Origin of the sequence: Brevibacillus sp. HB1.4B, from assembly GCF_013284285.1 — a bacterium.
GTDB lineage: Bacteria > Bacillota > Bacilli > Brevibacillales > Brevibacillaceae > Brevibacillus > Brevibacillus porteri.
This window is the reverse complement of the sequence record NZ_JABSUT010000001.1, coordinates 173015-230495: the sequence shown is the minus strand read 5'-3', so window position 1 is coordinate 230495 and position 57481 is coordinate 173015. Positions and strand designations below refer to the sequence as shown.

At 47.2% G+C, this 57481-nt stretch carries 64 protein-coding genes, 1 tRNA gene and 1 other annotated feature (2 of these 66 cut by a window edge); of the genes, 9 read left to right on the top strand and 56 right to left on the bottom strand.

Annotated features, from left to right (window positions below):
- The 14 genes from HP398_RS01260 to HP398_RS01195 all read right to left on the bottom strand — a co-directional run.
- Positions 1-215, bottom strand: partial view of a UbiA-like polyprenyltransferase gene (locus HP398_RS01260; protein ID WP_173621603.1) — the beginning only. Its footprint begins 655 nt before the window's first position; the window shows 215 of its 870 coding nt (coding positions 1-215); its start codon is at positions 213-215; its stop codon lies off the left edge, out of view.
- A 77-nt stretch (positions 216-292) separates the two neighbouring features.
- Positions 293-1012, bottom strand: coding sequence for a demethylmenaquinone methyltransferase (locus tag HP398_RS01255; protein WP_017248113.1), 720 nt, complete (start codon positions 1010-1012; stop codon positions 293-295).
- A gap of 4 nt (positions 1013-1016) precedes the next feature.
- Complete coding sequence (locus HP398_RS01250) at positions 1017-1853, bottom strand: heptaprenyl diphosphate synthase component 1 (protein WP_017248112.1); 837 nt, start codon at positions 1851-1853, stop codon at positions 1017-1019.
- Between the two features lie 125 nt (positions 1854-1978).
- Complete coding sequence (locus HP398_RS01245; RefSeq protein WP_173621602.1) at positions 1979-2494, bottom strand: hypothetical protein; 516 nt, start codon at positions 2492-2494, stop codon at positions 1979-1981.
- A 76-nt stretch (positions 2495-2570) separates the two neighbouring features.
- Complete coding sequence (gene mtrB, locus HP398_RS01240) at positions 2571-2801, bottom strand: trp RNA-binding attenuation protein MtrB (protein ID WP_017248110.1); 231 nt, start codon at positions 2799-2801, stop codon at positions 2571-2573.
- 37 nt (positions 2802-2838) lie between these two features.
- Positions 2839-3549, bottom strand: coding sequence for a lytic transglycosylase domain-containing protein (locus HP398_RS01235; protein WP_017248109.1), 711 nt, complete (start codon positions 3547-3549; stop codon positions 2839-2841).
- A gap of 111 nt (positions 3550-3660) precedes the next feature.
- Positions 3661-3737 (bottom strand) — tRNA-Pro (locus tag HP398_RS01230).
- A gap of 66 nt (positions 3738-3803) precedes the next feature.
- Positions 3804-4370, bottom strand: a complete 567-nt coding sequence (gene folE / locus HP398_RS01225) for a GTP cyclohydrolase I FolE (protein ID WP_173621601.1) — start codon at positions 4368-4370, stop codon at positions 3804-3806.
- Positions 4371-4577: 207 nt separating this feature from the next.
- The gene (locus HP398_RS01220) at positions 4578-4850 is read right to left on the bottom strand and encodes an HU family DNA-binding protein (protein WP_005831316.1); all 273 of its coding nucleotides are present in this window, start codon (positions 4848-4850) and stop codon (positions 4578-4580) included.
- Positions 4851-5087: 237 nt separating this feature from the next.
- A complete protein-coding gene (gene spoIVA / locus HP398_RS01215; protein ID WP_026043041.1) occupies positions 5088-6566 on the bottom strand; it encodes a stage IV sporulation protein A in 1479 nt (492 codons plus the stop codon).
- A gap of 180 nt (positions 6567-6746) precedes the next feature.
- Complete coding sequence (locus HP398_RS01210; RefSeq protein ID WP_017248106.1) at positions 6747-7475, bottom strand: hypothetical protein; 729 nt, start codon at positions 7473-7475, stop codon at positions 6747-6749.
- A 16-nt stretch (positions 7476-7491) separates the two neighbouring features.
- Positions 7492-7839, bottom strand: a complete 348-nt coding sequence (locus tag HP398_RS01205; RefSeq protein WP_173621600.1) for a 2Fe-2S iron-sulfur cluster-binding protein — start codon at positions 7837-7839, stop codon at positions 7492-7494.
- A gap of 16 nt (positions 7840-7855) precedes the next feature.
- On the bottom strand, positions 7856-8152 hold the full coding sequence (locus HP398_RS01200; protein ID WP_017248105.1) for a 2Fe-2S iron-sulfur cluster-binding protein: 297 nt from the start codon (positions 8150-8152) through the stop codon (positions 7856-7858).
- Positions 8153-8164: 12 nt separating this feature from the next.
- Positions 8165-8338, bottom strand: a complete 174-nt coding sequence (locus HP398_RS01195; RefSeq protein WP_254475773.1) for a DUF2768 family protein — start codon at positions 8336-8338, stop codon at positions 8165-8167.
- Positions 8339-8487: 149 nt separating this feature from the next.
- Between HP398_RS01195 and HP398_RS01190 the strand changes: the two genes are divergently transcribed.
- On the top strand, positions 8488-8964 hold the full coding sequence (locus HP398_RS01190) for a hypothetical protein (protein WP_017248103.1): 477 nt from the start codon (positions 8488-8490) through the stop codon (positions 8962-8964).
- 120 nt (positions 8965-9084) lie between these two features.
- On the opposite strand, the gene HP398_RS01185 is transcribed toward HP398_RS01190, so the two are convergent.
- The 17 genes from HP398_RS01185 to prsW all read right to left on the bottom strand — a co-directional run bounded on the left by HP398_RS01185 (position 9085) and on the right by prsW (position 22205).
- Entirely contained in the window at positions 9085-9351 is a 267-nt protein-coding gene (locus HP398_RS01185) for a stage VI sporulation protein F (RefSeq protein ID WP_017248102.1), read from the bottom strand.
- Between the two features lie 78 nt (positions 9352-9429).
- Positions 9430-10482, bottom strand: coding sequence for an NAD(P)H-dependent glycerol-3-phosphate dehydrogenase (locus HP398_RS01180; RefSeq protein ID WP_069845427.1), 1053 nt, complete (start codon positions 10480-10482; stop codon positions 9430-9432).
- A 13-nt stretch (positions 10483-10495) separates the two neighbouring features.
- The gene (gene plsY / locus HP398_RS01175; RefSeq protein WP_017248100.1) at positions 10496-11098 is read right to left on the bottom strand and encodes a glycerol-3-phosphate 1-O-acyltransferase PlsY; all 603 of its coding nucleotides are present in this window, start codon (positions 11096-11098) and stop codon (positions 10496-10498) included.
- Between the two features lie 15 nt (positions 11099-11113).
- Positions 11114-12427, bottom strand: a complete 1314-nt coding sequence (gene der / locus HP398_RS01170) for a ribosome biogenesis GTPase Der (protein ID WP_017248099.1) — start codon at positions 12425-12427, stop codon at positions 11114-11116.
- A 54-nt stretch (positions 12428-12481) separates the two neighbouring features.
- Entirely contained in the window at positions 12482-12664 is a 183-nt protein-coding gene (locus HP398_RS01165; protein WP_017248098.1) for a capping complex subunit for YIEGIA, read from the bottom strand.
- 3 nt (positions 12665-12667) lie between these two features.
- Positions 12668-13573, bottom strand: coding sequence for a YIEGIA family protein (locus HP398_RS01160; protein WP_017248097.1), 906 nt, complete (start codon positions 13571-13573; stop codon positions 12668-12670).
- Between the two features lie 7 nt (positions 13574-13580).
- Complete coding sequence (locus tag HP398_RS01155; protein ID WP_017248096.1) at positions 13581-14216, bottom strand: YphA family membrane protein; 636 nt, start codon at positions 14214-14216, stop codon at positions 13581-13583.
- An 85-nt stretch (positions 14217-14301) separates the two neighbouring features.
- A complete protein-coding gene (fni, locus tag HP398_RS01150; protein WP_173621599.1) occupies positions 14302-15354 on the bottom strand; it encodes a type 2 isopentenyl-diphosphate Delta-isomerase in 1053 nt (350 codons plus the stop codon).
- A gap of 76 nt (positions 15355-15430) precedes the next feature.
- A complete protein-coding gene (gene rpsA, locus HP398_RS01145; protein WP_173621598.1) occupies positions 15431-16603 on the bottom strand; it encodes a 30S ribosomal protein S1 in 1173 nt (390 codons plus the stop codon).
- 185 nt (positions 16604-16788) lie between these two features.
- Entirely contained in the window at positions 16789-17382 is a 594-nt protein-coding gene (locus HP398_RS01140) for a lysophospholipid acyltransferase family protein (RefSeq protein WP_017248093.1), read from the bottom strand.
- The gene (cmk, locus tag HP398_RS01135; protein WP_173621597.1) at positions 17379-18050 is read right to left on the bottom strand and encodes a (d)CMP kinase; all 672 of its coding nucleotides are present in this window, start codon (positions 18048-18050) and stop codon (positions 17379-17381) included. The genes HP398_RS01140 and cmk overlap by 4 nt, the downstream gene beginning before the upstream one ends.
- A 208-nt stretch (positions 18051-18258) precedes the next feature.
- On the bottom strand, positions 18259-18450 hold the full coding sequence (locus HP398_RS01130) for a hypothetical protein (protein ID WP_371736690.1): 192 nt from the start codon (positions 18448-18450) through the stop codon (positions 18259-18261).
- A 16-nt stretch (positions 18451-18466) separates the two neighbouring features.
- Entirely contained in the window at positions 18467-19147 is a 681-nt protein-coding gene (locus HP398_RS01125) for a flagellar brake protein (RefSeq protein ID WP_254475771.1), read from the bottom strand.
- Between the two features lie 118 nt (positions 19148-19265).
- On the bottom strand, positions 19266-20633 hold the full coding sequence (gene ypeB / locus HP398_RS01120; protein WP_017248090.1) for a germination protein YpeB: 1368 nt from the start codon (positions 20631-20633) through the stop codon (positions 19266-19268).
- 32 nt (positions 20634-20665) lie between these two features.
- Positions 20666-21325 (bottom strand): cell wall hydrolase, encoded by a 660-nt coding sequence (locus HP398_RS01115; RefSeq protein WP_017248089.1) that lies wholly within the window; start codon positions 21323-21325, stop codon positions 20666-20668.
- Positions 21326-21351: 26 nt separating this feature from the next.
- Positions 21352-21510, bottom strand: coding sequence for a hypothetical protein (locus tag HP398_RS01110; protein ID WP_007716480.1), 159 nt, complete (start codon positions 21508-21510; stop codon positions 21352-21354).
- Between the two features lie 20 nt (positions 21511-21530).
- Positions 21531-22205, bottom strand: coding sequence for a glutamic-type intramembrane protease PrsW (gene prsW, locus HP398_RS01105; protein ID WP_017248088.1), 675 nt, complete (start codon positions 22203-22205; stop codon positions 21531-21533).
- A gap of 82 nt (positions 22206-22287) precedes the next feature.
- Between prsW and HP398_RS01100 the strand changes: the two genes are divergently transcribed.
- A complete protein-coding gene (locus tag HP398_RS01100) occupies positions 22288-23259 on the top strand; it encodes an asparaginase (protein WP_173621596.1) in 972 nt (323 codons plus the stop codon).
- 637 nt (positions 23260-23896) lie between these two features.
- Here the strand turns inward: HP398_RS01100 and HP398_RS01095 are convergent.
- Positions 23897-25186 (bottom strand): Glu/Leu/Phe/Val family dehydrogenase, encoded by a 1290-nt coding sequence (locus HP398_RS01095; RefSeq protein ID WP_017248085.1) that lies wholly within the window; start codon positions 25184-25186, stop codon positions 23897-23899.
- 311 nt (positions 25187-25497) lie between these two features.
- Here HP398_RS01095 and HP398_RS01090 point away from each other — a divergent pair, with 311 nt between their 5' ends.
- A complete protein-coding gene (locus tag HP398_RS01090; protein ID WP_173621595.1) occupies positions 25498-26241 on the top strand; it encodes a PIG-L deacetylase family protein in 744 nt (247 codons plus the stop codon).
- 73 nt (positions 26242-26314) lie between these two features.
- Here HP398_RS01090 and HP398_RS01085 read toward each other — a convergent pair whose 3' ends face one another.
- The 6 genes from HP398_RS01085 to HP398_RS01060 all read right to left on the bottom strand — a co-directional run bounded on the left by HP398_RS01085 (position 26315) and on the right by HP398_RS01060 (position 32148).
- Positions 26315-26914, bottom strand: a complete 600-nt coding sequence (locus HP398_RS01085) for a genetic competence negative regulator (protein ID WP_017248082.1) — start codon at positions 26912-26914, stop codon at positions 26315-26317.
- Between the two features lie 376 nt (positions 26915-27290).
- Positions 27291-28205 (bottom strand): NAD(P)/FAD-dependent oxidoreductase, encoded by a 915-nt coding sequence (locus tag HP398_RS01080; RefSeq protein ID WP_173621594.1) that lies wholly within the window; start codon positions 28203-28205, stop codon positions 27291-27293.
- 50 nt (positions 28206-28255) lie between these two features.
- Positions 28256-28933, bottom strand: a complete 678-nt coding sequence (locus tag HP398_RS31105) for a LysM peptidoglycan-binding domain-containing protein (protein ID WP_173621593.1) — start codon at positions 28931-28933, stop codon at positions 28256-28258.
- A complete protein-coding gene (locus HP398_RS01070; protein WP_173621592.1) occupies positions 28930-29508 on the bottom strand; it encodes a CPBP family intramembrane glutamic endopeptidase in 579 nt (192 codons plus the stop codon). The genes HP398_RS31105 and HP398_RS01070 overlap by 4 nt, the downstream gene beginning before the upstream one ends.
- A 16-nt stretch (positions 29509-29524) precedes the next feature.
- A complete protein-coding gene (locus tag HP398_RS01065; protein WP_173621591.1) occupies positions 29525-31036 on the bottom strand; it encodes a RecQ family ATP-dependent DNA helicase in 1512 nt (503 codons plus the stop codon).
- Entirely contained in the window at positions 31033-32148 is a 1116-nt protein-coding gene (locus tag HP398_RS01060; RefSeq protein WP_017248078.1) for a YpbB family protein, read from the bottom strand. The genes HP398_RS01065 and HP398_RS01060 overlap by 4 nt, the downstream gene beginning before the upstream one ends.
- Positions 32149-32228: 80 nt before the next feature.
- Between HP398_RS01060 and HP398_RS01055 the strand changes: the two genes are divergently transcribed.
- The 6 genes from HP398_RS01055 (at position 32229) to HP398_RS01030 (ending at position 38558) form a co-directional block, all read left to right on the top strand.
- The gene (locus tag HP398_RS01055; RefSeq protein WP_017248077.1) at positions 32229-33140 is read left to right on the top strand and encodes a hypothetical protein; all 912 of its coding nucleotides are present in this window, start codon (positions 32229-32231) and stop codon (positions 33138-33140) included.
- Between the two features lie 103 nt (positions 33141-33243).
- Positions 33244-33450 (top strand): ferredoxin, encoded by a 207-nt coding sequence (locus HP398_RS01050; protein ID WP_007724004.1) that lies wholly within the window; start codon positions 33244-33246, stop codon positions 33448-33450.
- Positions 33451-33819: 369 nt separating this feature from the next.
- Positions 33820-34068 (top strand) — a binding site (T-box leader).
- Positions 34069-34138: 70 nt separating this feature from the next.
- Positions 34139-35293 (top strand): pyridoxal-phosphate-dependent aminotransferase family protein, encoded by a 1155-nt coding sequence (locus tag HP398_RS01045; protein WP_017248076.1) that lies wholly within the window; start codon positions 34139-34141, stop codon positions 35291-35293.
- A complete protein-coding gene (gene serA, locus HP398_RS01040) occupies positions 35286-36869 on the top strand; it encodes a phosphoglycerate dehydrogenase (RefSeq protein WP_173621590.1) in 1584 nt (527 codons plus the stop codon). Before HP398_RS01045 ends, serA begins: the two co-directional genes overlap by 8 nt.
- Positions 36870-36986: 117 nt before the next feature.
- Positions 36987-38270 (top strand): ArsB/NhaD family transporter, encoded by a 1284-nt coding sequence (locus HP398_RS01035; RefSeq protein WP_017248074.1) that lies wholly within the window; start codon positions 36987-36989, stop codon positions 38268-38270.
- 12 nt (positions 38271-38282) lie between these two features.
- Positions 38283-38558 (top strand): hypothetical protein, encoded by a 276-nt coding sequence (locus HP398_RS01030; protein WP_069844673.1) that lies wholly within the window; start codon positions 38283-38285, stop codon positions 38556-38558.
- Positions 38559-38598: 40 nt separating this feature from the next.
- On the opposite strand, the gene HP398_RS01025 is transcribed toward HP398_RS01030, so the two are convergent.
- The 18 genes from HP398_RS01025 to spoVAEA all read right to left on the bottom strand — a co-directional run.
- On the bottom strand, positions 38599-39729 hold the full coding sequence (locus HP398_RS01025; RefSeq protein WP_173621589.1) for an HAD family hydrolase: 1131 nt from the start codon (positions 39727-39729) through the stop codon (positions 38599-38601).
- Between the two features lie 14 nt (positions 39730-39743).
- A complete protein-coding gene (locus tag HP398_RS01020; RefSeq protein WP_069844671.1) occupies positions 39744-41528 on the bottom strand; it encodes an ATP-binding protein in 1785 nt (594 codons plus the stop codon).
- A gap of 1 nt (position 41529) precedes the next feature.
- The gene (locus HP398_RS01015; RefSeq protein WP_012686105.1) at positions 41530-42246 is read right to left on the bottom strand and encodes a response regulator transcription factor; all 717 of its coding nucleotides are present in this window, start codon (positions 42244-42246) and stop codon (positions 41530-41532) included.
- An 88-nt stretch (positions 42247-42334) separates the two neighbouring features.
- Positions 42335-43564: a c-type cytochrome biogenesis protein CcsB gene (gene ccsB / locus HP398_RS01010; protein WP_173621588.1), complete on the bottom strand. Its 1230-nt coding sequence runs from the start codon at positions 43562-43564 to the stop codon at positions 42335-42337.
- A gap of 24 nt (positions 43565-43588) precedes the next feature.
- Complete coding sequence (gene resB, locus HP398_RS01005) at positions 43589-45223, bottom strand: cytochrome c biogenesis protein ResB (RefSeq protein ID WP_173621587.1); 1635 nt, start codon at positions 45221-45223, stop codon at positions 43589-43591.
- Positions 45224-45236: 13 nt separating this feature from the next.
- On the bottom strand, positions 45237-45761 hold the full coding sequence (resA, locus tag HP398_RS01000; RefSeq protein ID WP_017248069.1) for a thiol-disulfide oxidoreductase ResA: 525 nt from the start codon (positions 45759-45761) through the stop codon (positions 45237-45239).
- 117 nt (positions 45762-45878) lie between these two features.
- Positions 45879-46619, bottom strand: a complete 741-nt coding sequence (locus tag HP398_RS00995; protein ID WP_173621586.1) for a pseudouridine synthase — start codon at positions 46617-46619, stop codon at positions 45879-45881.
- 115 nt (positions 46620-46734) lie between these two features.
- Entirely contained in the window at positions 46735-47268 is a 534-nt protein-coding gene (locus tag HP398_RS00990; RefSeq protein ID WP_007724050.1) for a spore maturation protein, read from the bottom strand.
- Between the two features lie 11 nt (positions 47269-47279).
- A complete protein-coding gene (locus tag HP398_RS00985) occupies positions 47280-47870 on the bottom strand; it encodes a nucleoside recognition domain-containing protein (RefSeq protein ID WP_017248068.1) in 591 nt (196 codons plus the stop codon).
- Positions 47863-49032: a D-alanyl-D-alanine carboxypeptidase family protein gene (locus tag HP398_RS00980; protein ID WP_173621585.1), complete on the bottom strand. Its 1170-nt coding sequence runs from the start codon at positions 49030-49032 to the stop codon at positions 47863-47865. The genes HP398_RS00985 and HP398_RS00980 overlap by 8 nt, the downstream gene beginning before the upstream one ends.
- A gap of 144 nt (positions 49033-49176) precedes the next feature.
- The gene (gene scpB / locus HP398_RS00975; RefSeq protein WP_017248066.1) at positions 49177-49761 is read right to left on the bottom strand and encodes an SMC-Scp complex subunit ScpB; all 585 of its coding nucleotides are present in this window, start codon (positions 49759-49761) and stop codon (positions 49177-49179) included.
- Positions 49751-50515, bottom strand: a complete 765-nt coding sequence (locus tag HP398_RS00970) for a segregation/condensation protein A (RefSeq protein WP_069844664.1) — start codon at positions 50513-50515, stop codon at positions 49751-49753. Before HP398_RS00970 ends, scpB begins: the two co-directional genes overlap by 11 nt.
- Before the next feature lie 19 nt (positions 50516-50534).
- A complete protein-coding gene (locus HP398_RS00965) occupies positions 50535-51203 on the bottom strand; it encodes a site-2 protease family protein (RefSeq protein WP_017248064.1) in 669 nt (222 codons plus the stop codon).
- A gap of 181 nt (positions 51204-51384) precedes the next feature.
- A complete protein-coding gene (locus HP398_RS00960) occupies positions 51385-51816 on the bottom strand; it encodes a peptidylprolyl isomerase (RefSeq protein ID WP_017248063.1) in 432 nt (143 codons plus the stop codon).
- Between the two features lie 68 nt (positions 51817-51884).
- A complete protein-coding gene (locus HP398_RS00955) occupies positions 51885-54158 on the bottom strand; it encodes a GGDEF domain-containing protein (protein ID WP_017248062.1) in 2274 nt (757 codons plus the stop codon).
- A gap of 124 nt (positions 54159-54282) precedes the next feature.
- The gene (gene lysA / locus HP398_RS00950) at positions 54283-55605 is read right to left on the bottom strand and encodes a diaminopimelate decarboxylase (RefSeq protein WP_173621584.1); all 1323 of its coding nucleotides are present in this window, start codon (positions 55603-55605) and stop codon (positions 54283-54285) included.
- A gap of 179 nt (positions 55606-55784) precedes the next feature.
- The gene (locus HP398_RS00945) at positions 55785-57254 is read right to left on the bottom strand and encodes a spore germination protein (protein WP_017248060.1); all 1470 of its coding nucleotides are present in this window, start codon (positions 57252-57254) and stop codon (positions 55785-55787) included.
- Positions 57208-57481: the 3' end of a stage V sporulation protein SpoVABEA gene (gene spoVAEA, locus HP398_RS00940; protein ID WP_017248059.1), read on the bottom strand. It continues 341 nt past the right edge of the window; the window shows 274 of its 615 coding nt (coding positions 342-615); its start codon lies off the right edge, out of view; its stop codon occupies positions 57208-57210. Before spoVAEA ends, HP398_RS00945 begins: the two co-directional genes overlap by 47 nt.

The window sequence follows — 57481 nt, the reverse complement described above, 5'->3', positions numbered from 1 at the left end:
TCAATCACCCGGTCGATGACGCGGTTTAAGGACATCGCTGCACTTCGAGCGCCCACCATCGCTACCGTCACCCAGAAAATTTCTGACCAGGTAGGCCATGCATTCTCTACCACAATACTTCCCAAAACAGCTCCCATAAAAGCAAAAGGCAAGGCAAAAAGGGAGTGCTCGAATTTAATCATTTCCAAGATGACTTTCAATTTACGTAGACCCATCTATGACACTTCCTATCTAGTGAAGAAATACCGGTTTACTCCCCATGTACGCGTTTGGCGCCATCGCATTCGTCAACCTATGGCTTTGTGCCAATATGCAAGGCTGATACGCCGCCCATAAACAATTTGACCTGAACCGGGTCCAAGCCTGCTTTTTGAAACATGCTTGCCAGTTCGCGACTGTCCGGGAAATTGGTCAGGGATTGTGGCAGCCACGCATACTCTTCGTACTTGTTGACTGTCAGCTTCGCGATAAATGGCAAGATTTTGTAGAAATATAAGTAAAATAGCTTCCGGTACGGAATGAACGGGGGCTTGGACACTTCCAGAGAAACGACTTTACCGCCCGGCTTTACAACACGCGCCATTTCATTCAAGACCTGCTGAACATCCGGTACATTGCGCAGGGCAAACCCGATTGTCACGAAGTCGAATGTATGATCCTCGTAGGGCAGATTCATTGCATCTGCGTTTACTAGCTTTACGTTGTTGCCAACACCTGCGTTCGCCACTTTATATGCCCCGACATCCAACATATTTTGGCTGAAATCAAGGCCAACAACGCTGCCTTCTTTACCAACTGCCTTGGCCAATGCAATGGTCCAGTCTGCTGTACCACAAGCGACATCCAACGCTGTATGCCCTGGCTGGATATTCATCTGCTTCATCGTGTAATTACGCCAAGCAATATGACTGCCAAAGCTGATTACATTATTCATTTTGTCGTAATCGTTTGCAATGCTCTCGAAAACAGAGTGAACGTACTCTGCTTTCTCATTCATCTGTGTCTGGTTCACTTGGCTACATCTCCTCAATTACCTTCTTCAAGCGACTGATCCGATGGGAGTACCGTGCCGTAATGGATGCAAGCATGTTCCGCGTCTCTGCCGGATGCAGCGTACGTACCATTTGCTCACATAAACCGATTAATTCGATGGCTTTTCCCTCAACGCCAGACAAAACTTGCGCGAGTGTAGCACCGGGTTTTTGCAGCAAAAAACGGGCAAAACCAAAAGGGACTTGTTCTTGCCATTTGAGCTGCTCCCACTCTCCGATCACACTCTCTACCTTGGCTGTTTCCTTCATCAGATCGCTCCAGAATCGACGGCGATCAGCTGAATCAGCATACTCCTCTACAACAGCCACGTATAAGCCCGTATCAATCGTATTTCGCAGTTCCCAGTACTCTTCATCTGATAAAATCTTGCTATCTCGCCCAGCGATGTAGAGTCTCATTTTCGCTTCGTTCACTCGCTGAATGGCTGCCGACAACACTTGAATGGCTTGGATTTCACCCGCTGAAGCCAGAAGGTGATAATAGCGACTGCTGTAATAATCACCCGCAAGTACGGTCAGCTGTCGGTTTCGCTCCGCGCTCTGTGAGGAGTCGTACTCATTTTTCACGAGCTCATGCGTGTCCAGTCCCAATTGGACAAGTCCTGTTGCTGTACATAAAACCGAAGCCTTTTCCTTCGGCATACCTTGTTCCAGCAAAAAAAGGTACAACAGCTCTAGACGATTTTCCGCCATGGAAGGAACGTCAACATAATGTTCTACATAGGAATGGGTGATTCTCTTGTAGATTTGTTCGATAATGGACCGAACCTCTTCTACATTCGGGGAAAGTTCTTTGCTCATGCGTCCTCCTCCACAAGCTGCACAACCTAAAGATGTCTGCCTGTTCCGTACTGTTCCTTACTCTTCGGTCTTCCTCTGCCGTCCGGTCAAAAGGCCGTCTCTACTATCATACCATACTTCTTCCATCAGGGACTAATTCGCTCATAAAAATACGGCTCGATTCGAATGGGAAATGTACTGCTTACAAAGGACTGGATATCCGAAGGGTCGGTCAAAGGTTTGTCATGCCCTGCGAGATTTCCCGTTGTCGATTGTATGGCAATCAATAGTCTCGATTCTTTTGGTGGATCCGTCTCCTCCAACAAGCGATAGTACACGGGCCCAACATTGTCTGCATAGGTACGCAAGTCGTATGTCAAACGGTAAAAATCTTGATAGACGGTGTTTAGCTCTACTTTTTCGGCAGGTTTCACCACAAAATCGACATAGATCGATGGGTTTTCCCATTTTATACGCTTAATATTATAATGTGTCGACAACCTTGTAAACAAATCAAGGGCATTTTGCTCGCTTAAGTGACTGGCTCGTGCCGACTGAAATGTCGGTATATCCGCTTGCATCCACTGATTTGTGGGAACGAGCGACAGCATCAGAGCCAAGAAAGTGGAAACAGCAATCGCCATCAACAATTGGCGCGGCATAGACATCCCTCCTCTCCTCCATTGTACAAACAAAAAAAGCAGGCTATGCCTGCTTCTTAGCAAAACGACTTGCTCTTTATTCGGTCGTATCCACGACGCCATGCTGCGAGTAAATTACTGCTTTTCCTCGCACCTTAATCGCAGAGGTGTGCTCAGTAAATTGAAAAATCATGACCTCGTCTTTATCGAGCTTCTCTGTATGATGAAAACGCGTATCAGTGCCTCTTGTTAATCCGATCACATGAACGCCATTTTCCTTCGCTTTGACTACGAAATAATCCTGATTAAATCCCGATGGTTGTGCCAATATGTTTCCTCCTGACCAATACGATATGCGAGTATGTCTAGTATGATGCCCCTTCTGACTCCAGTCGGCTCATGATCTTGTCTACATAGCGCTGTGTCTCTTGCGGCAATTGGTCAAACTTCGCTTCTAGTTCGTCATCACTGCTGATTCCCAGACGACTCATCCGACCTGGACCAGCATTGTAAGCAGCAAGTGCTACTTTCACATCTCCATCATAACGATCCAAGAGCGACTTCAAATATTTTGTTCCACCTTCAAGGTTTTCATCAGGGTCGTATACATTGCGGACTTGCATGGCTTTTGCCGTATTGTCCATCAGCTGCATCAAGCCCTTCGCCCCTGCGTGAGATTCTACATTCGGATTGAAATTGGATTCGGCCCTGACGACCTCTCTCACTAGATCAGCGTCCACTCCGATCGCTTTCGCTGTCTGATCAATCTTGCCCAAAATTTCCGGGGTAGGAACAGATGGCCCTTTTGCAAAAAACAGGGACTGCTCATTTTGAATATGGGTAGGAATCTTCCAGTTCTTAGAACCATCTAACTTGGCTAAAATCTCCTGCGAACTGATAACCCGCTGGCCGGTTGTTGCTAGCTGGGACTGCAGGATGTCCGAGAAGAGCCCCTCGTCTCCATACGAAAGCGAAGAGGCGTCATAGGTTTGCGGCAATGTTTGCAAATATGGTTGAAGTGATACAGGCACCTTCATAGCATTGAACAACCCTTCCCTAGCTTGTCTACCTATCATTATAAAAAAGAAAGATCAAGAAGCCAATAGCAAAATGGTACTACTTGGGAGAGTAGCCATTTCACATAAAAAAGAAGCCTTTGCTCAAGGCTTCTGATCGTTATATGCAGATGGTCGGAATGCAGGGATTCGAACCCTGGACCTCACCCACCCCAAGGGTGCGCGCTACCGGGCTGCGCCACATCCCGACTGTACATCCGTACTATACAATATTTTACTTATAGAGTCAATATAATTTCCTTATTTTTGAATTTTTATGAGCGAATCAAGCTAAATACTTCTGCACGGGCAGCCGCATCTTTCTCAAACATCCCGCGAACAGCAGAGGTGATCGTTTTCGAGCCTGGCTTTTTCACGCCACGCATCGTCATGCACATATGCTCTGCTTCAATAACCACAACCACGCCATGCGGATCGAGCTTGCGCATAATCGCGTCTGCTACTGTCGATGTAATGCGTTCCTGCAACTGTGGGCGTTTGGCAACGGTATCAACCGCACGCGCCAACTTGCTCAGTCCAACCACGCGGCCCCCACGCGGTACGTAAGCGACATGCGCTTTACCGAAAAAGGGAACCAAGTGATGCTCACACATGGAGTAAAACGGAATGTCCTTCACTAACACCATTTCCTCATGATCTTCGCTAAAGACAGTCTCAAAATACTGATCTTCGTCTATATGCATGCCCTCAAATACTTCAGCGTACATTTTCGCAACTCGCTTAGGGGTATCGAGGACTCCTTCTCGATTAGGATCATCCCCTACTGCTTCTAGGATCATGCGAACAGCTTGCTGTATTTTATCCAAATCGACGTTCATCATTGTACCTCCTACGTAACGGCATACGCCTTGTTTCTCATCCAAAAGCTCTGCCTGCTCGCGATCAAAGCCAATCTTACCATATCGTTTTAAAAAAGACAAAAAAATATGCCAGTATTTTCATAGGCAAACTGTATGTACACAGAAAAAAACCCACATTTTATCAATGTGGATTTTTTTATGTAAGTGCTTCGTTCTCAAAAGAAACAACTACTTGATGGAGTCTTTGAGTTGTTTACCTGGTTTAAACGCAGGTACTTTGCTGGAAGCGATTTCGATCTCTTCACCAGTTTGTGGGTTACGACCTTTACGAGCCGCACGTTCACGAACTTCGAAGTTACCAAAGCCGATCAGTTGGACTTTATCACCAGTTTTCAATGCATCTGCAATTGCGTCAAGAACTGCATCAACTGCTTTTGTTGCATCTTTCTTGGTGAGTTCTGTGGTTTCAGCCACTTTTGCAATCAGTTCTGTTTTGTTCATTTTATTCACCTCCCCTCAAAGAACACCAAGTCCTAGCTATTATTTTTCTTAACCGAAACGAAGCGTTTTATACACGAATGGTTGTTTTTACCGATCTGACAAGCTTATAGTAATACACCGATTTCTTAAATTCAAGCCCCTCCTGTCGAAATTGAACGAAATACAAGAAAAAAAGGCATCTCGTCATGTCAGATGCCTTCCCTATATTTGTTGTTTATAGGACTTTGGAACTATTTATTAGAGTATGATCGCAATCAGGCCACCCGATCCCTCGTTGATGATTCGACCTAAAGTCTCCTGTAATTTGTATCTGGCGTTGTCTGGCATCATGGTAATTTTTGCCTGAATACCCTCTCTTACGATGGAATGGAGCGAGCGTCCAAAAATATCTGAGTTCCAGATGGAAAGTGGGTCTTTGTCAAAATCTTGCATCAGATAGCGGACAAGCTCCTCACTCTGCTTCTCTGTTCCGATAATCGGAGCGAATTCAGACTCGACATCCACCCGAATCATGTGAATAGACGGTGCTGTTGCTTTAAGTCTGACTCCAAAGCGCGGCCCCTGGCGGATTAGTTCAGGTTCGTCCAAGGTCATTTCATGCAACGACGGGGCTGCTATACCGTAGCCCGTACTTCGGACCATGTGCAATGCTTCCGCTACCTGATCAAACTCGCGCTTGGCATGTGCGAATTCCTGCATGATTTTCAACAAGTGATCCTTGCCATTTATCTCAACACCGACAATTTCCATCAAGATGCGGTCATACAGTTCATCTGGCGCGTAGAGGTCAATCTCTGCGATCCCTTGCCCCATATGCATACCAGCAAGAGAGGCTCTCTCTACGAAGTCATAGTCATTGAAGAAGCCGACGACACGGTCCACATCGCGTAACCGGCGGATATCCTGCACGGTCTCACGTACGGCTTCCTCGTAGTTCTGACGCAGCCAGTGCCCGTTTTCCAGCACCATTACCCAGCTCGGCAGATTGACATTTACTTCATGAACTGGGAATTCAAACAGAACTTCTCTCATGAGGAGCAAGATTTCCTGCTCTGTCATATGATCAACCGACAAGGCAACGACTGGGACATCGTATTTTTCCTGGAGCTGTACACGAAGGTTTTGTGCTTCGTCGGCGCGCGGACGCGTCGAGTTTACAACGATCACGAACGGTTTTCCGACTTCCTTCAGCTCGTTTACAACCCGCTCCTCTGCATCGATGTATCCTACACGCGGTATTTCCGCGATGCTGCCATCCGTTGTCACAACAATCCCGATGGTTGAGTGTTCCTGGATAACCTTGCGTGTCCCGACTTCAGCCGCTTCCTCAAATGGTACAGGCTCTTCATACCAAGGTGTATTTACCATTCTTGGGCCATTGTCGTCTTCAAAGCCCTTTGCCCCTTGCACCGTATAGCCAACGCAGTCAACGAGGCGGACATTGATGCTGAGTCCTTCTGTCACATGTACGTTAACGGCCTGATTCGGAACAAATTTGGGTTCGGTTGTCATGATTGTTCGTCCTGAAGCGCTCTGCGGCAACTCGTCTGTCGCTCGTATCCGCTCCGCTTCAGAGTTAATATTCGGGATGACAACTTGCTCCATAAACCGCTTGATAAAGGTAGACTTTCCCGTACGAACAGGGCCTACCACTCCGAGGTAGATGTCTCCGCCCGTCCGTTCGGCAATGTCTTTAAAGATGTCGACTCGTTCCACCATCGATGACCTCCTTCTATTTGTCTATTTTTACACTATGACCGATTTTCCGAATTATCCCTGACCGCCAGTATTTTCGTAGGGAATCTCGTACTAGTTTTGTGGACAGTACAAATATATGTATTTTTGCGTTAACTAGAACAAAAAAAACGACCCTGATCAGAGTCGTTTTTCGTAAAGCTAATTTAGTTTGAGAAGCCTTGGGTCACCATCGACCATTTCATATGGAAACGATTTCGCTGGCACAAACATCGAATGGCGTGCAAGAACGTACCTCGGGTCTGTTTTTTCCGGCACGGTTACTTTTGTATCCCGAAGCAATTGCGCGATATCCGAAGCATAGTCGATCCCGACTTGTCCTTCAGCGTTCATGACCAGTGGCAATAAGTAAGTCCCCATCGTGGACGGCACCTGCCACGCTTTTAACCCGAGCCTTTCATGATCGATGGAATAGTAGCCATTCCCCAGGTCAGCGAGTACAGGCAGCTTTTCGAAATGTCCTTTGTAACGGTCTACTTCGCTCTGTACATCCGCTACTGTACTGACAGCGGTCAAATGAATGAGCTTCACTGTCGGCTTTGTATCCACATCAATGAGTACGTACTTGTATACGCCACCTTTTTCAAATGCGTTCCCTGGTACATCCGGCATGTATTTAGGGATCATCCTACGGAAATCAATCTCGTATTTTTCGAAAATAGGAGTATCGAGGGTTTTCGTTACGATTGGCAATACTGCTGTGTCTTTTTGGAATTGCTCAATCGCTTTTTGTGTTGCTTCTACAAAAAAGGTACTAGGAATTTGATTCTCTGCTCTGCGTTCATCCGGATACAAGCATCCGGATAAAAGAGAAGACAGAATCGTCAAACTGATCACAAGCTTGAACGATTTTCGCCACGATTGCCACATCTTATGTACACACCTCTTACATTCCATCTTCATTTTCTTTGCGTTGTCGCTCGAGTGCAGCCGCTACCACTGATTTCAGCTTGCTTTCTGGAATCCTGACTGTACAATCCTTTTCCGTCGTTTTTGCCTGACAGGCCAAACGAATCCCATTGGCGAGATCCTTTTCAGGCAGCTTGCGCTTTTCCAGCGTCGTTGGCGGGCACAGCAGGCCATTCTCAACGACCACACGGCACATCAGACAAGATGCATGCCCACCGCATCTCTGCGGGATTACGACGCGAGCTGACGAAGCTACACCGACCAAGGTTTGCCCTGTCCGCGCCTTCACACTCTTCTTGCTCGGGAGAAAGGTTACTTTCCCCATTTTGTCACTTCCTTTACTAGTACGGCCGATGAGCTACCTTGACTGTTCCTGCTGAAACAATCTTTGTCTGGCAGCCTAATCTGTAGCCTTCTGCACGTTCAGCCTTGCGCAATCGCAGTTTTTCTTCTGGTGTCACTTCGTTTAAGTACTCTGCTCCTTCCAGAACATGCGTACGGCATTGTGCACATACCCCTCTTTGGCAGGCATGGCCCCACACGATGTTGTTCTTTTTCGCAAGAGCAACAATGGATTCATTCAACTCGATCGAGACTTCATGACTGCCTGCACGAGTAAGTAATGTGATCGTTGACATCGATAATCCTCCCTAGACAAAAATCACAATCAAAATCATGACAAGCACGACGAGTAATAGTAAGAATGCGAAGGTCTTCACCAGGAACCGCAAAAACGCATTGGTTATTTTTCTGGCAAAGATCATAACTAAATTGCAGACGAACATGAGCCCAATGGCAATTAAGGAAATGTTCATCTTTGTCATAGGATCAATATACATCGGGACTGCAGCATCCTTTGCATTTTTTGCTTTATTATACCATACTTCCCCATCTTCGTCTGACGCTTGCGAACCTAATACTAGACATTCGCATAGACTATCGTGATGAATTCGCCCATTGGAGGGATGAAACGTTGAGTAATAAAGTAAATAATCGAAAATGGCGGAATCCATACGCGCCTATACCCAGCAAAAAATTAAGCGACCAAATCGAAAATGTCTCCCTTTCCATTTCACCGAAAAGAATCCTGCCCTCGGTTGATTTGCGCACCTCTGTATCGAAAATGCGCCATAACATCAAAGGGATCGGCAGCACGATTCGGCAGGTAGAAGACACGATGGATTCGTTGTACGGGGCGATGGAGATGATGGAGAACCTCGGAAAACGCACGCCTGAGCCTGAGGTCGTTGCCGAAAAGCCTACTGGCAAACGCAAAGCTGCTCCAGAGCCACAAAAGGCAGCAGAAACAGCACCACAGGAATCAGGCTTAGGCAACCTTTTGGGCAATATAGATATCGGGCAATTACTGGGTCTCCTGCAATCCCCATTAGTCCAGAACCTGATTACACAGGTAAGCAGCAACTCCAAGGAACGAAAAAAAGAGGGATAAGATCCCTCTTTTTTTCTTGCAATCTGTAGGTCAGCCATGTCCCTGTAGAGCCATGATTGTTCCTAGTCTTACTGTATGACGGTTTTTGTTGCAGGTAACGGGCATAATCGCCCATTTCTCTTATTTGAGCAGCTTGGTCAAGGTGGACATGTCACTGAGATTGATTTCCTGATTGCGAAACATTTCAATGACCTTATCCTCCTTTTCAGGAGTTAATTGCTTGCCGCTAAGGGTAGCGAGTGTGCGAATGATTTGACGGAGCTTAGTCTCATCTTCAAAATCACTGCGCTTGACCTGACCGGCTAGTGAACGAAGCTTTTCTTCATCAACATTTTCCGTTGCTTTTCCTTGTAAGCGCTCAAAAAGTCGTTTCGACATATTATTCATGTGAAATCTCCTCCTGCACATGGGCTTTCACCCTATCGTATGTGCAGAAGCCTAAATCGGTGATACTTCATTCATGACTTATTCCGCATCAGGATTGAGGTATGCCATTTCAAAGGTTTTTCCGCGCCCCATCAATTCTTCCACGCCTTGACGAGCTTCTTTTCCTTCAAACAGCATGCCATACAGAACAGAAGTGATTGGCATTTCCACTTGCTCGCGTTGCGATAAGGAAAAGGCTGCATTTGTTGTCCGAACGCCTTCGACGACCATCCCCATCTGCGCCAGTACGTCATCGAGTTTTTTTCCTTGTCCGAGCATATAACCTGCACGCCAGTTTCGGCTGTGTTTACTCGTACATGTGGCAATCAAATCGCCAACACCAGCTAGACCTGAGAACGTAAGCGGCTTAGCACCGAGCTTAATGCCCAGACGGCTAATTTCCGCCAAACCACGGGTCAACAGCGCTGCCTTAGCGTTGTCTCCGTATCCTAAGCCATCAGACATCCCTGCACCAAGTGCAATGATGTTCTTCAACGCTCCAGCGATCTCAGCGCCAATCAAATCCGGGTTAGTATACACACGAAAATTCGTATTCATCAGCAAATCCTGAGAGCGCAGCATGCTTTCTTCCGATTCAGACGCCATCACAACTGTCGTTGGTTGCCGTTTGACTACTTCCTCTGCATGGCTCGGCCCTGACAACACAGCCATTCTGGACGCAATCTCTTTCGGCACCTCTTCCGCAATGACTTCTGACATTCGCTTCAGACTTTCCAGTTCAAAGCCTTTTGTCGCATGAATCAAAAGTACATCCGGTTCTAAGTACGGAGCCACTTGCTGACAGATTTGGCGCATGGCATGGGAAGGAACAACGAGAAGAACAATTCGCTTGCCTATTACAGCCTCTTGAATGTTGGTCGTCGCCACTATGTTTACTGAAAGCTTTTCTCCAGGCAGGTATTTTTCATTCACATGCTTGCTGTTTATTTCTTCTGCCAGCTTGGTATCCCGTACCCAAAGCGTAACTTGATGCCCGTTGTCCGCCAAAACAGTCGCAAGTGCCGTTCCCCAGCTTCCGGCCCCAATCACCGTAACATTTTGAATCAATACGTCCCCCTCCACTTTTCTCATGTCCGTTCGTACATTATCCCAGCTTCCGGTTGGACTTATCTCCTAGTTTCCGTTCGTTTCCTGAAAGAAGATTGCGGATATTATTATAATGACGAATGTAAGCAAAGATTGCGATCGCCAAGCTCGCCCAAATAAAGGAAATAGGTTTGTCCAACAAGTAAAGGGTAAATGGAATAACCGTTACGATAACCAATGATCCTAATGAAACAAAGCGAGTGATCGCAATGACTATGACAGCCAACACGGCAGCGATCAAAAAAGCCAAGGGAGAAAAACCTAACACGACACCTAGCGTGGTCGCAATGCCTTTCCCTCCGCGGAATCCAAAAAAGATCGGCCAATTGTGACCGGCGATAACAAACAAGCCTGCCACAGCATACGCTGCCGGGTCTCCTGTCATCAGGTGAGTCAGTCCCATCGCAGCTGTTCCTTTAAGTGCATCAAGAAGGAGAACGGCAATGCCGGGGCCTTTTCCTAACACCCTTAAGGTATTAGTTGCACCGGCATTTCCGCTGCCATGAGAACGTATGTCAATTCCTGCGACTTTTTTGGCGATAAGATAGCTAAAGCTAATAGAACCGATTAAATAGCTAATCACCCAGGATAATAACACCATGGCGTTTTTCTCTCCCTACGTTTTTTTCCGTGTCCAGATTCTAACTGGTGTGCCTTCAAACACAAAAGCTTCACGGATCTTGTTCTCTATGTAACGTTCATAGGAGAAGTGCATAAGTTCTGGATCGTTCACAAACAAAATGAACGTCGGTGGTTTCACTGTCGCTTGTGTCGCATAGTTGATCTTCAAGCGTTTGCCGCGATCAGATGGTGGAGGTGTACGGATCGTCGCATCTGTTACCAAATCATTGAGAACGCCGGTAGGAACGCGCATAGTATGTGCTTGTGCTACTTCATTAACCTTCGGCAGAATCGTATGGACACGTTGCTTCGATTTTGCAGACACATACATGATCGGAGCGTAATCCAGGTATTTAAATTCTTCGCGGATCAACTCTGTGAAGCGTTGCATCGTTTTGTCGTCTTTTTCAATAGCATCCCATTTGTTCACGACAATAATGACACCACGGCCAGCCTCATGTGCATAACCCGCGATCTTCTTGTCCTGCTCGATAATGCCCTCTTCCCCGTTAATGACAACAAGAACGACATCGGAATCTTCAATGGAACGCATCGCACGCATCACACTGTATTTTTCCGTTGTTTCATACACCTTCCCGCGCTTGCGCATACCTGCCGTATCTACGAGAATGTAGCTTTGGCCATCACGCTCAAATGGCGTGTCGATCGCATCACGGGTCGTTCCGGCAACTTCACTGACAATGACTCGCTCTTCACCGAGAATCGCATTCGTCAAGGAAGACTTCCCGACGTTTGGACGACCGATGATGGATACACGAATGATATCGTCTCTTTTCTCTTCGTCATCCTCTGCTGGGAAATGCTGAACCACGTCTTCCAGCATATCGCCCAAGCCAAGACCATGGCTACCCGAGACAGGGAATGGCTCACCCAAGCCCAAGGAGTAAAAGTCGTAAATATCCGCACGCATTTCCGGATTATCCGCTTTGTTCACCGCGAGTACGACAGGTTTTCCTGTCCGATTCAGCATTCGTGACAGTTCAACGTCCGCATCTGTCACACCTGTGCGGCTATCTGCAATCATAATGATGACATCTGCTTCGTCAATCGCAAGCTCTGCCTGGTAACGCATCTGTGTAAGAATCGCGTCGGTCTCGCCAAACTCAATTCCACCGGTATCAATCACATGGAAAGTATGAGTTAACCATTCACCTTTCCCGTACAGGCGGTCACGGGTTACTCCCGGCATATCCTCCACGATCGCGACTCGTTCGCCAATCAATCTGTTAAAAATCGTGGACTTTCCCACGTTGGGTCTCCCCACAATGGCTACCACTGGTAATCCCATAATCAACAACACTCTCTCTCATTTTACGTTTTGACTAGCTAATCATACCATACACTACTTATGCCGAACAATGATAAGGGTATCGTCGCTCACTTCATGCACCATCGCGTCCAGTATCTTTTCCAGCGTGAAAGCCGTTTGCTGCATCTTCTCCGTAGTAGATTCGATAAAAATCGGGACACCACCCGCAATCCTGTCTTTGTTCGTCGTAATCACCGACAAGATTAATCCTGTCATGGCCTACAGCTCCTTTTTCACCATTCTAGTCTTCGTTGGCATTCGGAAGACGCTTTCGAGAATCGGGACTGCACGAATGACGGACGTTGCGCGTTCCACATCTTTTTCTTGCGGTAATAAAAATACACCCAGTCTCCCTGACTGTATATCACGTTTTACCAATGGTGTTAGCGATGGCTCTCCCGTATCTGTATAAACGCCGAGCTGCGTCGCGACATCGTGCAATATCGCTTGCCGCTGTCCTGGGTGGGCAATCGTGACCTTGGCATTGGCATCCCTCGGTGTCAGAATAAAACCCACACCTTGCTCACGTATGATCTCTTGGGCATCTGCCAACCCGACGTTCATGATGTAAATGTCGTTCACATACAAGTCTCTTCCTTCCATTCTCACTTCCCCCGGCTCGATCTCTGCAATCAGCGACAGTGTTTTTCCAGAGCGCAGCTTGCGAGAAATCATCAAGGCGATGACACCCGCGATGACACCTCCCCACCAATGAAAAAGGATGGTAGCCGTCGTTGTCACCAAAGAAGTAAACATGACCATGTAATTGCGTCCTTCAAACACCATTGCGATTCCTTCGATATAGGGACCACCACGGGGCACTAGCTCCTGCTTATCGATCTCTGTGAGCGTAGTGCGTTCCATGTTCCTGACATCGCGGAATTGCTGAGCAGCCACCGTCAAAAATGTGACCGCCGTGTAATTCTCCTTGAGCAGGGCAGGAATCGCTAACGCTCCGAGCGCGGATGCAATCACCCCAAGTGAAATGTGAATAATTTTTCCGTGGGGATAGGTTGGATATTGTCGATAATCCGTTCGCAAAAGATGAATCCGGCACATAATCCCGAATAGGAAGCCCAGAACTAAAGGAAAAACATATTCATAAGCTAGCAATTCCTTGAACACCCTAGCGTCACCTGCCCGTATCGGAATGGGAAGACTCTGTTTCTGTTCTACCAAGAATACGACGAATCGCAGACCAGACGATGCTGACGAGAGCCCATAGTGATATGCCACTCCACAAGAGATCTTGCGCATACTCCGATCCCCATTGACAGGAACCCGACAATTTCCAAAAATAAAGCGAATGTATCGCATCTGCGAGTGGCATGGCGAGCGTGAGCTGAAACAGCTGGCCCAGATTCGTTCTGCTCATCAAAAAAATCGTACTGACTCCAACAGCGGGTACGATGATCCTCTCATCCCAAAACAGCAAGATCGGATCGGTAAAAAACAGCCAGCGCAGCCAAAATAGCAAAAGGGCGGTTGCCAGCGCACTCAGCAAGTACAATCTGCGTATTTTGGACATGAGCTTGGTGTAAAGGACAATACTTGCGATCAGTGGCAATATCGTTCCACTTAGACTAACTTGAATGGGGGCAAAATAGATTTCCCAGTTCACAAACGTACAAATTAAAAACGCACTGATCACTGCGAGCACTCGTCTGCGTTCCATCTTCATGTTTTGCAGCTGCAAGTCAAAGCTTCCCATCCAGACAAGACACAGCAAAGACCACTGGATGAGGATCGCAACGGTTCCCTCGTTCATGTTCATCTCCTCAAAATGATGGTTGTCTCCCCCAAAAGTATGCCTCAACCAAGGAAATTTCATGAATCGAATGCTCGTCCACTAACTAACGTTGCGCCAGTCTCTCCAATTGGATGTGACGAAGCCTAGCTCTCTCCGCTGTTTTTCCCGTGATCATAACAGGAGTACAAACTGCGTCTGCCAGACCTTTCATACCTAGCGCCGTCATAGCCACACGAATTTGGTGATGCCATCTGTCGACGGTAGACAAGCATTCTTCCAGAGATTCGCGTTGAACCAGACGCAGCATTGCCCCCGCCATCCCGACAGCAGACGCGCCTAAAGAAGCGGCTTTGACTACATCGAGTCCATGACGAACACCGCCTGTTGCTATGTACGACATTCCCGGATGACCGACAGCATTCGCTTCCAGCAAGCTCTCTACCGTCGTGAATCCCCAATCTTCAAACATCGCGTGAGGATGATCACTACGCATATTTTCGACTTGAGCAAAATTTGTTCCGCCCCTTCCACCCACATCGATGGTTCTGATCCCGATTTCTACGAGTTTCTCGATTGATTCTTTCGCCATGCCAAAACCGACTTCTTTGACCATAACCGGTACATCCAGACTCTCCCTGATTGCTTGAATCCTCTCGAGATAGCCGCGAAAATCCCGATCTCCCTCTGGCATCAGTAGCTCTTGCATGACATTCAGATGGATTTGCAGTCCGTTCGCTTCTATCATCTCCACCGCTGCTGTTGCCTGCTCCACTGTCGCCTCCGCCCCAACATTTGCAAACAAGATCCCCTGTGGATGTTCCCTTCTGACAATCCGATAGCTATCCGTAACATCCGGATCACGCAGAGCCGCCATTTGTGATCCAACAGCCATAGCCAGATTGCGTTCCCTCGCAATGATCGCCAGTTTTTGATTGATTTGCGTAGTCCCACCAGCTCCACCCGTCATCGCATTAATCATAATCGGTGAGGAGAGTCGTAAGGATGCAATCTCGGTGTCCAGTGAAGTTTCAGCAAATGCTGCATTCGGCAAGCTGTTTGGAACAAAGCTAACATCATCAAAACTATTCGCACCATTTTCCCCAGTAACAAGAGCATTTCGAATATGGTCCAGTTTTCTAATCGAACGACGATCCATTCTACCCCTCCTAGACTTTCACTCCCAGAAAAAAGGGATACGCCAGAGCGTATCCCCATGAGTCCTACTTTTTATCTTACTTGAACTTGTCTTTCAGATCACCGAACAACTCGCCCAATGTCACGCCCATTGGTTGGTTGTTTTCTTGCGTGAATTGTTGCTGTTCACGCTTACTCGCACGTTCTGCCTGCTCCACACGGTCTTCTTCTACTGCACGGATGCTGAGGCTAATGCGCTGTTCTTGTGGAACAACATCCAAAACTTTCACTTGTACTTCTTGGCCCTCTTTCAAAACCTCACTCGGTGTATTCACCCGGCGATTTGCAATTTGCGAGATGTGTACCAGGCCTTCGATTCCAGGAGCCAGCTCAATAAATGCACCGAAGGACACCAAACGTTTTACAGTTCCATTCAAAATAGAGCCCGCTTTGAAATCTTCTGCAACGTTCGCCCATGGACCTGCTTGCGTTTCCTTAATGCTAAGGCCAATGCGCTCGTTTTCACGGTCAATTTTGAGGACCTTCACTTGCACCTTGTCGCCTTCCTTCACGACATCGGACGGCTTATCTACACGGTTCCAAGCAAGTTCAGATACGTGAACCAATCCATCAACACCACCGATATCCACGAATACGCCGAAATCAGTCATGCGCTGAACTGTTCCTTCCAATACTTGACCCACTTGGATTTTATCCATAATGGATTGCTTTTGCACTTTTACTTCGTCTTCCAAAACCGCTTTGTGGGACAGGATGACTTTATTCTTTTCCTTATCCATTTCTACTACTTTCAAAGCCAATGTTTTGCCTTTGTAATCAGAGAAATCTTCAACGAAATGACGCTCTACCATGGAAGCCGGAATGAAGCCGCGAACGCCTACATCAACAACCAGGCCGCCCTTCACTACTTCTTTCACGGACGCTTCGATGATCTCACCCGCTTGCATTTTTTGCTCAAGATCAGACCAAGAAGATTCCATCGCTACGGCTTTCTTGGAAACAACGAGCTCTTCTTTCTCGTCGTTTAGCTTGATGACTTTCACTTCGAAAGTATCACCAACCGCTACTACATCAGATACCTTTTCAACATGCAGTGGAGACAGTTCGCTGATAGGAATCAGACCATCGTACTTGTAACCTAGATCTACAAGCGCTTGTTTGTCCTCAACTTTTGTTACGGTTGCTTTTACGACATCTCCTACGGAAATGGTTGTTGCATCCGTCAAGCTTACGTTCGTTTCTTCCATCATTCAAAAGACCTCCTTAATACCATCCAGTCCCAAACGTCTATGTACAGGTTGTGTACAACCTCACTACACGAAGCGGGAGCATGTATATTTTTAACTGTCGCCTGATGGCTGGCAGTTAGTACTGATGAAGCCAGTAAGTTCCAGCAGATTTAGTATTTGTCCCTTTAGCAATTCTATACCGTTTGCTAAGAGAGATGCTGGTTCCGTAATTGCTTGATGTGCTCCATAATCAGATCGCTCGCTTCCTTCAACGTATCAGCGCTTGATTTGGCCTCGCGTAGTTGAGTCAGATCGATCGGTTTACCGTAAACGATCTTAATGGAACGAAACGGCCGATATGGTCCGATAATGGCTACCGGAATGACTGCGGCTTCTGATTTGAGAGCGAACATCGCCACACCCGGCATCGCTTCCCCTGGTTCCCCTGTTTTGCTGCGGGTTCCCTCAGGAAAGATTCCAAAGATTTTTCCATCTTCCAGCAATTTGAGAGTCGTGCGAATGGCCGCACGATCTCCTGCACCCCGTTTGACCGGAAATGCACCGAATTTGGTAATGAGAAAGGATATGACCGGAATTTTGAAAAGCTCTTCTTTGGCCATGAAATGAACCTGACGCTCGATACCACTCCCGAGAAGCGGTGGGTCCCACAAAGAAATGTGGTTGGCACAAAGGATCACTGGGCCTTCCTTAGGTATATGTTCACGCCCGATCACTTGCCAACGAAAGACAAGCGAAAAAATTATGCGAAAAAAACCTCTGAATAAACGATAGTAACTCAATGGGTTGACTCTCCCGTTCGCTTGCAGATTTGCAAGATGCGATCGACCACCTGATCAATGGTCATTCCTGTTGTGTCTACCAAAACGGCATCTTCCGCCTGGCGCAACGGTGCGACTTCTCTCTGCATGTCCCGTCGATCTCGCTCTTCGATTTCTTTTTCCAGCTCAGCCAAGTCTGTCTGGGTACCTTTTGCGAGTAGTTCCTTCCAGCGGCGTTCTGCACGCTCTTGGATGGAGGCCGTCAGAAATATCTTCACATCTGCATCAGGCAAAACATGAGTACCGATATCTCTACCGTCCATGACGACATTGCCTTGCGTCGCCAATCGTCGCTGGAGCACAAGCATTTGTTCACGTACGGAACCATAGCTAGCTACAATGGAGGCGTACTGGCTCACTTCTGTGGAACGTATCCAGCTTGTGGCATCGATTTCATTCCAGTATACATGTTGCTGTCCGTTTTCCCGAACCAGTTGAATCCTGTTTTTTTGCAAAAGTTCGGAAACTGCAGACTCATCGTTGATAGGGAGCTGATGATGGTGGACTGCCCAAGCGAGGGCACGATACATGGCACCCGTGTCAATGTACACGTATTCCAGTTGTCCCGCTACTTTTTGGGCGACAGTGCTTTTGCCTGCTCCCGCTGGTCCATCAATGGCAATGTTCATTACTTCTCACCTGCTATGTACGTTAGTTCGGATGGGAATAAAACAAGAAAAGCTTCTGTCGAAGCCCTTTCCCATTCTTTGTGTGATGAAAAACGATATTGCGTTTTTCGGATTTGGCTGTGACCACTATCGGTCTACAAAAAACGATCCAAGACCGTTTTCTATGTTATCTATAATAGTACCATAGTATGGAAGCATGCGCAAACCTTTAGGGCTCTCTGGACACGCCTTCCAAGCGCTCTGTTTCGATTAATACTAGTCTTGCGGGTACGTACTGAATGAGGACTTCGCCTACGGTCAGTACAATCACACATACGACAATTCCAATCATGATGCCTTTTTCTACCCGTTTGGAAAAGCTGCGAAAACGATCGTTGTACTGACTGGTCAATAGGGTCACTTCCTCTGATGAAGCGTCAATCCACAACGCCTTTTTTGCGAAGCTCTAGCTGTCTCTCGTAACACGCTCTAACCACTTTTGCCCGATCTTGCTCACTGATTTGGGTGAACTTACCCGAAATCCATTGGTGCAAACCTTTTTCTTCCGCCGGTTTTTGTCTGACGATTTCCATCTCAACAAAAGCATGTTGAACCTGTCCATTTTTGCTTGGAAGGGAAATCCAGACGTGCAAGTTGTCTTTTTCCTTCAAATGATAGCTTTCCTCACAACTAAAAGACAGCCCACCACCGCTGATATCCAGCGTTCGTGCCAGAAAATGATAGCGTCGAATCGGATCATCCAGTTTGACTGCGATGTCTACTGTGGTGTCAATTCTCAAGTAGTTTCGTCGCTGTGTGCGCACAATCTCCTCTTTCGCTGGGAGTTGCAAAAGCAGTACAGGAATGTGGTTGTTTTGCCTGCCGACAATCGCAGAGCGGAATTCATAGCGTGAGCCATCCTCGCCAACATACCAAACCAAGCATTCTGTCCCTGGTTGAAATATCCCAGTCCGTCCAGTGTTTTCGCTGGTTGGCAACTCGATGGAAGCTACATCATCCTTCAAATCAGCCACTCGGCTTTTGAACGTTTGCAGCTCCATTTCTTCTGAGGAACTCGTGAAGTTTAGTCTGATTGTTTGTCCTATTCGTGGAAGCATCATAAAGTAAATGTTCCTCCCCTTCCCTATCACCCTTTCCATTATATACCCTTTTGTTTCGAATCAGCAAATAGGGAAAGCCGCTAAAAAACTAGCTTTCCCCCTGATTTTTCAAACGCTATTGTCCCTCGTTCTGTGCTGATCCCGTTTCCATTTTCACAACTTCTTCTTCTTCTCCATTCATGGCGTTGATATAGACCATGTACGAATTTCCTTCAAAGCTACCTGTCATTTCCCATGTCAATACTTCTTTTCCATCGTTTTTCCCTTCGATGAGAGCAAGGCGTTGATCCGTCACTTTTACACTCGGATTGACCTTTTTCCTTGCTTCTTCTTTCGTGAGACGAGGCTCGGAGATAATTCTCTTTTTGTGATTAAACAGATACTCCGTCGAGTTAAAGGCAGTAACCTCTCCATTGTCCAACGCGATCTCGACGACCACCCCGTCAGGATAAATTCTGACGCCATCCTGAACAGGCACAAACGTAAAGAGTGCGTTGCGGTCGTAGCTGTCAATCTCGGAGACCTGCATATTGTCAAATCCGTGGTTACGCAAGAACACGCGACCTTTTTCTTCCGCCTGTGTCATGTCCAGCTTTTCCTCACCAACCCCACGCTCGTTCATCATCCAAACCACTTTACCGCCGCGTTTGGTGACATCGAGGTTAATGCCTGTCTTGTGTCCTTTTGGCGTGACACGTACACTATACGCCGAGTATTCCTGCCCCTTGCCGTTCTCATTCACTTCTACTTTCGCATCCCCTGGCTTCAACCCGAGAAACGCCAGTGCATTCTTCTCTGCTTCCTCTTTGGTGGCTGCTTTGCCATCGATCCCTTTGATTCGCTGCTGCTTTTTCTTATCGAGACTCTGTATCCCGACGCCCCAGTCTAAATCAGGGTATTCCTGCACTTTTTTCTCAATGGTTTGGAAGCCATCGATGATGGAATTGTCCTCTTTGCTTTTATTGGAGGCCAATGCCGTCTCGACATCCATCCACCTCAATTGTTTGTCCATCGCGAGGGTTTGTACCTTGCGTAGCTCATCCTGGATATCCTTTGCTTGGGTGTGCAGGCTCTTCAATGTCTTGTATTCACTCTGGCTCAATGGCTGCTTGTCCAGATCACGCACAGCGACGCGATAAGAAAAATCTGCGACCCTCGACAGCATTTCTTCGGTTTTGCTAAACGCCATCAAGGTCAGTGGGAGTTGTCCGACATCCGCTTGTGCCGCATAGGAAAGCCGCCAAACACTCGTCAAAATGGGGGTCATTTGTCTGCGCGAGTTGACTACCAGCGATTTGCCAAGCTCATCGTGCAGCTTGTCCACATGATAAGTGAGATCGTGAAAAGCTCGTTGATATGAGTTTTCCGCTTTGATCAGGACCGAGTTCTTCTCATTGTGCTCCTGATATCCCCACACGCCAGCGCCTATTAAGGCAACCAGGGCAATGGGAAATAACACACGTGCTGTTGCTCCATATACCATCCCTTGCCACTCCTCCTTTGATTACGTATCCATCATCTGCAAAAGATGTGTTTCCCGATCTTTTTGACCTGCGGCCTGGTCCAAATCCAACCGGATGTTGCTGTATCCGGATTAAAATAGTACGTGCAGCCTCCCGTCGGGTCCCAGCCATTTAGCGCATTCTTCACTGCTTTCGTCGCACTTTCATTCGGTGTCAGCCATATTTGACCATCAGCAACTGCTGTAAAAGCACGTGGTTCGAATATTACAGCCGAGGGCGTATCAGGAAACGAAGGACTCTTGACGCGGTTCAAAATAACGGCTGCGACAGCTACTTGCCCTTCAAACGGCTCTCCTCTTGCCTCCCCGTAAACAGCATTCGCCATGATTTTCAAATCATTGTCAGAGACCCGTGAAGGATGAAAGCTGGCTTGGGTTTTGGCAGTATTTTTCTTTGCAGCAGGTGCAGCCATCTGCTGTTCTTGTACGGCAGCTACATTCTTTTCTTTCCAGACAACCTTGTATCCACTCAAGCCAGCTGCTACCAACATCACTAACACACCTGCGATCCAGATTGTACGCACGGCTGAATCCTCCTTGGCATGTATTGAAATCTTTGCATAGTGTTGGTGGAGGAAGAATGGATTATGCATGTAAATCTGGATATAGAAAAAGACCGATGCTATTTGCATCGGCCCACATAGATTTGTCACGCTTTTTCAGTTGGGAAAGGAAAAGATCAGGACTCGTCAATCCGAAAATGTTTATCGTTGTCACACAGGCATTGCTTGAACCCTGTTTCTATTTGCCCTCCAGGTTCTCGATGACCACGCAGTGTAAACTTTTCTCCACATACATTGCATTGAATTGTCACTTTTGCTCGTTCGGTTTTTAACACGTACGTCTCCTCCTTACCGTCTATTGTGGACGTGAAGAGAGATTTTTAGAACCGAAATCGTGTGCTCTTTGTACCTTTTTTAAGCCCTGCCACCACAAGACGAGCATGAATGGTACAATCACGACCAACCAGTTTTGCACTGCCAAAAAAATCACGTTGTACAGGGCATGCAAGCCAATTGGCAAGGTAATCGACATCCATAAAAAAAGCCGCTCATGTTTGGCGTCCTTGGAAAACTTGGCCCGACCGAGATAATAGCCCATCCACACTGCAAACAACGCATGGCTGGATACCGGCAGAAAGGCACGCCAGATGGCGATATTCGTTCCGTTGATAATGAGGTAGAACAAATTCTCCAGCGTAGCAAAACCAAGTGACACCGCAACCGCATAAACAATTCCATCGTATGGCTCATCAAATTCCAAATGTTTATAAACCGTAAAATAGATGACCATCCATTTAAAAAATTCTTCCACGACAGCGGATTGGAAAACTTCCGCGACAATGCCATCCCGCCAGTTCCATTCATTCTGCATGATGTACTGGAGCACCATAATCGGTACAACCAGCAGCATCCCAAAGATAAACGACCGGATCACCATCGAAATCGGCTCCGGTTCGAGACTGTCACGCAGGTAAAAGTAACTTAAGATGGCGATACCGGGGGCAACTGCCGCGCCGATCAAAGCAATCATCTTTTATTACTCCTTTACACAAGACTATTGTTCATCGTACCATGAATACTGGTTGATGAAAACCCGCTACAGGAGAGAGATCATGTCAAAAAAAATTTTGGTAGTGAACACAGGCGGTACGATTGCCATGTCTGTCGATGACTCAGAAGGCGTAAAGCCATTGGATGATCAAGCAGTCAACAAAATCCTTCCTTTTTTAGAAAAACACGCGGATGTCACCATGAAAAATGTACTCAACCTACCTAGCCCTCATATGACTCCTGCGATCATGAATCAGCTGCGACTCGATATTGAGGAAGCCTTTCACAATGATCACTACGATGGCATTGTCATTACCCATGGGACTGATACGTTGGAAGAGACCGCATACTTTCTCGACTTGACTTTATCGGTTAACGTCCCAATTGTCGTTACCGGAGCCATGCGCAGCAGCAATGAGCTCGGAGCGGACGGCCCTGTTAATCTCATTTCTTCCGTTCGTGCAGCCGCAGATTCCTACAGTTTGAACAAAGGCGTTATCGTTGTGTTTAATGATGAAATTCACGCAGCACGTCACGTAACTAAAACACATACGAGCAATGTCGCTACCTTTCAGTCGCCACAATACGGACCGATTGGAACCATTGCGAAAAAGAGTGTGCAATACCACCATGCTCCATTGGATCGAGAGCATTACGCCATTACCCATGCTGATGCGAATGTACCGCTGATCAAAGCAGTTGCAGGCATGGAGCCCGCTTGGCTGCAGTTTTTATTGGAGCAACACATTGATGGACTGGTCGTAGAGGCGTTTGGATTAGGAAATCTTCCTCCCGCTATCATCCCTCCCCTGCAGCAACTACTCGACAAAGGCGTACCCATCGTGCTCGTCTCCCGGTGCTACAATGGCCAGGTACAGGATATCTATGACTATGAAGGTGGAGGCCGTAAACTAAAAGAGATGGGCATCATCTTCTCCAATGGCTTGAATGGGCAAAAGGCTCGTCTCAAGTTAATTGTAACGCTGCAAAAAACACGGGATTTCAACGAGCTGCAGCAGTTGTTCGACCAGTAATTAAATGACTACAACCTCCTGGCTCTTCAGGAGGTTTTTTTTGTTTAATGAACTGTACGTTGCTGTTTTGGTGGGGAGGAAACAGGAGAAAACACTCAGCTTCTAGGGCCACCCCCTGTGGGATTGACTGCCCGCCTCCATGCAAAAAGCGAAACCGCGGCCAAAGTTGTCCTCTCAGGATGTGTCTCAGAGGTGGCCGCTTAAGGGCGTGTTTCGCTTTTTCCATTCCGTCTCGGTCGGTGTCCCTAAGATCTTCGCTTATTTCTCCTGTTTCCTCTACAAGCTTTCCGTGTTTAACCGAGTTTTAAGTGCCTTAAAAGAATGAAGATTGTCACCGGTTACGCCAGAGAAGAATATTTCCAGACGTAGCGACTTGTGGAGTCCTACCAAGCGGAGAAGGGATTTGCGGGCAAAAGAAACGCAACGTGCCCATACTACGAAGCGGCTACCACTTTTGCCGTTTCCCGCAAATCCCTTCGGAGCGGGCAGCCTCACCCCCCTAGCAGGACGGAGCCTGGAGCCTAGACTGGAAATATTCTTCTCTCCACTAAAGCCACATCACAAACGCCAATAAAAAAAGGCCCCGCCAAAACGGCGAAGCCATGTTTTCTCAATATATGGAGGGTTGTTTGGAAAATTATACCCAACCGCGGAAGCGAGAAGCTTCTGCCATTTTGCGGGCACCAACCATGTAAGCAGACAGACGCATATCAATACGACGAGTTTGCGACATGTTGTATACATTTTCAAACGAACGAACCATTACTTTTTCCAACTTCTCTTCTACTTCTTCTTCAGACCAGTAGTAGCCTTGGTTGTTTTGTACCCACTCGAAGTAGGAAACAGTCACACCACCGGCACTTGCCAGTACGTCTGGAACCAGAAGAATTCCACGCTCAGTCAAAATCTTGGTCGCTTCCAAAGTAGTTGGGCCATTTGCCGCTTCTACTACGATTGACGCCTTGATGTTGTGAGCATTTGCAGCTGTGATTTGGTTTTCGATCGCTGCCGGAACCAAAATATCGCATTCCAGTTCCAAAAGCTCTTTGTTGGAAATCGTGTTGTTGAACAGTTTTGTAACTGTACCAAAGGAATCACGACGATCCAGCAAGTAGTCAATATCCAAACCGTTCGGATCATGCAGGGCACCGTAAGCATCAGAGATACCTACAACTTTAGCACCTGCGTCATGCATGAATTTTGCCAAGTAGCTACCAGCGTTACCAAAGCCTTGTACAACTACGCGAGCACCTTTTACGTCGATGTTGCGACGTTTCGCTGCTTCACGGATGCAAATCGTTACACCTTTTGCAGTAGCTGTTTCGCGGCCATGGGATCCACCCAGCGCAATTGGTTTACCCGTAATGAAACCAGGCGAGTCAAATTCACGGATACGGCTATATTCGTCCATCATCCACGCCATGATCTGTGAGTTCGTAAAGACGTCCGGAGCTGGAATATCTTTAGTAGGGCCCACAAGCTGGCTGATTGCGCGAACGTAACCGCGGCTCAGTCTTTCCAGTTCGCGGAAGGACATTTCACGCGGGTCGCAAATGATACCGCCTTTACCACCACCATATGGCAGGTCGACGATACCTGCTTTGAGGCTCATCCAGATAGAAAGTGCTTTAACTTCATCCTCAGTAACTTCCGGGTGGAAACGAATGCCCCCCTTGGTCGGACCTACTGCATCGTTGTGCTGTGCACGATAGCCCGTAAATACCTTTACTTCGCCATTATCCATGCGAACCGGAATACGTACAGTCAAAACGCGTAGCGGTTCCTTCAAGAGTTCAAACATCGATTCTTGGTAACCTAGTTTCTCCAGTGCTTCCTTGATCACCGTTTGAGTTGAATGGAGCAAGTTCAATGATTCTTGCTTTTCTTTCCCTTCGGTGCTTTCGGTTACCACGTCTTGATTACCCATTACTTACCACCTCAAAAATGTTTTCGGTCAATGCCGCCTTTAGTATACACGCTTGTATCATTTATGAGAAGCTTAAAAATGTTTTTTTTCCATTTCGAAAACGTTTTCGTGCCTTGTTTTGCATAATCATTCAATTATTTACCATCCATTTTGAAATCGCTTTTACAGACTGCATTTTTCACAAACAGCTTCAAATGCACGTCCAGTCATGCTTGTATTGTCCCCAAACTTGTTTCTTTCATTACAGGAATAGTGAATTTATGCCATAATGGAAAAAGTAATGGTGGAAGTTTATTCATGGAGGTGTTTTTATGAAAAAAAAGTCTATTTTGTTTGTTTTTGCCCATCCCGATGACGAAACGTTTGCTTGTGGGATTTCCATTTCCAAATATAGTGAAACGAAAATGGCCAGCACTCATCTCTTGTGTGCAACAAAAGGGCAAGCAGGAAAAGCTGGTGAACCACCGTTATGCTCACCCGAAGAGCTCCCCCGCTTTCGCGAGCAAGAGCTTCGCGACGCTTGTGCCATACTCGGGTTCGATCAGGTAGACGTCTGGGAATATCAGGATAAGTTCCTAAACTCAGTGCCTGTAGATGAGCTCGTTACTCGTATCCATCAGGCCATTCACCAGATCCAACCGGAAATCGTCGTCACGTTTGCACCGCATGGCATCTCCGGACATCCTGACCATTTGGCGATTAGTCATGCTACCACCCAGGCTGTCCTCTCTTTAGGCCCAGATACGAGTGTGCGAAAGCTTTATTACGCAACTCGCTCGTCCGAAGAAGGATTTGGTACAATAAAGCCTCCCTTTACGGATCCAATCGAGAGCATTACGACGATCATTCACGCCCCCGAATACATGCAAAAAGTCGCAGATGCCTTGCGGGCGCACAGAACACAGCACCTATCAGTAGAACGCGTTTTCCCAGGGGTAACAAAAGGCGAGCACCATTCTGTTCCGCCAAACAATCATTACATCTTGGCTTGGCACAGCATTCCGAACTATACCATTCAAGGTAAAGAGGCTGATTTTTTTGACGGCCTAGCATAATCTGTACAGACAGCAACAGCACCTAGTTGGTTGACTAGGTGCTGTTTTATATTCCCAGACATTTCGTTTCCGATTACGTGAAATGCCTGCATATTTCTTTTACAGCATCGTCGGCAACGATCACTTTCCCGTATTCTTCCAACACATAAATCGTTATCGGCGTCGCTTCTCCGTACTCAGAGAGGATCGCAATTAACTTGTGATAACGCTCCTGATCCAAGTCGACTTCCTCCAGCACCAGATGATATTTCCCCTGGTAGAAGTAGGCAGCTCCGCCATTGGTCAAAAGGGCGTTAATGCGATGGGCAGCTTCAACCATATGCTCAAAGTCCCGGAAGGCATACATGATCAGATCGCTTTCTTCCAACGTGACCTCTAGCTCGTATACATCCTCGTCTTCGAATTCTTCTTCTTTTCCGTCCTTTGAGCCCGTCTTGCCACGCGTTACGATTACGACCATTCCCTGAGCTGGCAAGGCGAACACTTCAACTGCAACAGGCCCTGATACCTCAAACCCTAATTCGTGATAAGCCTGTTCCATCATGTCGTTGAACAGTTCATGAACTTTAGGAATGTCACGCCACATGTCTTCTTTTTCTATCCCGCGCTCTGTGAGGTCGTCAAAAGTTAAAAAGATTCGTATTTTATCTTGACCAAGGCGTTCAACACGCATGACTGTCCCTCCTCGCCATCCAGTCGTACTACAAAATATGATGGTAAGCCTGTAAGAGTTCTCCACATTCTCCGGCGAATACCTGTTGGCATTCATCCATTTTTTGATGGACTGGAAAATAAGGGGTAGTCCTATCATATCACATTTAGTTACTGGAACAAAAGCTACCATGACACCTACGCAGCATTCGCCTATCGATGTCGAATCCACTCACGAAAAAAGAAACTTTGTTGTTGCCTGTCATTTCCTGCGCTTTCCCAGGAAAAGTTCCCCCTCATGGTTCTTCTTCTGTATTTATATTTGGCTCTGCTAGTTCGGGTTCCTTCTCATTCATAAAGGTTTGTACATGAAAAAACGCCCAGAATCAGGCGTTTTTCTACTTCTCATATTCACGTAGCCGCTTTTGAATCCAAATGGCCGCCTGTGTTCCATCCCCCATGGCAATCGACACTTGCTGAGAATGCTGATTGATATCGCCGACAGCCCATAGGTTGGGATGATCGGTTTCTTTTGTTCGCGGATTCGTATGAATGTGGCCTTTTTCATGAATTTGCACGGAAAAACCACGCAAAAGCTCTGTTAAAGCATGAGCACCAGGAAAGGCAAGAAACGCTCTTTCTGCAAATAAGCGTTCACCTGAAGAGAGCTCGATTTCTTGCAATTGCCCCGACGTATGATGAAGGGCACATACTTTTTCCTCCCGATACATAATCCCTCGCTGACTTAGTCCAGAGACAGCCTGCGTATCCACCTGCACTTTTGCATGGTTAATCACGGTTAACTTGTTTGTATAATAAATAAGTTCATCGGCCATCGAAACAGCGTGTGGGCCCGCTCCAATGATTGCCGTGTCTTTCTCAACGGTTTCATAGCCGTCACAGTCGGGACACAAGAAAATTGATATTCCTACACAATCGGAGAAGCCAGGGATCGTTGGAAACGGATCGCGAATGCCAGATGCCAATACCAGCGTTCGCGAAGTAAGCGTATGTATGCCACTTTTCGTACCTATCGTAAATAAGCCGCTTGAATCAGTAGCAAGCTTTGTTACCTCATCTGTTATCAAGATTGCGCCGTATTTTTGCGCTTGCTCCCTGCCCGCTTGACGCAAAAAATCGCCACTAACCCCCTCCGAAAATCCGAGAATGTTTCGGTAGGCTTTGGCGACTGTTGATCGACCACCCGGCATGTCAATGACTGCAACGCGTCGAAGGCATCTTGCTAGTTGGATTGCGGTTTGAAGCCCCGCAATCCCGCCGCCGACAATGACGGTATCATACTCCACTTGCATCCACCTGCTTATCCTTTTCCCGATAGCATTGCCAGTGGAGCACGATCTCATTACTGAACGAGGGGAACCCAGACAATTTTTCCTTCAACGAGCCCTGCTTCTGAATGAAGTCTGTTATATTTTGCGATTCGTCCTACGTTCGAATTATTTCCATAGTACTTTCGTGACAGCATAAACAACGTTTCACCCTTCTTCACCACATGCTTGACGACCTTCGATTTTGTTGTAGGCGGTGTTGAAGCTTGTTTTCCCGGTATAGCTACTTTGCTAGTAGAAGTACTCGCGATCTGGTTTGCCTTGTTTACAGGTGTACCAGTCGAAGTTTGAGCTGGGACTGGGCTTACAGCAGGTGTCTGTACGCTTGTGGTCGCCTTCACTGCAGGCTCAATTGATTTTGATTTGATCGTTTTCACCTTGGCAGGTGGGGTGGTCACGCTTGCACTGGGATCAGGCGTAGCATCTAGAACGACAGATACAGGCTCCTTTTCCCCTGCCTTGCTTCCTTGCGAAGTGGTACTCGCTTTACTAACATCTTTCACTTCAACACTACCAGAAGCTGCTGACTCGTGTGGGACATTGGCCCTGTACAACTCAAGACCAATCAACCCGAAAAAGACGAGTCCAAACAAGTATAATCCCGGTTGAATCCACTTTTTAAACGAGAACGACGCTTTAGGGCGAGTATGACGGGAGCGTCGGGGTGGTAATGGATTATGCTCGAGATTCACTCTTCCTCCCCCTTTTTCTTGATCGTATTTTGTAAATAAAATGCTAACATGACGTCAATAAGGATATGAGCCACAATCGAGGGCCAAAGGGACTGAAAGTGGGAAAACAAGAGTCCCAAGATCCAGCTTGTACCAAATACACTTATGATCATGAGCGGCTTTTTCAAATAACGTACGTGGATCAGTGTAAAAATAAGACTGCTCCAAAAATTCCCGGTAAGAGATTGAATGACTCCCCGGAATAGCCATTCCTCTCCCACTCCTACTACCATACAGACGAGAATCGTAGTGGATGGTAACATGGCCCCAAAAACTTTCTCATTGATACTGCCATCATCTTGCCATCGCTTAGGCAAGTAACGATCCATCGCCATACTCGCGGTGATAATACCTCCGGCTACAAACACGGCCCACAGTACGGCGTTCCAGCCTGGCAAAGTAAACAAGGACAGAGTAGCATCCCAGCCCAACACCAATAAGCTACCGGCAGCAGCCACTCCCATCACGATTCCTTGTGTCAACCATAGATTCAGCCGAAGCGTGGCTTCATCCACCTCTAGCCGATCTTCCCTCACTCGATGTTTCTCTCCTTTATTTGTTCGGCAAAAGAGTGTCTAACGCCTGCCGCAAATTCCATTTGATTTGTTCATTCTTTGCGATTGTATGGTCATTCGTTTGGAAATACGCATCCGTAGTTAGGCCACATTTCTTACAGCAATATAGATCAAATTGATGATCATTTTCTTTGAAATACGTATTGATGCTCGCACGCAAACAGTTTTCTCCTCTTACGTAAGACACCATTTCTGCCAGCTTTTTTTGCTTAAAGCTTCTTCTTTTTTCCGTTTCCTGCCAAATGATTTGAGCCTTCGGATACGATTCACCCGCAGCGGCAGCTTCGTAGGAGGCCAGCACTCTTTCCGTATAAAAGGCAAGAAGTGCACCCATTTCTTCGGATATGTCCACCATCGCCAATGCCTCGTTCGTCAAGGGTACTCCAGTATTGCACAACTGCTCGTATTTTTGAACTTGCCCTTGTGTCGGGTACTCCTTCTCCAGCATGTGTTGATGAATCTGCCAATCGTCCCACGAAAATAAAAGCAGCGCATACCCAGGCTTGCCGTCACGGCCGATCCGCCCGATTTCTTGTGCGTATGCCTCCAAACTGGCTGGCATTTGGTAATGGATGACGTAGCGAATATCTGGTTTGTCGATCCCCATACCAAACGCATTAGTTGCAATAATAACATCCAACTCGCCCGCGAGAAATTGGGATTGGATCAGCATTCTCTCCATGCTGTTCATCCCCCCGTGGTAACCGTGAACGCGTTTTTTCCCATCGAGTTGATAAGAGGCTGCCAATACATCTACCGCTTGTCGCGTGCTGCAGTAAACGATCCCAGGGCCCTGCAAACGATCCATCTGATCAATTACATACGAACGCCTGTCAATTTCCTCCGCAACTTCAACCAGATCATAGGCGATATTCGCCCGATTAAGGGATTGCAACACGACGTCTTCTTTTTCAATGGAAAACAAGCTGCAAATTTCTTCACGAACAGTCGCCGTAGCGGTAGCCGTCACAGCCAGAACAGGAGGTGCTCCCAATTGTTTCACAACTTGTGGCAATCGCAAGTAATCTGTGCGAAAGTCATGTCCCCATTGCGAGATGCAATGCGCTTCATCAATGGCGATCAAAGACACCCTCGTCCGCTTTAACACTTGTTGGACATAGGTCTGTTGAAGCTTTTCTGGAGAAATATATAACAGCTTGAACGCGCCTTCTGCGAGCCCTTTTAAAATTTCGCGGGACTCTGTCGGATCTTGCATGCTGTTCAAATAGGTAGCTGGAATTTTTTTTCGTGCTCGAAGCTGTTGCACCTGATCAACCATCAAGGAGATTAACGGGGAAACCACGACGGTCAGACCCGGCAAAAGCATTGCTGGAAGCTGATACGTCACTGATTTCCCGCCACCTGTTGCTAATAACCCGAGAACGCTTCGTCCAGACAATACACGTTCAATAATGGACTCCTGACCGGGACGGAATGAGTCGTATCCAAAATGCAGCTTTAATCTGTCGTGCATGAGCTGTTTGTTCATTTTGCCCCCCTTGTCGCTCGTGCCAGTGCCAATCGGATTTGCAAATACGTCACTGTTGCTTCCAATTGATCCTTGATGAGCCGGAGTCTGCTTGTATCGAGTCGCTCACTCGTCTCCACGATCTCTTTTGCCAACTCATTCGGTAAATACGTTGTCATATCCCATTCCGGACAGCGTAAGGCAATCTCTACCAAATGATCTTCTATCGTACTTTCTTTCATTTGTCGTTTCTTCGCTATTTCTTTTTTGTCACTGCCAGTCTGAAGAAGGGCATACGTTCGAGCAGCACTTTCGGTTAGACGTGGATCAAGCTTGTGCGATTCTGTAACAAGTTTTGATAAAAGAGGATAATGATTGCTCTCTGCAAGCAGCGTCTGAATCGACGCGGCAAGTCCGTATCGAAACTGCAGCATGAGATAGCTACGACTCGTTTGGCGAATCTCTGCTACCTGTCCCAAGGTCTTGCCGACTTGTCCTACTCCTGACAGTTGACAAAATAAAAGCTCCTGAACACCTTCATCCAAGGGCTCCCACAATCGATATAGCTCGTCAGACAATTGCTGCTTCCAAGCAGTTCGCATTGCCCCATCAGCCAATTGGTTTTTTACCCAACGCTGCGCCGTCTTGTCCGAAACGACCGGAATGAAACCGAGATCACCATGATGCATTTGCGAGATCGTCTGCACCATTAGATGAAGCCTACTCCAAAATGGTTCGATTCGCTCCGCCAAATCGGACTGGGTAAAAGGTGCGAACCATACATCAAACCGATATTTTTGGTACGTATGTTTGGCATGCTGCAATCCTGTATCAGAAAAGGTAAATGTCGGCTTCGAATTCGTTCCACCTGCATCAACCGGTAAAATCCAGCCCGCCTGAAATAAAGTTGAAACTATTTTCTCCCAATCCTCTCTTGGAAAACGAGAAAACATCCGATAATACGGATAAAGGGTATACAAATGCACATCTTGCAGTGTCTGATTGGCTTTTCTGCCACGCAGTATGTAGTAGGCTGATTGCAGCGTTCGTTCATTGGCCAGAGGTAACATGGCATTCAAGGCGACCGCACATAAAAGGTCCTGCTCCTCTGCCGCACTGTTCCGACTGTTCATTGGTACTCCTTACATCATTCTATATTTTTCAAAGCTCAAAGTAAGCGAAGTAAACTGCATCATTGGATTTGGAGGATAGTATGACAAAACGATTGAAAAGAACTGAATTTATGATGGCGTACATGATCATCATAACACTTGCATGCACAGTTGGTGGATTTTTTTTCGGGGCCCATTATATGAAGACACAATTGGAGTCGGAACAAGCCGCCGTACTCGAAGCAGAGAAAAAGGAAGCCGAAAAAGAAAAACTGCTGCGTGAGCAAAAGCTGTACAATGAACAGGACTTTATTCGATTTTACTATGCCGTTTATGCACCGCTGCTTGATCTGAAGCAAGCACATTTTGATACGATGGATAAATGGAATCAAATGAACGAAAGTGAACGGACGGATGGCTTGAAGCAGCTCAGCAATTTAGCTGACCAGACAAGGAAAGAGCTGGAGAAAAGTGTTCCCTTGCCAACGTCACCCATGCTGAGACAAGCTCACGCCACTTTTACGAACAGTGTACGGGCGTATTTGGATAGTATGGAGCAGATTCGTTCCGATCAAAATAATGCTACGCCTGCTTCTATTGGAGCTAGCCTGACGCTTTTCCAAAATAATTGGCTAACCGCACAGGAAATGGTCTATCACTCCATCGCGTCTTGGGAATCGGCTTATGTGGTCAAGCAAGCCATGCCGAAACAAGTACCTGGAGCCGTTAACACCGCGCAGTGGAAGCAGTATCCGTTTCACTACCGCACCTATCTCGCAGCTGTGGCCATGTCGGCAAGCAATCAATGGAGCAGCTATAGTCCTGAGGACCTGACTGCAAGACTTGATTTGCTCATCGCGTCTAATGAAGTTCAAGCACTAGGAATCAAGGATTTAGCCGCTGCCGTAAAGATTTTGAACGCGACAGATGCAGTATCTGCGGGAGATTTTAAACGCTTGAACACACAGCTCTACTCCGTGCTGAGGGCACCTGAAATCCCTCTTTATAAGTAGTCGTACATTTTTAGACTGATTCAATCTTGAAATCTTGTCACCAAGAGCATACAATGGTCTATGATAGTGGACGTACCACTTCGGTATGGGAGGTGAAACCACGATGACTACATGGGTAGATAAAGATACTTGTATTGCTTGCGGTGCTTGTGGCGCCACGGCTCCTGACGTCTTTGATTACGACGATGAGGGCCTTGCGTTCAACAAGTTGGATGACAATGCTAACAGCGTTGAAATCCCGGATATCCTGCATGACGATGTTCGTGATGCTGCTGAAGGATGCCCGACCGACTCTATTAAAGTGGAATAGTATTCCATCTACTAATGGAAGAGACCTCTTACGTACTCCGGTATGTAAGAGGTTTTTCATTATGCCCTCCTCTCCTCCACTGAACGAATGATCGACAACTTTCCGTTCTTTCTTTTGTGATTTTTCGGTATGATAAAAGCAACAGCAAAAACCGAACATTAAAGTGCGTTTTTTCCATTTTTTGTGATGTCAATATCTTAATGTTCGTGTTTTGGTCATTTTACCGCTGTTTCTAGCATATAATTGAGCGTTATTCACGAACGATAAGCGATTTAAAATAAATAATGTTCATTTTTTCTTGTTTTTCTTCTTGACGGTGTTATTTTGACGTGATATCGTAAGTACAAATCTTACGAAACACCTTATAAAACAACGGCGTTGACGAAGAAACGCTGTGATCGAGAAATCCCCAGAGAGCCGATGGTTGCTGCGAATCGGCGATTTCTCCCACGGTTAAGCACTTCTGAGCTGCTGCGTTGAAAAGAGGGTTCACCATCCCAGTAGACGCAAACGGTAGATCCGTTATCTCTTTTAGGTCATGTACCTACCAAGGCTCTTTTTTGAGAAAAAAAGAGCGAATGAGGGTGGCACCGCGAAGCAAAGCCTCTCGTCCCTCACTGTTCTGTAATAGGAGCAGTGTGAGAACGGGAGGTTTTTTTGATATGCACATATATAGGAGGAGAAAACCATGTTTGCAGACAAAATGATCTTGAGAATCCCTGGTCCTACCCCCATTCCACCACGTGTTCAAACAGCGATGAGCCAACCGATGATTGGACACCGCAGCGGCAAATTTTCCGCTCTCTTCGCCCGTACTGCTGAAAGACTAAAGCCTTACTTTGGCACCAAACAGGACGTATACATCTTGGCAGGTAGCGGAACGAGCGCGCTGGAGATGAGCGTCGTAAACACGCTCCAACCAGGCGATGAAGCTGCTGTCCTCATCAGCGGTGCATTTGGTGAGCGCTTTGCAAAAATTTGCGAGCGTTACGGTATAGTCGCCCATCGGTTAGAAGTGCCTTGGGGAAACGCCGTAACACCTGAGCTGGTTGAAACATTCCTGCAAAAAAAGCCGCAAGTAAAAGCCGTATTTGCCACCTACTGTGAAACATCCACTGGGGTAGAAAATCCGATCGCTGATTTGGCGAAAGCAATCCGCACACATTCGGACGCCCTCTTCATTGTGGATGCGGTAAGCAACCTCGGTGCGGTTCCATGCGAGATGGACGCTTGGGGTGTCGATATCGTGGTAACCGGCTCGCAAAAAGCTTTCATGCTGCCAACAGGCCTTGCCTTCCTCGCTGCGAGTGAACGCGCATGGCAAGTGATTGAGCAAAACAAATCGCTCGCCTTCTATTTGGACCTGAAAGCATACCGCAAGAGCTTGGCAGAGCAAACAACACCGTATACGCCTGCTGTATCCCTCATCTTCGGTCTCGCCGAGGTATTGGATATGTTGGAGGAAGAAGGCTTGCCAGCTATCGTAAAGCGCCATGAACTGATGAGAGACATGACTCGCGCAGCGATGAAAGCATTAAACATCAAACTCATGGCGGAAGATCAGTATGCATCGACGACCGTAACTTCTTGCGATCCTTCTGGTGTCTTTCATGCAGAAGCTCTCCGCAAAATGTTAACGCAGCAATTTAACATCACGATTGCTGGCGGACAGCAGCACCTGAAAGGCAAGATCTTCCGTATCGGGCACATGGGTTATTGCGAGCCATTGGATGTCCTGCAAGTCATTTCTGCCATCGAATTGTCGCTTCACCAAATCGGTGCCCCAGTAGAGCTGGGTGCTGGTGTAAAAGCTGCTCAGGAGGTGCTCATTGCACATGTATAAAGTACTCATTACCGACCCACTAAGCGAATTTGGAATTCAACAGCTCTTGGACGCTTCTGATGTAGAAGTTGTTCGTCAAACAAACCTCTCCCCTGCCGAACTAATCGATGTGATTGGCGACTACGATGCACTCCTCGTACGCAGCCAAACCCAAGTAACAGCAGAAGTACTCGCTGCCGGCAAAAAGCTGAAGGCAGTCGGTCGTGCTGGTGTTGGGGTCGATAACATCGATATCAACGCTGCCACCCAAGCGGGTATTCCAGTCATCAACGCTCCAGACGGTAACACCATCTCTACTGCCGAGCATTCGTTTGCCATGCTGATGGCTGTCGCTCGTAACATCCCTCAAGCTCACAAGAAGCTGGTAGACGGTACATGGGATCGCAAAAGCTTCCAAGGGGTTGAGTTGAACAACAAAGTACTCGGAGTCATCGGGATGGGCCGTATCGGTTCAGAGGTTGCGAAGCGTGCAAAAGCATTTGGCATGACTGTTATGGGCTTCGATCCTTTCATGACCGAGGAACGTGCACAAAAGATGGGCGTAACCAACGCGACTGTTGATGAAATTTGCCGCAAAGCTGATTTCATTACCGTCCATACTCCGCTGACAAAAGAAACCCGCCATATCATCAGCACGCGTGAATTTGCGAAAATGAAAGATGGCGTTCGCTTGATCAACTGCGCTCGCGGGGGAATCATTGACGAGAAGGCTCTCTACGAGGCGATTACCACTGGAAAAGTCGCGGGGGCAGCTCTGGACGTTTTCGAAGAAGAACCACCTGTAGACAACCCTCTCGTTGGTCTGCCACAAGTAGTAACGACTCCACATCTAGGAGCTTCGACTATTGAAGCGCAGGAAAACGTGGCCGTAGACGTATCGGAAGAAATCCTGAAGGTTCTTCGTGACGAGCCATTCAAAAACGCAGTGAATTTGCCTTCGATCCCTGCGCACGTGATGGAAAAAGTTCAACCATACTTTACGTTGGGTGAAAAGCTGGGACATTTCCTTGCCCAAGTGACGGTAGGTTCCATTTCGGAGATTTCGATTAAATATAGCGGTGAGTTGACGGATGTAGACACGTCTCCTTTGACTCGGACAGTCCTCAAAGGCGTGCTGTCTTTCCGTTTGGGCGAGGAAGTCAACTATGTGAACGCCCCGATTCTGGCAAAAGTGCGTGACATCACCGTAACGGAGCAAAAGGCAGCACAAAACAAAGGCTTTACGAACTTACTGACCGTTAGCTTAAAAACAACGCAAGAGACACGCACAGTATCTGGAACACGACTCAATGGTTACGGTGCGCGTATTGTAAAAATTGACGACTTTGCGATTGACGTAGCGCCTGAGGGCTACCTCCTCTACATTCACCATAATGACCGTCCAGGCGTGATCGGACGTGTCGGCTCTATCTTGGGTGAAAACAGCGTGAACATTGCAACGATGCAGGTAGGACGCCGTGATATCGGTGGAGACGCGATCATGATGCTCTCTGTCGACAAACCATTGACGCCAGAGCTTCTCGATACGATGGGCGAGCTGGCGGAAGTGAAAAGCGTTACACAAATCGAGCTGTAGGTTCTCCTTTTCCGATGAAAAAGACCTGGCCATTTGCCGGGTCTTTTTCTTTACCCTTATTTTGGTTAGAGCTATAATGGGACAAGATAATTCTACACACCTAGGAAGGAGCTTCTTATGACGAACCAGGCATTATTCGCTATTGCTATCTTTTTAGTTACCTATGCATTTATTATTAGCGAAAAGTTACATCGAACCATCGTCGCCATGTCGGGCGGAATTCTCATGGTCTTGTTCGGGATCGTTACACAGGAACAAGCAATTCACCATATCGACTTTAACACGCTCGGCCTACTTATTGGGATGATGATCTTGGTTGCCATTACGGCGCAAACCGGCGTTTTCAAGTATGTGGCCATCCGTGCGGCAAAGGTCGCAAAGGGCAAACCGATTCGCATCCTCGTCTACCTGAGCTTGATCACGGCCGTTGCCTCCGCCTTTTTGGACAACGTTACCACTGTACTTCTCATCGTACCTGTGACGTTTAGCATCGCCCGCCAGCTCGAGCTTAATCCGATACCTTTTTTAATCAGTGAAATTATCGCTTCTAATGCCGGAGGAACAGCTACATTGATCGGTGACCCACCGAATATCATGATTGGAAGCTCTGTACCAGAGCTTGATTTTATGAAGTTTCTTGTGAATTTGAGCCCAATTATCATCGTGATTATGGCTGTAACCGTTGTTTGCTTGGTCTTGATTTACCGCAAGCAGTTAGTAACGTCACCTGAGTTGAGTGCAAAAATCATGCAGTTAAATGAGCGCGATGAAATTACCGACAGCCGTTTATTGAAAAAGTCTTTGACGGTGATGGGATTGACCATTATTGGTTTCATGCTCCATGGGGCCCTTCACTTGGAGTCGGCAACCATCGCTTTAACTGGAGCTTTTCTTTTGCTCCTCCTTACCGGAGAGCATTATTTAGAAGACGCGATCAGCAAAGTCGAGTGGAATACGATTTTCTTCTTCATCGGTCTGTTTGTTCTCGTCTCTGGTTTAGTGGAAACAGGCGTGATCAAAAAGCTCGCAACGGAAGCAATGAATCTGACGGGTGGAGATCCATTGAACACCTCCCTGTTGATCCTCTGGTTGAGTGCGATCGCCTCTGCCTTTGTTGACAATATCCCATTCGTCGCCACCATGATTCCGATGATCAAGGAAATGGGAGCCCTCGGGATCACCAACCTGGAGCCTCTTTGGTGGAGCCTTGCACTCGGGGCGTGTTTAGGAGGAAACGGTACCTTGATTGGAGCGAGTGCCAACGTGATTGTAGCTGGCTTGGCCTCAAAGGAAGGCTATCATATCGGCTTTTTCAGCTTTATGAAGGTCGCCTTCCCGTTGATGATTATCTCTATCATGATTGCTCATCTCTACGTTTACCTGCGTTATTTTATTTGGTGAGGAGGAATCCATTTGTTCCATTACACCTATGAAGAAAAGGAAATCGAGATAAAGGAAGTTGTTTCTGAGCAGGGCGCTTCTTTTCAGATCATCGTCAAAACCGAATCAATGCGAGAGCGTGTGAAAGAAGTTCGCCGTTATTTTGAAGGGAACAAAGACTATACGGATGTCATGTTTTTTTCTCGTGAAGACGGTTCTTTTGAAGTAATCGTTAGGACGGACATGATTGAATCCTTTTTGATTGACGCCTTTCGCTTCAAATGCTTGCAATCGATTTGTTGGGAATAAAAAAACTCCGCCGTATGTAGAAACGGCGGAGTTTTTTTATCTACAGAATGGACAGGATATCGCGAACATCATCCAGAATAAAATCTGCTTTTTCCTCTTCAAACTTGCTGCGCGCGTCTTGACCAGACAATCCAGTCAATGTCGCTGCAAACTTGCAACCGATGGAGCGAGCCGCTAGAAAATCTGCGAGTGAATCGCCGACGATCAATACCTCTTCTCCATTTTCGATTGGCAATGAAAAATGGACAGCATCGCTAATAGGTGCATCGAGTCCGAGCAACCCTTTTACATAGGAATAAGGGTGTGGCTTGGACATCGGTGCAAAGCTAGGAAATGCTTCTTCCGCATCGAGTACGTGAGAGGCAGTTACGACGCGGTTCGGGTCGAACCATTCCAGTATGTTCATCTCACTGAGGGGAACATGCGTCTCGATGGTAGGACGCCCTGTTCCAATCCCCAGTGTGTATCCTTTTTCTTTTAACGTGCGGAACAACTCGACCATTTCTGCAGGCGGTACAATCGGAATCTCGTCTGACAAGAAGCCCTTCTTGCCCGGCTGCATGGTTTCACGGCCAATTGATGCCGCCACACGCTCATCACCGAGATACCATTCTTGAAACGTCTTTTGAATCAACTGCCATAGATCACTATTGCGAGAGAACATATCTGTTGAAACACCGCAACGCTCTTTTGCAATTTGATTCAAGTAGAGCAGCATTTCTGCTTTTTGTGCGGAACCTTTGGCAAAATCAGCGGTGAACGCTGCGTAGTCTACTTGGAAATCAGGAGCATAGGTGGCTGCCCACTCTTTCACTTTTGCTAGTTGCGGTCGATCAATTTGTTCGCTGAGAAGGCTCGTTGCTTCTGGCACTTGCGTTTTAACCGCTTCAATTATACGAATCAACTGATAGGAAAACGCGAGGAAAACCATGTCCCAGTTGGAGTTGATTCCACGTGACTTGATGAAATTCAGCACTTCATCATGAGCGAAAACTTGCTCGCGAACTCGTCTGATTTGCGCTTCTTCTGGAGCTGGTGTGAATTCCTCCCCTGCAAGCCCCACATACTGCGGACTGTACAAAAATTCCCACACTGTCAATGCAGAAGCATCAAAGTAACGCTCTTCACTCAACATAACCCCATCAACATCAAATAAGATCGTTTTGATCATTTCTCTCTACACTCCTATTTGTTTTTATGCAGCATCATGGCGATTGTAAAAGTCGTTCCCTCACCCAGTTTACTTTGCACACTGATGGTGCCCCCGTGTGCCTCGACAAGGTTTTTCGCGATGGCTAGTCCAAGACCAGTTCCACCTAGTCGTCCACGTGTACGAGCCTTGTCTGCTTTATAGAATCGCTCAAAAACAAACGGCAAATCTTCTTGCGGAATGCCACTGCCTGTATCGCTTATCTCAACCAGCAACGTTTTATCTCCGCGAGCACGAATGGTGACGCTTCCTCCACTTGGCGTATGTCGCAGTGCGTTATCGATCAAGTTCGTTAGCACTTGCTCCATGCGATCAGGATCCATGAGCACATGCGTATGCGTCGTCGATATTTCGAGGAAGAGATGGATTTCGCGTTCTCTCGCCAAATTGGTGAATTTACGTTGAATGCGCTCCAAATACGGACGCAGTTCCATCGTCTCCTGGAACAATTCAACATGCCCCGCTTCCATCCGTGCCAAGCTGAGCAATTCATTCACCAGCTTGGTCATACGCGCTGACTCGTCATAGATGATCTGCGCCAATTCTTTATGCTCTTCCGGTGTAGCCACGATATCGTCCACAATCGCTTCACTGTACCCTTGCAGCATGGATAGAGGTGTTCGCAGCTCATGGGATACGTTAGCCACAAAATCATTACGCATTTTATCTAGCTTTCGTTCCTGCGTGATGTCCCGAAGAACTGCGACAGCTCCACGGATTTGATCCCGATCATTCAAAGGTACCATGACAACGGACCAGATCCGCCCTTGAACAGGGATATCCTCTGTCACTTCCTGTCCCGTTTGCAAAACCTGCTGATAGAATGAGAACAGCGGCACCGGCTCATCCAAATGCTCGAAATCCCAATCTCGCAAAAATCGTTCTGCTGGCGGATTCGTTACGGCCAGCTTGCCGTTCGCATCTATCATCACAACACCATCTACCATGCTTCTAAGGACACTCGCCAGCTGCTCCTTCTCTTTGGACAGGGCATCGACTAACTGATTGAGCTTGCTTGCCATCGTGTTAAACGAAGCCGCCAGTTCACCTGTTTCGTCCTGGGTCCTAATCGGGATTTCAGCATGAAAGTCCCCTTCCGCTATGCGATGCGCCGTTTCTTTCATCTGACGTAATGGAATCGTAAGACGCGATGAGAGGAAAAAGGCGAATACAGTGGTAGAGACGAATCCGATGACGCCAACCACAAAGATTAAAAATCTGACTTCACTAACCGTATCATCAAAATCTTCAATCGCCTGATACATGACCACTGCGCCCGTTTTCCCCGCTGCCATTTCTAAAGGCACAGCGACCGCAAGCATTTCATGCTTGTTGTTCGTGTGATCAGCGGAATTCTCCACATTAATATAAATCGTTTTGGGAGCAGGATGCTTACCTGCCAGCGCATCAGGCAAACGCAAAGCAGGATTTTGGAGCAATTGCTCTACTGGAATACGAGGGAGCCCAGCCCCTTCGCTCATACCGACTTGCTTACCTTTTTCATCGAGAATGACCATGCCTGTATGATGGACCAAGCCAAACCTGGAAGCCATCTCCATAGCTGCTGTCATATCCGGACTCTGCGCCAAACCGATTGCGATGCCATCTGCCAGATCGTGCAAATTCTTGGACTGCCGATTGCTATAAAAGCTGTCAAAGGATTGAACGAGCAACAAACTGAAGATCGTCAAGACGAGAGCAAATAAGGCAATAATGGTCATCCATAGCTTTCCGACTACACTGCGAAAAATAACGTCCACTTTACTTAGGCACCTCTAGTTTGTATCCGACGCCCCAAACCGTGGCGATCATATTGGCAGCTTGCGGAGAAACACGGTTCAATTTTTCGCGGAGACGCTTGATATGCGTGTCCACCGTACGCAAATCGCCAAAGAACTCGTAGTGCCACACATCTTTTAACAATTCTTCACGCGTAAACACTTTATCCGGCGACAATGCCAGGTAGTGCAACAGCTCATACTCTTTTGGAGTCAGGCTCACCTCTTGGCCACTTGCGATGACTTTGTGTGCATCGTGGTCAATGGTCAATTCCGGGAAAACAAGGACAGAATGACTGTTGAATGTCTCTGTCTTCAAATAAGCTGTCGCGGAAGATCGACGCAGAATCGCTTTTACCCGGTACATGACCTCCCGCGGGCTGAACGGTTTCACGACATAATCGTCTACCCCTGCCTCAAACCCGTGAACGCGGTTCGTTTCTTCCCCTTTTGCTGTCAACATAATAATTGGGGTTGCCTTGAATTCACGAACACGCTGGCATACCTCGATCCCGTCCATTCCTGGCAGCATCAGGTCGAGCAAAATGATATCATAGTCACTTCCCACAGCCATTTCGACTGCTTGTTCTCCATTATCTGCTTCATCAATCAGGAAGTTTTCTCTTTCCAAGTACATTTTCAGAAGTCTGCGAATGCGCTCTTCATCATCCACTACGAGAATACGTGCCATTTTTTCCATCTGGAACACCTCTTGCTCTCATAATATCGTAAAACCGTTAGAAGATAGTCCAAAAAGCTGGTGGTAAAACCAGCTTTTCGAGGAAATTTTACACCCCAGCGTAGGAGTGTAAACCAGCAATGACCAAGTTGACCACGACCAGTGTAATCAAAATAATGACAAACCCGATGACGGACATCCATGCGGATTTTGCACCGATCCATCCTCTGGATAGACGCAAGTGCAAGTAGGCACTGTAGAAGAGCCAGACAATTAATGCCCATACTTCCTTCGGGTCCCAGCCCCAGAATCGTCCCCATGCCTCTTCTGCCCAAATCATGGCAAAGATAAGGGCCCCGAGGGTAAACACCGGATATCCGATACTGATTGCACGATAACTGATCTCGTCTAGAAGTTCAGGATCGACACTCTCAACGGAAGGCTTGATAGCAGCCCCTAATCGTTTTCGGAAAATCAAGCGCAATCCGCCATACAGAATTCCCCCTGTAAGGACTGACCACAGCATCGTGTTCAATTTACGTGCGGCGTCTTTTCCTTCCATCCAGGTAGGTGCCTCAAAGAGTGGTGAAATTGGACCTTCCTTGATGATGGTTGAATCAGCAGGTGCAACAATTGCAGGCAGAATGTACTCCACTTTCGGTTTTACCATCTGTCCTGCTGCATTCATTTCTTCTTTCTTCATCTCAAATACCGTCTTTTGATCCATCCGAGCAAAAGAAGAATCCATCAAAATGAATCCAACAAGCATCAAGACCACAGCTAGCACGATCTCCAACCATTTCGTACTTTTCGTCGAAATATGCTGCGGAACGGTACGGATCAAATACATCAGACCCGCTGCAAAACCAACTGCCAAAATCCCTTCACCCAGTGCAGCAGTCGTCACGTGAATATGCAGCCAGTAGCTCTGCAAAGACGGAATCAATGGAGTGATTTCCTTCGGGAACACGTACGAGTACGCGAGCATGATAACCCCAAGCGGAAGGACGAACGCTCCAATCGAGGTCAGCTTGTAGATCCGGTAAATAATTAAGTAGGCCAGGATAATACAGTAATCCAAGAATGCCATAAACTCAAACATGTTACTCGTCGGGCTATGGCCGCCGGCAATCCAGCGAGCCATCACATACCCTGTTTGCGCCACAAAACCGATAACGGCTAACCAATACGCAATCCGTCCATAGCGATCCTCATGTTGTTTGGGATCCCGCCCTGCCCAGTTTTTACCCGTCACGGCTACAGCGAAGACGATAGACGAGATGACGTAGAGCAGAAACGCGACATCCAGTAACCAGTCACTCAGTTGAATGAGCTGCACGTTGTTTGTACCCCCTTTGAAGCTTTAGGCCTTGGCCTTCGTTTTATCTTCTATCGTGACAGGGAGCTCCGCTTGTTTAACCAGCCCATCTACTTCTCGGCGAAGACCGAACCAGTTTTTATTCGTGTGAGCTGCTACCAAGATACTTCCCTCTTGCGTCTGTATCCAAACCCTACGATGTTGCCAGAACATACCGATCACAACGCCCGCAAGGAAAATGAATGAACCTAAATAAATCAGTGGCAATGCTTTGTCCACCCGTACATTCAGCCCTGCAATATCGATTAAATCAGGCATTTTGATGTCGAGTCCGTAACGCGTATCATTTTTCTGTGTAAGAATGGTTCCTTCTAGATAAACCAGTTTTTCGTTATAATTGCCATTCTCTCCAATGAGTTCCAATGCCACCATCGGATTTTTAGGCAAATTGGTTTTCGTCGCCGGCTTCCCGTCTTTTCCCATTATAAAATCGGGGAAGTAATCCAAAATCCGTACCGTAAACCCATCCGCAATGGTTTGCTCGGGCTGTGGATTGTACAGATCAATTTTGATAAGACCGATCTCTTTTTTATTGTTTTTCAAATCGACCACTGTAAAATTAAGCGCTCCAAGCTGCATCTCTTGCACGCCACTCTGATAAATGTAGAGGCTGTCCTGCTGCATCGGATGATTCACGACGATCGGCCCCTTCTGTACTTCTACCAAATCCGGCTTTTTCCCTGGAACGTCAGCGCTTTTATTTTCATACAAAATGGCCTCTGTCTGGTAGCTCTTCACAATAGCTCCGCCCTTAAGCTCCAGTTGCTCCGGCATTTCTTCTTCCGACCAATACTCTGTCGTGTAGTTCTCGTTTTTTATGTAGTAAGGGGTATTCGGAATCGCCATTGTTTGTCCCTCACGCACCCAGACGTACTCGTCCAAGTAAAAGCCAGGCAGGCTTCGCATCAGGGTACCGACCAAAAACAAGATCAGTCCAATGTGATTAATGTAAGGACCCCAACGGCTAAAACGGCCTTTTTCAGCCATAATCGCCCGTTCCGTGCGGAAAATGCGGTATCCTTTTTCTTTCAATGCCAGAGCGGAGGCGTCCAGTATCGCTTCCTGATTGGCTTCTGGAGCAAGCTCACCCTCTGCAAAAAGCTTTTGTCCTTTCAAAAAGGACTTGTGCTGGTTCAATCGTGGCTTCTTTAGCGCTTTATACAGCGGTACTACGCGGTCCAGACTACAGATAACCAAAGACGTACCGAGCATTACCAGAAGCGTCACAAACCACCAGGACGAGTACATATTGTGAAATCCAAGGCCGTAGAAAATCGTTCCTAGTGTTCCATATGTTTCCGTATAAAAACGGGCAACATCTGCTTCAGTCGGTACGGGAACCGGTATGTACATTTGTTGCGGAAAGATGGTTCCGACTGCGGACGCCACCAAAATGACAATAATGATACCGATTGCAATTTTGACCGAAGAAAAAAAGTTCCAGACTCGATCGATTACCTTCGTCTTATTCGTTTGAGAACGTCTTGCCATTCCTTCATAACGCATGTCAGGAAACGATGTCTGCTCGTGGACTTCCACATTCAAAGGCTTCCCGCAAGACTCACAGAGCAGCGTCCCAACCGGGTTGGTATGACCGCATTCGCATTTTCTCTGATCCATCATTGCTCCTCACTTACGGCAAGATTTTTGTTATTTTCGACTCAATCATCGCTTCATCTAACTGCCCGATAAAAATTTCTTGCACTTCTCCATCTGGGTCGATGAAAAAGGTCGTAGGAATCGGACCGATTCGATACAGCTTGGTAATTTGCGATTGGCGATCGAGCAAAATAGGGAAGTCAATCCCGAACTGCTTCACGAATGGTTCTACGGCAACTGGCGATTCTCCGATATTGACGCCGACTACAACCAATCCCTTGTCTTTAAACTTCGTGTATTGCTCTTGCAATGCCGGCATTTCTTCCTTACAGGGTTCACACCACGTGCCCCAGAAATTAAGGATAACGCCCTTTCCTTTCAAACTTTCTAGAGTCAGCTCTGGTCCATTCAGCTGCTCCAAACTAAAATTCGGAGCATCGCTTCCTACTTTCACAGCACCGGGGTCCTTCACAAAGCTGGAATAGAGTGCAAAGACCAGCGCTACAAGCAAAACACCCAATACCGCGATCCTGACATATGTACGATTGCTTTTGTTCATGAGGCCATACTCCCATCTACTGCTAATAAATTGCATCCTTTTCCCATTCTATTATAGCGTTCCTAGTTTTTCCGACAGCGCACAACTTATGAACAGATTTTGAACGAATCAATGTTTCTACCGCGGGCTGCGTTTCTTTTGAACCAATCCCCGCTTCAAGCTCTCCACTTCCTCATGAGTAAGCTTGCGAAATTCGCCCGGCTTTAGTCCATCTAATGTGAGAAATCCTAAACGGATTCGCTCCAATGTCAACACCGGATGACCGATCGCTTCACACATTCTGCGCACTTGGCGGTTTCGTCCTTCATGTATAGTCAGTTCTACCAATGCCTTTTGGCTGTTAGACTCTGTCTTCAACAATTTGGACTGACCGGGAGAAGTCATGCCGTCTTCCAAACGAATGCCGGTTGCTAGCTTGCTCACTTTGTCCTGACTAGGGATTCCCTTTACCCATGCCCGATACACTTTATCGATTTCATAGCTTGGATGTGCTAACCTGTTGGCTAGCTCCCCGTCGTTTGTCAAGAGCAGCAAGCCAGAAGTATCGTAATCCAAGCGACCTACTGGATATACCCGTTCTTTAATTCCCTTCAACAGATCGATCACTACCCGTCTGCCGCGCGGGTCTGTGACGCTCGTAATGACACCAGTAGGCTTGTACAGCAAGAGATAGACATGTTGCTCCAGCCTAACCTGCTGTCCATTCACCACAATTTTATCTTTGAGCGGATCGACTTTTATTCCCTGCTCTCGTACGACTTGGCCATTTACCTGCACCTTGCCTTGCGCAATCAATTCTTCACAATGGCGACGAGAGGCGACTCCAGCATGCGCCAATACTTTCTGTAAACGTTCCATCGTTGGTTCACCTCTACAACATCATACCCATTCTTACTAGTGTGGACAAGAAAAAGGGAAAAACTTCCCCATATCCATGAGGAAGTTTTCACTGACTACGCTATTTGAACTCTTTTTAAGCGAATATGTAGGAGACAATGAGCAGCGAGAAGATGACACCAGCCAGGTCCGACCACAAGCCTACCTTTAGCGCATAAGCAGAATTGCGAATGCCAACTGCGCCAAAATAAACGGTTAGGACATACAGTGTCGTATCTGTGCTCCCTTGCATGGTAGCTGCCAGTCTGCCTAAAAAAGAATCGGGACCGTACTGCGCGATCAGATCTGTTGCAATCGCAAGTGAGCCTGTTCCCGTCAACGGACGAAGCAATGCTAACGGGACCAATTCTTCCGGAAAATGCAACAGGTCAAGAAGCGGTTTGAGTGCGCGAAGCAGTAGATCCAATGCTCCTGACTCCCGAAACATACTTACCGCGACCATCATGGCAATCAGATGTGGGAGTATGCGAATCGTAGTGGTTAAGCCGCCTTTTGCTCCATCTACAAATGTCTCGTAGACGGGGACTTGTTTCCGCCACCCATACAACAAGACAAAGGCAATCGTAACGGGAATGGCCCAAAGAGAGAGCAGGGATACCCATTGGTACATAAGGACTCCCCCTATCTATGTCTTCGTATATGCCGATAACGATACATGCGATCAATCAACAGAGCGACAATGGTGGCAGCAAAGGAAGATAACAGCGTAGTACCTACGATTTCTACCGGATTCACGGAGCCATACTGCATGCGAATCGCGATCATCGTCGTCGGAATAATCGTAATGCTCGCCGTATTAATCGCCAGCAGCGTACACATGGCAGGCGAAGCGTTTTGCTTGTCTGGATTTAGCTTTTGGAGCTCTTCCATGGCTTTCAGCCCCATTGGAGTTGCTGCATTACCCAGCCCGAGTAGGTTTGCACTCATATTTGAGAGGATATATCCCATAGCAGGATGCCCTTTTGGTACATCCGGAAAAAGGGCTTGGATGATCGGTGACAATACCCGCGCCAATAGCTCAAGGAGTCCTGACTTTTCTGCAATCCGCATCATTCCCATCCAAAAGGCGAGAACACTGAGAAGACCGAGACTAACGGTTACTCCCGTTTTGGCTCCCTCAAACGCGGCTGCGTTGATCGCTTCCATCCGCCCTGTCATGGCCGCAACGACAATGCTAATGACAATGAGCCCGAGCCAAATGACATTAAGCACTCCACAGCCCCCCTGACACTATGTCCCAAAATGGCTGCCACATTGAGCGTGAAGCCTGCGGAGCTGCGAAAGCCGGCGCATCCACACTAACTAGCAACGGAACCTGTCCAATCATCTTCTCCTTTAAATAGAGTTGAAGAAACCCTGCCAGTTGGCCATTCATCTTCGCTGTAACCGTTGATTCTCCCATAACGACACGCTTGTGAATCCCCTCTGCCTCTGCCGTTTGCAACGGATATTGAAAAGCGTTTGTTGTGACAAGATGAATTCCTGCTTCAAGTGTGACTGGTGTGTCAGGCTTTACCTCCTGCCCTTTCTTGACCAGCTCTTGTAGCGGATAATTCGCAAAGCCCCAGTCCATCAGCTTGGCGGAGTCGTTCCAGTCATCAGAAGCATTCAGAGTAATCGTCGCCAGCTGCCTTCCATCCCGTGTGGCAGAGGAAGCTAGGCAACGCTTCGCGAGTTTTGTGTATCCCGTTTTCACACCATCAGCACCGTTGTATAGGTGAAGCATCTTGTTTTTGTTGAGTAGACGCCGGTCCCACTGTTCGCCTTCCCATGAAATATCCTTGACTTTCGTAGAAACGATTTGACGAAACACCGGATTATGTAAGGCGTAGGCGGACAGCTTTGCCATATCTTCCGCAGTGGAGTAATGCTGGTTACTGTCATCTAACCCATGCGGATTGGTGAAGTTCGTATGCTCCATTCCAATCATCGCAGCTTTTTCATTCATCAAGTAAGTGAATCCAGGCACTGACCCTCCGATGTGCGTTGCAATGGTGACGGCTGCGTCATTGCCTGATCGTAGCATCAAACCGTACAGTAGTTCTTCAAGCGTGAGCTTTTCTCCATTTTTCAAGTAGATCGATGAGCCTTCTACGCCTACTGCTTGTGGGGGTACCGTTACCTGTGCATCCAATTTGCCCATCTCGATCGCTACGATTGCTGTCATTGTTTTGGTCAGACTCGCAATCCTCATTTTTTTCGTACCGTTTTTGGAATAAAGAATCCGTCCACTCTCTACATCGACTAGTGCTGCACCTTCAGCTGACAAGCTAGGTGGAGTTGTAGCAGCATTTACCATCGCTGCCGGCGTAAGAGCCATCTGTATAAAAAGAAAAACGACGAGTACGCCGGACAGATATTTTCGTATGCTCATAAAAGTCCTCCCCATTTGAAAACTTGGGCTCAACCCTGCCTATTAGGCAAGAGAAAAGCCATCGTTATACCACGATACACAGGTTTGTACCATAGTATATGGGGACGAGTCGTATGATAGTACGAAAAACTGTCCGGGCTGTAACTAGTCGTTTGTCGGTTCTTCTGATTTTCCGAATAGCGCTGATGCTTCCAGTCGCGCTTCTTCGATATCTAGATTGACAGGCGGTTCTGGCAAATCCCCCAGTTCCCTTAATCCAAAGTGCTCTAAAAATTCTTTGGTGGTCGCGTACAAAATGGGGCGTCCGATCCCCTCTGCTCTCCCCGCTTCGCGAATGAGATGTTTGGATAAGAGGGTGTTCAGTGCTTTTTCGCATTTCACGCCACGGATTTCTTCAATCTCCGAGCGGGTCAGGGGTTGCTTGTACGCAACAATGGCGAGAGTCTCCAGTGCTGCTTGGGATAGCGTTGACTGACCCGGCGATGTTGCTAGCCGTTCAAAATAGGGCACATGCTCGGGCAGAGTGGTCAGCTGATACGCTTTTGCCACTTCCACGATTTGAATACCGCGTCCTGCCCGGCGGAAGTCAGCTTTCATGTCTTCGATCAAGTCGATGACCTCTTCTTCCGACACCTCAGTGATTTCACTGATTTCTTTGGCATCGATTCCTTCATCACCCGAGATGAACAGCAAGCCCTCGATTACGCCTTTCAGCTTGTCATAGTCCATCGGTATGGGCTCCTTCCGTTCCGTTTTCACATATGATGATGTCTTGGAACAATTGATTTTGTACACACGTAATGTGCTTAGCCTTCATGAGCTCAAGCAAGGCGAGAAAGGTAGTTACAATCTCTGTGCGCGTCGCACCTTGGGAAAACAACTCAGAAAAACGAACCATCCCACCGCTACGTACCGCTTGGCGTATCTCCGTCATCCGATCCTTGATGGAGATTTCGTCGCGCGACACCCTGGTCATCGGTTCTTTTTCTTTCGATTTCTTCACCAGCTTTTCCAGCGCGTTGATCAAATCGTAGAGGGTCACATTCGTCACGGTATGATCCTCTTCACGCGCATAAGGAGACAAATTCTCTGCGGGACGCGTAAAAACTTGATTACGACCGATCTCCATTTCTCGCAAGTTCCCGGCTAGCATCTTATAACGCTTGTACTCCAACAGACGCGCAACCAGCTCTTCACGCGGGTCTATCTCGTCTACATCCATATCGAGGAACTGCTGAAAGACATGCTCCTCCTTTTTGGGTAACAGCATCTTGCTTTTAATAGAGAGGAGCGTAGCCGCCATGACTACGAACTCACTGGCCACATCCAGTTGGAGCTCTTGCATCTTGTCAATCGTCGCGAGGTATTGCTCCGTAATTTCCGCTATCGGTATGTCGTAGATGTCCACCTCTGCCTTGTCGATCAGATGGAGCAACAGATCGAGTGGTCCCTCAAAAGAATCAAGTTTGATGCTGTAAGCCAAAAGACGTCCCTCGTTTCCGTTAGATGAACACGCTTAAGATACTATTTCCAATTTGTTGAACCCATGCTAGTGCAATCCCATGGGGAATACCAAAAATGATTGTGCTAACCCCCGGAATAAAGATCAGTAATAAGAGAATCCACGGCCCGTAGACTTCATAATTGTAAAACTTTCCATCCCAACTCCGTGGAGACAAAAATCGCAGTATTTTGTAGCCGTCCAATGGCGGAATCGGCAAAAGGTTGAAGATAAAAAGAGCTGTATTGATCAATACAGAAAATCGTAGTGTCAGATCAATTGCATAAGCCACTTTTTCTTGCATTCCTACTAGTACTCCGGAATTAATTACTACGAAATACACCATGTAAAACAATACCGCGAGTATCAGGTTAATTAATGGACCTGCAAATGAAACGTAAACAATCCCTAATCGCTTGTTCCCACGGAAATGCAGAGGGTTGATCGGCACTGGTCTCGCCCAACCAAATGGACCAAACAGAATGAGAATCAAACCAAACGGATCAATATGCGGGATTGGATTTAATGTTAAGCGGCCCTCCGATTTCGCCGTATTGTCACCCAGCTTCCAGGCGACAAAGGCATGTGCCCATTCATGCAAAGTGAAAGCGATAACGAACGCAATCAAACGAAACGGTACCGTTTTCCAATCAAAATGAAAAAGATCCATTGCTTCCTCCAATCATGCGAGTTCAAAAAGTCATCTTTTTGAACAACCCCAGATAAAAATCGTCTATCTTCTAGCATACCAGCAGATAGATAGGCTTACAACCCCATTCCAGCTTGACCCAGCATACATCCTGACGAAAAAACACCGACAAGGTTTCCCCTCATCGGTGTTCATGAAGCTTTTATTCGCCTACTTTTACTGTACCCATTTTATCGCCTTGTTTGATTGCATCAACGTGTTCCATACCGGAAGTGACGCGACCAAATACTGTATGTACGCCATCGAGGTGAGGGAAAGCATCATACAAGATGAAGAATTGGCTTCCGCCTGTGTCTTTTCCTGCGTGTGCCATGGACAGGTAACCGCGCAGATGCTTGTGTGGGTTTCCTTTTGTTTCACATTTGATGGTGTAACCAGGACCGCCTGTACCTGTACCGTAAGGGCATCCGCCTTGTGCTACGAAGCCAGGGATAACACGGTGGAAGGACAGACCGTTGTAGAAGCCTTCGTTAATCAATTTCTCAAAGTTTGCTACTGTGCCCGGAGCTTCTTGATCGAACAGCTCCAGCTCGATTTGGTTACCATTTTCCATGGTGATGAGCGCTTTTTTCATATGTTGAACCTCCATACCTTGTAAAGTTAACGTACCCATTCTACCATGGAGATCGATTGACGTCCAATTTATCCCTCGATGCGGATCTGCTCTTCGCCAGGCAACTCACAGTCGGTTATAAAAACAGTTCCCGCCTTCGCCTTTGCCACCATTTTCACGTACGCTGCCTTCTCTGCAACTTGTTTTGCACTGGTGTACTTCCCTGCATAGAGGACGACACCTGCCATCGACATCGAGAGCTCCTGACCGTCCCCCATTCTGCGCTTTTCATAAATGTCCGAAAAATACGGCGTAAAAGCATCCATGATAAACAAGACGACATCATTCGCACATTGTGCTGTCGTAATCAGGATAAAATCATCTCCACCAATATGCCCAATGAAGTCAGACCCGCTTCCGTACCATTTCGAGGCTTCCCGCAACAAGTTCGCGGTTCGAACGATAATCTGATCCCCTACTTCAAACCCGTAGCGGTCGTTAAACCATTTGAAACGGTCGAGATCACAGTAGATGACCACCTGATGATCATTCCGTTTCAGCCGTTGATTCAATTCCCTTTCAATCTGCACATTCCCCGGCAATCCAGTCAGCGGATTGGCAGAGCTCGCCATCTCGAGTTTAATGGAAGCCATTTTGTCCAACAGCTTCTGCACGGTAACGATGCCGATGTACTCGCCATTCTCATCAATAATAATGACCACATCATACAAATGATAAGCATCTCTGGCCATTGCACGCTTCGCTACCTCATCCAACTTGTCGTCTTTGGTAGCTTTGAGCGGGTTCGTATTCATGATTTGAGAAACGGATCTTTCATAATATAGCGCGATTCCGTATTGACCACCGAGAATTTGATACAGGGAAAACCGCATGACAAGTCCAACCGGTATACCTTTCTCTAGCACTACCACGCTTTCAATCCGCTGATTTTGTTCGAAAATCTCATGGATGCGTCTTACTTTCACGTGTTTTTCAACACTGATTGTCTTCGCCAAGATTTCCGTCATAGCCGGTGTGGGCAGCACTGGTTCCGCTTCTTGCTCAATCCGCTTTTCCATCGTAAACCGCAGAAAGTTCATAGCCGTTCCACATAGCTGCGCCATCCCTTTGTCCGGCTTACCTAAATAGTAACCCTGTCCATAGATGACACCGACGTCCATGAGCGTTTCCAGCTCACGCTCCGTCTCGATCCCTTCTGCTATGATTTTGCAGTTTACCTTGTCAGCAAAGGATACAAACGTCTCCAACAACGCCTGCTTAATCGGATCGACATCAATATTGCGGATCAATGACATATCAAGCTTAATAAAGTCTGGGTAAATTTCTGTAATCGATTCCAAGCTGGAATACCCTGCACCCGCATCATCTACGGCAATCATATAGCCCTGCTTGCGGTATTCCTCGATGATTTTTCGAAAAGCAGCGTAATTCGTAATCGCGTGGCGCTCTGTAATTTCAAAAACAATGTTTTGTGGCGTCAGCTGATACTCTGCCAAAAGCATCTGCACTTTGCCACGTAGCAGAAACGGATCGTCAATCGCCCGTGGATCCAAATTGATAAATAATTTTTCATGTGGCTTCAGGTAGCGTATATGCTCCAATGCCCGCTTGCGACATATATGCTCCAAACGAAACACCGTATCCGTCTCTTGCGCATAATTAAACAAAGCAGCAGGAGTTGCAAAGAGGCTGTTGACCGGCCCTCGCGCCAATGCCTCCCATCCTAAAGCTTCGCCATTTGGCAAATGAATGATCGGCATGAAGTGCATCTGAACATTTTCTTCTGCAAGCAGCTTGTGAAATTGTCTGATGTGCGTATATTTTTCGGAGGTAATCCCATATTTGGCCATATGAACAGCATGTTTGACAGAGGTATACATCTCTTTTACGATATCTTCTCCGATGATTTCCGCATAGCCGATATGGACACGAAGCTCCTCACGATTAACGAAGCTCACTTGCCGATTTAACTGTCGTTCAGCCAACTCCTGAAAATGAATCGAGAGCATTTGACAGTCTTCCTCACTCATCATTTTCGAGAAGGAAGTGTAGATCGCAAAATCATCGCCCCATAGCTTTTGAATCGCGATGATTCTCCCTTTGATTTCAAATGCTTGACGAGCTACAGCTGGCAAAATGCTTTCAAATATATGAAGCACTCTCTTGGCACTCGTATCGCCGTAGCGATGCTCTACCTCTGTCAGCTTGACGATATCTATATAAAACAGGACGACTTTCTTCTCTCTCTCCACCTCTTGCCGAATCATCGCCTTCATCCATTGGCGTTTATCCAACGAAATATAGGGTATTCGTCGAAACCGCTTCATAAGAGTCGACAACATGATGAATCGCTCCCCCTCACCCTTCCATTATGCCGAGCAAACATTAAGCAATCATGAATGGGAGATGAAGGAAATACAAAACCTTCCCAAACGATCGGGAAGGTTTGTGCATTTTTTATGAAGTTTAGCGCATAAGCTGCGCGCGTTTTGGCAAAACATCGTGACCAACTACTTCTGCGTACGTTTCGCGTCGTACGACCACTTCTGCTTCTCCGTCCTTGACAAATACAACAGCAGGACGAGCGATTCGGTTGTAGTTGTTCGCCATCGAATATCCATATGCACCTGTGCTTGGGACTGCGAGAATATCGCCCGCCTGCGCTTCTGGAAGCCTTACATCCCAGATGAGCATATCACCTGACTCGCAGCACTTCCCTGCAATGGAAACCATCTCGGTAGCAGGTGCATTCATTTTGTTCGCAATTGCTGCTTCATATTCTGCATCGTATAAAGCTGGTCGCAGATTGTCTGTCATGCCACCATCGACCGCAATATATTTTCGGACATTTGGAATGTTCTTTTGCGATCCAATTCGGTACAAGGTTGTCCCTGCATCCCCTACAATACTCCGACCTGGCTCGATCCAGATCTCAGGTAGAGGAATCGCAAGCGCTGTGAGCTCTTGGCGAACGATATCTGTAATGGCTTTGATATACGTGTCCGCTGGCTGCGGTGTATCGCCTTCTACATACCGAATACCGAAGCCGCCTCCTACATTCAGTACTTCTGGCAGGAATCCAAGCTTTCCTTTTGCTTCGCCCAACAGTTCTGTCAATCGTTTGACAGCGACGAGGAAGCCTTCTGTTTCAAAAATTTGTGAACCAATATGGCTATGAACTCCTAATAAATGGAGATGATTGCTTTCGTGAGAGAATTGAATCGCCTCAAGAGCCTGGCCGTTTTGCACGTCAAAGCCAAACTTGGAGTCGATCTGTCCTGTAGAAATGTATTCATGCGTATGAGCTTCTACACCCGGTGTGACACGCAAGAGAACGGAGACTTTTTCGTTCCGCTCTTCGGCCAATTGCGCCAAGATGTACAACTCATAAAAGTTGTCCACAACGAAACAGCCAATTTTGGCGTCTAGTGCCATGATTAACTCATCACGAGATTTGTTGTTGCCATGAAAATGGATGCGTTCTACGGGGAATCCAGCTTGCAGAGCCGTATACAATTCGCCGCCAGATACTACATCGAGTGACAAGCCTTCCTCTTCAACCAACTTACACATTGCCATCGTGCAAAAAGCTTTGCTCGCGTAAGCAACCTGGAAGGAAAAACCCGTATTGTGAAACGCATTGACAAAATCCCGGCATTTGGTGCGAATTTGTTGTTCGTCATACACATATAAAGGTGTTCCGTAAGTAGCAGCTAACTGTGTCGTATCACAGCCTCCGATTTCCAAGTTTCCTTGTTCATTCACTCGACTTGTCCCGTGTAAGTACATGTTTCGTTTCCTCCCCAATTCATTCGCACCGATGATGTATATAGACAACCTGTTATAGAGAAAGGCAACCAACGAGGAGCGTCAGTTGCCATACAGAAACTTTTGTTCGTAAGGCTTCCCTACAATTTACTACAAGGTTGTGCGTTTGACAATGGGTGAAGTCAACCGTTTTCAGAATATTATTGCCGAGAGGAATTTTGCGCGCGAACGATACTCGGCCTGTTGTTTTTCTTTGGCACAGCCAGCCGTACCACAATATCCTTCATCCCTTTGTAGTTGAATGGAATGAACGGCCATAAGTAAGGCGTATTGAGCGAACGGGTAGAAGCCAAGAAAATCAGGATGATCGTAAGTCCGATCATCAGTCCAGGTGTAGAGAAAAAGCCCACCATGAGAATGAGAAACAAACGAATCAGTCGATTGGCCAAGCTCAACTCATAACTGGGAGTCGCATACATCCCGATTGCCGCCACTGCCAGATACAAGATAACCTCGGGTGCAAGGAGTCCTACCTTTATCGCCACATCCCCGACCAGAATCGCGGCCAATAAACCTACGGCAATCGAGAGGGGCGCTGGCGTATGAATGGCGGCCATCCGCATCAAATCCAGTCCAAGCTCAGCGATCACGAATTGTGCCAAAATAGGAATGCTCCCCATCTTTTTGATCCCCAGGAAGTGAAGTGGCTCCGGTATCATAGAAGGGTGCATGACCAAAAGCAACCAGATCGGCAAAACAAAAACAGAAGCAAAGATTCCCAAAAAGCGAACCCAGCGCAGATAAGCACCGATTACCGGTGTTTGTCGATACTCCTCCGCATGCTGTACATGATGAAAATAAGTGGCGGGTGTGATCATGACACTCGGCGAAGTATCCACATAAATCAGTACATGACCTTCTAATAAATGTACTGCGGCTACATCGGGACGCTCTGTGTATCGAACCAGCGGGAAGGGGTTTAACGTTTTTCCTATGATAAATTCTTCGACGGTTTTTTCTGCCATCGGTATCCCGTCAATCTGGATATTTTGTAGACGCTCTTTCAACGTATGGACCAGCTCTTCATTTGCTACATCATGCAAGTAGGCGACGGCAACATCTGTCTTGGTCCGCTCCCCAATCTGCATGATTTCGAAGCGGAGCCGTTCGTCACGAATCCTTCGTCGCGTAAGAGTTGTATTGGTTACGAGCACTTCTGTAAAGCCGTCATGCGCTCCGCGGACGATTCTCTCCGTATCTGGCTCCTGCGGTGTGCGATTCGGCAGGATTTTGGCATCGAGAATAATGGCGTGGGGAGATCGGTCAATGATCAGCCCTACTTGACCGACGAGCAATTTATCAATAAACTCGTCAGTCGTTTCTACCTTGCTCAGTTGGTAGAAAGGGATGAATTTGTGAAACAAATGGTCGAAAGCGTTATCAGCCAGATCCCGCTCACGCACATCGTTCAGCTCACGCATGACCTGCGAAATCAGTAAGCTTTCTGCGAAGCCATTTATGTAATACAACAACATTCGTGTATGACCCACATAAAAGTCATGGACTCCAATATCAAAGCTCTTACCAACACCGAGTCTGTCGTTCAAATACCTCTGATTCTCTTCAAGATAAGTCGAGATGGGATGCCGTTTTTCCGTGACCTGTGCCATGAGCGCCGCTCCTTTCCATTATCCATTGCACCGCTCTCGTTGTGATGGGACAACCGTTTTGCAAACTATCCCTCCCTTCCATTTTGCCTATATCTCCAATGCCGATGACATTTGGTACATGCAGGGAATTCAAGATGTCTACGGTATCTCCATAAATATGATGCTGAAGTTGCTCGTCTGCGTACCCGTCCTTGTCCACCGCTTCATCTACAATTTGTCCTTGGTTA

Bases quoted from the DNA above. Each gene is read 5' to 3' on its own strand.
- HP398_RS01250 (WP_017248112.1), bottom strand. From the start codon at position 1,853: ATGAGCAAAGAACTTTCCCCGAATGTAGAAGAGGTTCGGTCCATTATC.
- HP398_RS01245 (WP_173621602.1), bottom strand. From the start codon at position 2,494: ATGCCGCGCCAATTGTTGATGGCGATTGCTGTTTCCACTTTCTTGGCT.
- HP398_RS01235 (WP_017248109.1), bottom strand. From the start codon at position 3,549: ATGATAGGTAGACAAGCTAGGGAAGGGTTGTTCAATGCTATGAAGGTG.
- folE (WP_173621601.1), bottom strand. From the start codon at position 4,370: ATGATGAACGTCGATTTGGATAAAATACAGCAAGCTGTTCGCATGATC.
- HP398_RS01220 (WP_005831316.1), bottom strand. From the start codon at position 4,850: ATGAACAAAACAGAACTGATTGCAAAAGTGGCTGAAACCACAGAACTC.
- HP398_RS01210 (WP_017248106.1), bottom strand. From the start codon at position 7,475: ATGTGGCAATCGTGGCGAAAATCGTTCAAGCTTGTGATCAGTTTGACG.
- HP398_RS01205 (WP_173621600.1), bottom strand. From the start codon at position 7,839: ATGGGGAAAGTAACCTTTCTCCCGAGCAAGAAGAGTGTGAAGGCGCGG.
- HP398_RS01200 (WP_017248105.1), bottom strand. From the start codon at position 8,152: ATGTCAACGATCACATTACTTACTCGTGCAGGCAGTCATGAAGTCTCG.
- HP398_RS01195 (WP_254475773.1), bottom strand. From the start codon at position 8,338: ATGACAAAGATGAACATTTCCTTAATTGCCATTGGGCTCATGTTCGTC.
- HP398_RS01185 (WP_017248102.1), bottom strand. From the start codon at position 9,351: ATGAATAATATGTCGAAACGACTTTTTGAGCGCTTACAAGGAAAAGCA.
- HP398_RS01180 (WP_069845427.1), bottom strand. From the start codon at position 10,482: ATGAGAAAAGTGGAGGGGGACGTATTGATTCAAAATGTTACGGTGATT.
- plsY (WP_017248100.1), bottom strand. From the start codon at position 11,098: ATGGTGTTATTATCCTGGGTGATTAGCTATTTAATCGGTTCTATTAGC.
- der (WP_017248099.1), bottom strand. From the start codon at position 12,427: ATGGGATTACCAGTGGTAGCCATTGTGGGGAGACCCAACGTGGGAAAG.
- HP398_RS01165 (WP_017248098.1), bottom strand. From the start codon at position 12,664: ATGACAGGATTAATCTTGTCGGTGATTACGACGAACAAAGACAGGATT.
- HP398_RS01155 (WP_017248096.1), bottom strand. From the start codon at position 14,216: ATGAACGAGGGAACCGTTGCGATCCTCATCCAGTGGTCTTTGCTGTGT.
- fni (WP_173621599.1), bottom strand. From the start codon at position 15,354: ATGGATCGTCGTTCGATTAGAAAACTGGACCATATTCGAAATGCTCTT.
- rpsA (WP_173621598.1), bottom strand. From the start codon at position 16,603: ATGATGGAAGAAACGAACGTAAGCTTGACGGATGCAACAACCATTTCC.
- cmk (WP_173621597.1), bottom strand. From the start codon at position 18,050: ATGAACATTGCCATTGATGGACCAGCGGGAGCAGGCAAAAGCACTGTC.
- HP398_RS01125 (WP_254475771.1), bottom strand. From the start codon at position 19,147: ATGCTTCCACGAATAGGACAAACAATCAGACTAAACTTCACGAGTTCC.
- ypeB (WP_017248090.1), bottom strand. From the start codon at position 20,633: ATGGTATATGGAGCAACAGCACGTGTGTTATTTCCCATTGCCCTGGTT.
- prsW (WP_017248088.1), bottom strand. From the start codon at position 22,205: ATGATTGCTTTGATCGGCGCGGCAGTTGCCCCCGGTATCGCCATCTTA.
- HP398_RS01100 (WP_173621596.1), top strand. From the start codon at position 22,288: ATGTCAAAAAAAATTTTGGTAGTGAACACAGGCGGTACGATTGCCATG.
- HP398_RS01095 (WP_017248085.1), bottom strand. From the start codon at position 25,186: ATGGGTAATCAAGACGTGGTAACCGAAAGCACCGAAGGGAAAGAAAAG.
- HP398_RS01090 (WP_173621595.1), top strand. From the start codon at position 25,498: ATGAAAAAAAAGTCTATTTTGTTTGTTTTTGCCCATCCCGATGACGAA.
- HP398_RS01085 (WP_017248082.1), bottom strand. From the start codon at position 26,914: ATGCGTGTTGAACGCCTTGGTCAAGATAAAATACGAATCTTTTTAACT.
- HP398_RS01080 (WP_173621594.1), bottom strand. From the start codon at position 28,205: ATGCAAGTGGAGTATGATACCGTCATTGTCGGCGGCGGGATTGCGGGG.
- HP398_RS01065 (WP_173621591.1), bottom strand. From the start codon at position 31,036: ATGAACAAACAGCTCATGCACGACAGATTAAAGCTGCATTTTGGATAC.
- HP398_RS01060 (WP_017248078.1), bottom strand. From the start codon at position 32,148: ATGAACAGTCGGAACAGTGCGGCAGAGGAGCAGGACCTTTTATGTGCG.
- HP398_RS01055 (WP_017248077.1), top strand. From the start codon at position 32,229: ATGACAAAACGATTGAAAAGAACTGAATTTATGATGGCGTACATGATC.
- HP398_RS01050 (WP_007724004.1), top strand. From the start codon at position 33,244: ATGACTACATGGGTAGATAAAGATACTTGTATTGCTTGCGGTGCTTGT.
- HP398_RS01045 (WP_017248076.1), top strand. From the start codon at position 34,139: ATGTTTGCAGACAAAATGATCTTGAGAATCCCTGGTCCTACCCCCATT.
- serA (WP_173621590.1), top strand. From the start codon at position 35,286: ATGTATAAAGTACTCATTACCGACCCACTAAGCGAATTTGGAATTCAA.
- HP398_RS01035 (WP_017248074.1), top strand. From the start codon at position 36,987: ATGACGAACCAGGCATTATTCGCTATTGCTATCTTTTTAGTTACCTAT.
- HP398_RS01025 (WP_173621589.1), bottom strand. From the start codon at position 39,729: ATGATCAAAACGATCTTATTTGATGTTGATGGGGTTATGTTGAGTGAA.
- HP398_RS01015 (WP_012686105.1), bottom strand. From the start codon at position 42,246: ATGGAAAAAATGGCACGTATTCTCGTAGTGGATGATGAAGAGCGCATT.
- resB (WP_173621587.1), bottom strand. From the start codon at position 45,223: ATGGATCAGAGAAAATGCGAATGCGGTCATACCAACCCGGTTGGGACG.
- resA (WP_017248069.1), bottom strand. From the start codon at position 45,761: ATGAACAAAAGCAATCGTACATATGTCAGGATCGCGGTATTGGGTGTT.
- HP398_RS00995 (WP_173621586.1), bottom strand. From the start codon at position 46,619: ATGGAACGTTTACAGAAAGTATTGGCGCATGCTGGAGTCGCCTCTCGT.
- HP398_RS00990 (WP_007724050.1), bottom strand. From the start codon at position 47,268: ATGTACCAATGGGTATCCCTGCTCTCTCTTTGGGCCATTCCCGTTACG.
- HP398_RS00980 (WP_173621585.1), bottom strand. From the start codon at position 49,032: ATGAGCATACGAAAATATCTGTCCGGCGTACTCGTCGTTTTTCTTTTT.
- scpB (WP_017248066.1), bottom strand. From the start codon at position 49,761: ATGGACTATGACAAGCTGAAAGGCGTAATCGAGGGCTTGCTGTTCATC.
- HP398_RS00965 (WP_017248064.1), bottom strand. From the start codon at position 51,203: ATGGATCTTTTTCATTTTGATTGGAAAACGGTACCGTTTCGTTTGATT.
- HP398_RS00960 (WP_017248063.1), bottom strand. From the start codon at position 51,816: ATGAAAAAAGCGCTCATCACCATGGAAAATGGTAACCAAATCGAGCTG.
- HP398_RS00955 (WP_017248062.1), bottom strand. From the start codon at position 54,158: ATGTTGTCGACTCTTATGAAGCGGTTTCGACGAATACCCTATATTTCG.
- lysA (WP_173621584.1), bottom strand. From the start codon at position 55,605: ATGTACTTACACGGGACAAGTCGAGTGAATGAACAAGGAAACTTGGAA.
- HP398_RS00945 (WP_017248060.1), bottom strand. From the start codon at position 57,254: ATGGCACAGGTCACGGAAAAACGGCATCCCATCTCGACTTATCTTGAA.